Source organism: Pseudomonas sp. ERMR1:02 (assembly GCF_002277815.1).
Classification (GTDB): domain Bacteria; phylum Pseudomonadota; class Gammaproteobacteria; order Pseudomonadales; family Pseudomonadaceae; genus Aquipseudomonas.
In genome coordinates, this window is sequence record NZ_NKJI01000021.1 from 1 (window position 1) to 56,636 (window position 56,636).

The 56,636-nt window shown below is 59.3% G+C and carries 50 protein-coding genes and 5 pseudogenes (1 of these 55 running past the window's edge); 26 read left to right on the forward strand and 29 right to left on the reverse strand.

The window, feature by feature from the left end; genetic code table 11:
- Positions 1-181 precede the first annotated feature (181 nt).
- From CES87_RS26460 to CES87_RS26475, 4 genes and pseudogenes are all read right to left on the reverse strand, one after another.
- A pseudogene (locus tag CES87_RS26460) lies at positions 182-698 on the reverse strand (methylamine dehydrogenase light chain).
- An 18-nt stretch (positions 699-716) separates the two neighbouring features.
- A complete protein-coding gene (gene mauD / locus CES87_RS26465; RefSeq protein WP_128608426.1) occupies positions 717-1,337 on the reverse strand; it encodes a methylamine dehydrogenase accessory protein MauD in 621 nt (206 codons plus the stop codon).
- A gap of 5 nt (positions 1,338-1,342) precedes the next feature.
- Positions 1,343-1,882 carry a MauE/DoxX family redox-associated membrane protein gene (locus CES87_RS26470; RefSeq protein ID WP_128608427.1) on the reverse strand — a complete coding sequence of 180 codons (540 nt, stop codon included), beginning with the start codon at positions 1,880-1,882 and terminating at the stop codon, positions 1,343-1,345.
- 13 nt (positions 1,883-1,895) lie between these two features.
- Positions 1,896-3,047, reverse strand: a complete 1,152-nt coding sequence (locus CES87_RS26475) for an amine dehydrogenase large subunit (protein WP_128608428.1) — start codon at positions 3,045-3,047, stop codon at positions 1,896-1,898.
- Positions 3,048-3,889: 842 nt separating this feature from the next.
- Here CES87_RS26475 and CES87_RS26480 point away from each other — a divergent pair.
- Together CES87_RS26480 and CES87_RS26485 are read left to right on the forward strand one after the other, a co-directional pair.
- Positions 3,890-5,494 (forward strand): DUF2235 domain-containing protein, encoded by a 1,605-nt coding sequence (locus tag CES87_RS26480; protein ID WP_256591103.1) that lies wholly within the window; start codon positions 3,890-3,892, stop codon positions 5,492-5,494.
- Positions 5,487-6,134 carry a DUF2931 family protein gene (locus CES87_RS26485; RefSeq protein ID WP_128608429.1) on the forward strand — a complete coding sequence of 216 codons (648 nt, stop codon included), beginning with the start codon at positions 5,487-5,489 and terminating at the stop codon, positions 6,132-6,134. The genes CES87_RS26480 and CES87_RS26485 overlap by 8 nt, the downstream gene beginning before the upstream one ends.
- A gap of 120 nt (positions 6,135-6,254) precedes the next feature.
- Here the strand turns inward: CES87_RS26485 and CES87_RS26490 are convergent, their stop codons facing one another.
- Both CES87_RS26490 and CES87_RS26495 read right to left on the reverse strand, forming a co-directional pair.
- Entirely contained in the window at positions 6,255-6,572 is a 318-nt protein-coding gene (locus CES87_RS26490; RefSeq protein ID WP_128608430.1) for a DUF6124 family protein, read from the reverse strand.
- 564 nt (positions 6,573-7,136) lie between these two features.
- Positions 7,137-8,618 (reverse strand): ATP-binding protein, encoded by a 1,482-nt coding sequence (locus CES87_RS26495; RefSeq protein ID WP_128608431.1) that lies wholly within the window; start codon positions 8,616-8,618, stop codon positions 7,137-7,139.
- A gap of 353 nt (positions 8,619-8,971) precedes the next feature.
- Here CES87_RS26495 and CES87_RS26500 point away from each other — a divergent pair, with 353 nt between their 5' ends.
- The 9 genes from CES87_RS26500 (at position 8,972) to feaR (ending at position 16,897) form a co-directional block, all read left to right on the forward strand.
- Positions 8,972-10,135, forward strand: a complete 1,164-nt coding sequence (locus tag CES87_RS26500) for an acyl-CoA dehydrogenase family protein (protein ID WP_128608432.1) — start codon at positions 8,972-8,974, stop codon at positions 10,133-10,135.
- A gap of 42 nt (positions 10,136-10,177) precedes the next feature.
- Positions 10,178-10,549, forward strand: coding sequence for a hypothetical protein (locus tag CES87_RS26505; RefSeq protein WP_128608433.1), 372 nt, complete (start codon positions 10,178-10,180; stop codon positions 10,547-10,549).
- Positions 10,550-10,552: 3 nt separating this feature from the next.
- A complete protein-coding gene (locus CES87_RS26510; protein ID WP_128608434.1) occupies positions 10,553-11,023 on the forward strand; it encodes a nuclear transport factor 2 family protein in 471 nt (156 codons plus the stop codon).
- Positions 11,020-12,144, forward strand: coding sequence for an amidase (locus CES87_RS26515; RefSeq protein WP_128608435.1), 1,125 nt, complete (start codon positions 11,020-11,022; stop codon positions 12,142-12,144). The genes CES87_RS26510 and CES87_RS26515 overlap by 4 nt, the downstream gene beginning before the upstream one ends.
- Before the next feature lie 23 nt (positions 12,145-12,167).
- Positions 12,168-13,451: a Rieske 2Fe-2S domain-containing protein gene (locus CES87_RS26520; RefSeq protein WP_128608436.1), complete on the forward strand. Its 1,284-nt coding sequence runs from the start codon at positions 12,168-12,170 to the stop codon at positions 13,449-13,451.
- Positions 13,448-13,948, forward strand: a complete 501-nt coding sequence (locus CES87_RS26525) for an aromatic-ring-hydroxylating dioxygenase subunit beta (protein ID WP_128608437.1) — start codon at positions 13,448-13,450, stop codon at positions 13,946-13,948. The genes CES87_RS26520 and CES87_RS26525 overlap by 4 nt, the downstream gene beginning before the upstream one ends.
- A 9-nt stretch (positions 13,949-13,957) precedes the next feature.
- Complete coding sequence (locus tag CES87_RS26530) at positions 13,958-14,698, forward strand: SDR family NAD(P)-dependent oxidoreductase (RefSeq protein ID WP_128608438.1); 741 nt, start codon at positions 13,958-13,960, stop codon at positions 14,696-14,698.
- 173 nt (positions 14,699-14,871) lie between these two features.
- Positions 14,872-15,822, forward strand: coding sequence for a PDR/VanB family oxidoreductase (locus CES87_RS26535; protein WP_128608439.1), 951 nt, complete (start codon positions 14,872-14,874; stop codon positions 15,820-15,822).
- Between the two features lie 154 nt (positions 15,823-15,976).
- Positions 15,977-16,897 (forward strand): transcriptional regulator FeaR, encoded by a 921-nt coding sequence (gene feaR / locus CES87_RS26540; protein ID WP_128608440.1) that lies wholly within the window; start codon positions 15,977-15,979, stop codon positions 16,895-16,897.
- Between the two features lie 155 nt (positions 16,898-17,052).
- On the opposite strand, the gene CES87_RS26545 is transcribed toward feaR, so the two are convergent.
- Entirely contained in the window at positions 17,053-17,682 is a 630-nt protein-coding gene (locus CES87_RS26545; RefSeq protein ID WP_128608441.1) for a response regulator transcription factor, read from the reverse strand.
- Between the two features lie 236 nt (positions 17,683-17,918).
- On the opposite strand from CES87_RS26545, the gene hpaC reads away from it, so the two are divergent.
- Positions 17,919-18,431, forward strand: coding sequence for a 4-hydroxyphenylacetate 3-monooxygenase, reductase component (gene hpaC, locus CES87_RS26550; protein WP_128608442.1), 513 nt, complete (start codon positions 17,919-17,921; stop codon positions 18,429-18,431).
- Between the two features lie 704 nt (positions 18,432-19,135).
- Here hpaC and CES87_RS26560 read toward each other — a convergent pair.
- Genes CES87_RS26560 through CES87_RS26570 form a run of 3 tightly spaced genes read right to left on the reverse strand, consistent with a single transcriptional unit; the run spans position 19,136 to position 22,742 of the window.
- A complete protein-coding gene (locus CES87_RS26560; RefSeq protein WP_128608443.1) occupies positions 19,136-20,149 on the reverse strand; it encodes a phosphotransferase enzyme family protein in 1,014 nt (337 codons plus the stop codon).
- 9 nt (positions 20,150-20,158) lie between these two features.
- Positions 20,159-21,436 (reverse strand): aspartate aminotransferase family protein, encoded by a 1,278-nt coding sequence (locus tag CES87_RS26565; protein ID WP_128608444.1) that lies wholly within the window; start codon positions 21,434-21,436, stop codon positions 20,159-20,161.
- On the reverse strand, positions 21,429-22,742 hold the full coding sequence (locus CES87_RS26570; protein ID WP_128608445.1) for an amino acid permease: 1,314 nt from the start codon (positions 22,740-22,742) through the stop codon (positions 21,429-21,431). The genes CES87_RS26565 and CES87_RS26570 overlap by 8 nt, the downstream gene beginning before the upstream one ends.
- Positions 22,743-23,013: 271 nt before the next feature.
- On the opposite strand from CES87_RS26570, the gene CES87_RS26575 reads away from it, so the two are divergent.
- Positions 23,014-24,165, forward strand: coding sequence for a hypothetical protein (locus CES87_RS26575; protein WP_128608446.1), 1,152 nt, complete (start codon positions 23,014-23,016; stop codon positions 24,163-24,165).
- 261 nt (positions 24,166-24,426) lie between these two features.
- Here the strand turns inward: CES87_RS26575 and CES87_RS34585 are convergent, their stop codons facing one another.
- The 3 genes and pseudogenes from CES87_RS34585 to CES87_RS26585 form a co-directional block, all read right to left on the reverse strand.
- Positions 24,427-25,257, reverse strand: a complete 831-nt coding sequence (locus CES87_RS34585) for a methyl-accepting chemotaxis protein (RefSeq protein WP_371858268.1) — start codon at positions 25,255-25,257, stop codon at positions 24,427-24,429.
- A 24-nt stretch (positions 25,258-25,281) separates the two neighbouring features.
- Positions 25,282-26,565 (reverse strand): annotated as a pseudogene (locus CES87_RS34590) (HAMP domain-containing protein); the annotation flags it as partial.
- 151 nt (positions 26,566-26,716) lie between these two features.
- Positions 26,717-28,039 (reverse strand): hypothetical protein, encoded by a 1,323-nt coding sequence (locus tag CES87_RS26585; protein ID WP_128608448.1) that lies wholly within the window; start codon positions 28,037-28,039, stop codon positions 26,717-26,719.
- 418 nt (positions 28,040-28,457) lie between these two features.
- On the opposite strand from CES87_RS26585, the gene CES87_RS26590 reads away from it, so the two are divergent.
- Positions 28,458-28,847 (forward strand): cytochrome c family protein, encoded by a 390-nt coding sequence (locus CES87_RS26590; protein ID WP_128608449.1) that lies wholly within the window; start codon positions 28,458-28,460, stop codon positions 28,845-28,847.
- A 151-nt stretch (positions 28,848-28,998) separates the two neighbouring features.
- Positions 28,999-30,489, forward strand: coding sequence for an aldehyde dehydrogenase family protein (locus CES87_RS26595; protein WP_128608450.1), 1,491 nt, complete (start codon positions 28,999-29,001; stop codon positions 30,487-30,489).
- A gap of 141 nt (positions 30,490-30,630) precedes the next feature.
- On the opposite strand, the pseudogene CES87_RS26600 reads toward CES87_RS26595, so the two are convergent.
- The 5 genes and pseudogenes from CES87_RS26600 to CES87_RS26625 form a co-directional block, all read right to left on the reverse strand.
- Positions 30,631-33,014, reverse strand: a pseudogene (locus tag CES87_RS26600) (DUF3772 domain-containing protein).
- A 219-nt stretch (positions 33,015-33,233) separates the two neighbouring features.
- Positions 33,234-34,660 (reverse strand): annotated as a pseudogene (locus CES87_RS26605) (heavy metal sensor histidine kinase).
- Positions 34,657-35,328 carry a heavy metal response regulator transcription factor gene (locus CES87_RS26610; protein ID WP_128608451.1) on the reverse strand — a complete coding sequence of 224 codons (672 nt, stop codon included), beginning with the start codon at positions 35,326-35,328 and terminating at the stop codon, positions 34,657-34,659. Before CES87_RS26610 ends, CES87_RS26605 begins: the two are co-directional and overlap by 4 nt.
- A 112-nt stretch (positions 35,329-35,440) precedes the next feature.
- Complete coding sequence (locus CES87_RS26615) at positions 35,441-35,698, reverse strand: DUF2790 domain-containing protein (RefSeq protein WP_128608452.1); 258 nt, start codon at positions 35,696-35,698, stop codon at positions 35,441-35,443.
- A gap of 322 nt (positions 35,699-36,020) precedes the next feature.
- Positions 36,021-36,896 (reverse strand): LysR substrate-binding domain-containing protein, encoded by an 876-nt coding sequence (locus CES87_RS26625; protein ID WP_128608454.1) that lies wholly within the window; start codon positions 36,894-36,896, stop codon positions 36,021-36,023.
- Between the two features lie 151 nt (positions 36,897-37,047).
- On the opposite strand from CES87_RS26625, the gene CES87_RS26630 reads away from it, so the two are divergent.
- The gene (locus CES87_RS26630) at positions 37,048-38,349 is read left to right on the forward strand and encodes an FAD-binding oxidoreductase (protein WP_128608455.1); all 1,302 of its coding nucleotides are present in this window, start codon (positions 37,048-37,050) and stop codon (positions 38,347-38,349) included.
- Positions 38,350-38,400: 51 nt separating this feature from the next.
- A complete protein-coding gene (locus tag CES87_RS26635; protein ID WP_128608456.1) occupies positions 38,401-39,489 on the forward strand; it encodes a polyamine ABC transporter substrate-binding protein in 1,089 nt (362 codons plus the stop codon).
- Positions 39,490-39,623: 134 nt separating this feature from the next.
- Here CES87_RS26635 and grxC read toward each other — a convergent pair whose 3' ends face one another.
- Together grxC and CES87_RS26645 are read right to left on the reverse strand one after the other, a co-directional pair.
- Entirely contained in the window at positions 39,624-39,875 is a 252-nt protein-coding gene (gene grxC, locus CES87_RS26640; protein ID WP_128608457.1) for a glutaredoxin 3, read from the reverse strand.
- A 145-nt stretch (positions 39,876-40,020) separates the two neighbouring features.
- Positions 40,021-40,539: a carboxymuconolactone decarboxylase family protein gene (locus CES87_RS26645; RefSeq protein ID WP_128608458.1), complete on the reverse strand. Its 519-nt coding sequence runs from the start codon at positions 40,537-40,539 to the stop codon at positions 40,021-40,023.
- Between the two features lie 134 nt (positions 40,540-40,673).
- Here CES87_RS26645 and CES87_RS26650 point away from each other — a divergent pair, with 134 nt between their 5' ends.
- Positions 40,674-41,486, forward strand: coding sequence for an AraC family transcriptional regulator (locus CES87_RS26650; protein WP_128608459.1), 813 nt, complete (start codon positions 40,674-40,676; stop codon positions 41,484-41,486).
- 6 nt (positions 41,487-41,492) lie between these two features.
- Positions 41,493-41,897: a DUF488 domain-containing protein gene (locus CES87_RS26655; protein WP_128608460.1), complete on the forward strand. Its 405-nt coding sequence runs from the start codon at positions 41,493-41,495 to the stop codon at positions 41,895-41,897.
- A 71-nt stretch (positions 41,898-41,968) separates the two neighbouring features.
- On the opposite strand, the gene CES87_RS26660 is transcribed toward CES87_RS26655, so the two are convergent.
- Positions 41,969-42,130 carry a DUF2986 domain-containing protein gene (locus tag CES87_RS26660; protein ID WP_128608461.1) on the reverse strand — a complete coding sequence of 54 codons (162 nt, stop codon included), beginning with the start codon at positions 42,128-42,130 and terminating at the stop codon, positions 41,969-41,971.
- A gap of 361 nt (positions 42,131-42,491) precedes the next feature.
- Between CES87_RS26660 and CES87_RS26665 the strand changes: the two genes are divergently transcribed.
- The gene (locus CES87_RS26665) at positions 42,492-42,680 is read left to right on the forward strand and encodes a ribbon-helix-helix protein, CopG family (protein WP_128608462.1); all 189 of its coding nucleotides are present in this window, start codon (positions 42,492-42,494) and stop codon (positions 42,678-42,680) included.
- Between the two features lie 21 nt (positions 42,681-42,701).
- Here the strand turns inward: CES87_RS26665 and CES87_RS26670 are convergent.
- A pseudogene (locus CES87_RS26670) lies at positions 42,702-44,361 on the reverse strand (SulP family inorganic anion transporter).
- Between the two features lie 176 nt (positions 44,362-44,537).
- On the opposite strand from CES87_RS26670, the gene CES87_RS26675 reads away from it, so the two are divergent.
- Together CES87_RS26675 and CES87_RS26680 are read left to right on the forward strand one after the other, a co-directional pair.
- Positions 44,538-44,768 (forward strand): hypothetical protein, encoded by a 231-nt coding sequence (locus CES87_RS26675; RefSeq protein ID WP_128608463.1) that lies wholly within the window; start codon positions 44,538-44,540, stop codon positions 44,766-44,768.
- 515 nt (positions 44,769-45,283) lie between these two features.
- Positions 45,284-45,730 carry a potassium channel family protein gene (locus CES87_RS26680; protein ID WP_128608464.1) on the forward strand — a complete coding sequence of 149 codons (447 nt, stop codon included), beginning with the start codon at positions 45,284-45,286 and terminating at the stop codon, positions 45,728-45,730.
- Positions 45,731-45,758: 28 nt separating this feature from the next.
- Here CES87_RS26680 and CES87_RS33690 read toward each other — a convergent pair whose 3' ends face one another.
- The gene (locus CES87_RS33690; RefSeq protein ID WP_256591104.1) at positions 45,759-46,148 is read right to left on the reverse strand and encodes a sodium-independent anion transporter; all 390 of its coding nucleotides are present in this window, start codon (positions 46,146-46,148) and stop codon (positions 45,759-45,761) included.
- Entirely contained in the window at positions 46,129-47,436 is a 1,308-nt protein-coding gene (locus tag CES87_RS26685) for a SulP family inorganic anion transporter (protein ID WP_256591105.1), read from the reverse strand. Before CES87_RS26685 ends, CES87_RS33690 begins: the two co-directional genes overlap by 20 nt.
- A 634-nt stretch (positions 47,437-48,070) precedes the next feature.
- On the opposite strand from CES87_RS26685, the gene CES87_RS32460 reads away from it, so the two are divergent.
- The 4 genes from CES87_RS32460 to CES87_RS26710 all read left to right on the forward strand — a co-directional run bounded on the left by CES87_RS32460 (position 48,071) and on the right by CES87_RS26710 (position 52,317).
- Positions 48,071-48,745: a hypothetical protein gene (locus tag CES87_RS32460; RefSeq protein ID WP_178081487.1), complete on the forward strand. Its 675-nt coding sequence runs from the start codon at positions 48,071-48,073 to the stop codon at positions 48,743-48,745.
- Positions 48,746-48,936: 191 nt separating this feature from the next.
- Positions 48,937-49,779: a DUF6502 family protein gene (locus CES87_RS26700; RefSeq protein WP_128608466.1), complete on the forward strand. Its 843-nt coding sequence runs from the start codon at positions 48,937-48,939 to the stop codon at positions 49,777-49,779.
- Positions 49,776-51,482: a DUF5666 domain-containing protein gene (locus CES87_RS26705; protein ID WP_128608467.1), complete on the forward strand. Its 1,707-nt coding sequence runs from the start codon at positions 49,776-49,778 to the stop codon at positions 51,480-51,482. Before CES87_RS26700 ends, CES87_RS26705 begins: the two co-directional genes overlap by 4 nt.
- Positions 51,483-51,567: 85 nt before the next feature.
- Positions 51,568-52,317: a hypothetical protein gene (locus tag CES87_RS26710; protein WP_128608496.1), complete on the forward strand. Its 750-nt coding sequence runs from the start codon at positions 51,568-51,570 to the stop codon at positions 52,315-52,317.
- 609 nt (positions 52,318-52,926) lie between these two features.
- On the opposite strand, the gene CES87_RS32465 is transcribed toward CES87_RS26710, so the two are convergent.
- From CES87_RS32465 to dmeF, 5 genes are all read right to left on the reverse strand, one after another.
- On the reverse strand, positions 52,927-53,271 hold the full coding sequence (locus CES87_RS32465; RefSeq protein ID WP_178081488.1) for a hypothetical protein: 345 nt from the start codon (positions 53,269-53,271) through the stop codon (positions 52,927-52,929).
- 983 nt (positions 53,272-54,254) lie between these two features.
- Positions 54,255-55,304 carry a DMT family transporter gene (locus CES87_RS26720; protein WP_128608497.1) on the reverse strand — a complete coding sequence of 350 codons (1,050 nt, stop codon included), beginning with the start codon at positions 55,302-55,304 and terminating at the stop codon, positions 54,255-54,257.
- A 253-nt stretch (positions 55,305-55,557) separates the two neighbouring features.
- Complete coding sequence (locus CES87_RS26725; protein WP_128608469.1) at positions 55,558-55,740, reverse strand: DUF1289 domain-containing protein; 183 nt, start codon at positions 55,738-55,740, stop codon at positions 55,558-55,560.
- Between the two features lie 2 nt (positions 55,741-55,742).
- Positions 55,743-56,114, reverse strand: coding sequence for a hypothetical protein (locus CES87_RS26730; protein WP_128608470.1), 372 nt, complete (start codon positions 56,112-56,114; stop codon positions 55,743-55,745).
- 39 nt (positions 56,115-56,153) lie between these two features.
- Positions 56,154-56,636, reverse strand: the 3' portion of a protein-coding gene (gene dmeF / locus CES87_RS26735; RefSeq protein WP_128608471.1) for a CDF family Co(II)/Ni(II) efflux transporter DmeF. It continues 441 nt past the right edge of the window; the window shows 483 of its 924 coding nt (coding positions 442-924); the start codon falls outside the window, past its right edge; it ends in the stop codon at positions 56,154-56,156.

Here is a 56,636-nt window from a genome sequence, read left to right on the forward strand (position 1 = left end):
CCTGCGTCCCCTGTAGGAGCGAGCTCGCTCGCGATGGTCGTTAACGATAACGCTGGGGCCTGATACCCCGCGGCGTTCTCTGGTCCATCGCGAGCGAGCTCGCTCCTACAGGGATTTGTGTTGTGGCATTAACGGTGCACCAAAAAACGCCGATTGCCGAAGCAACCGGCGGTAACGCGGTTTAAACCGCCACGCCACGGATGATCGAAACGGTGCAGTGATAGATGTGCGATTTGGCGGCCAGGCACCAGTTCACATCGTTGTTGTTGAACGGTCGGTAGGCCGGTTCTTCACTGTCGTTACGGGCAGGCGCACTGGGCGCAGCTTTGCTTACCGCAGCAGTCGTTGTACGAAATGATGTAGTCCTTGCCGTCTGCCGGGTTGCGGCAGGTGCCGATCCAGGACTTGCGAGCCTCGGTGCCCGGTGGGCAGGAGGTCACCGAGCCGCCGCAGCAGCTGCACAGAAAGCCGTCGATGGAGCAGTAGCGCCAGTAGTCGCAGCTGTTTGGATCACCGGGGTCGCCGGCTTTCGGGTCAGTGGCGGCCAGCGCCTTGCTGGTACGATCCAGCGGCAGCAGCAGGGGCAGGGCGGCACCGGCCACCATCAGCGAACCCATGCGCGACAGCAATTTGCGGCGCGAGGTAGTGTCGGCAACACGGCGCGTCGAGCGCTCGAACAACAGATCCAGCAGTTTCATGAAGGTCTCCCTGCCTTATCAGTGGCTATGGCCGTGGCTGTGGTCATGGTCGTGGGGTTGCGCGTTGAGGTATTGCTGCAGCGTGGCGTGCTTCAAGTGCTCGACTTCAAACAGGCTGTCCAGGTGCTCGCGGGAGTTCACCAGGCCTTTGGCGCGCAGGGTGCCGGACTTGTCGATCAGGGCGGCGTACGGCAGCTTGCCGATCTGGTAGGTCATGCCGACTTGCGGGCCGACCACGTAAGTGGCGTCTTCCAGTTTGTGTTCGCGGATCAGCGCTTGTTGGGCGTCCATGTCGCCGTCGCTGACGAACACCACGTCGAGCGTATTGGCTTGATCCTTGGCGATGGATTTGATCGCCGGCAACAGCGACTTGCAGATCGGGCAGGTCGGCGAGAGGAAGAACAGCAGTTGCGACTTCTCGCCGGCATAACCGAAGTTCACCGGGCGGCCATTGCGGTCGGCGGCGGTGATTTGCGGTGCGGCTTCATTGACGGCCACGCCTTTGTCGACCATCAGTGCGCCAGCCGGAGCCAGGCGACCGTGCAGAACGCCAATCTGACGGACCAGGCCCATGACGACAAACGCCACGGCCACCAGCAATACCCAGAGCAGAACGTTGGAAACTATCAAGCCTTCCATTTTGATTACCTACCAATCAATTTGAGCAGAAGAGGGGAGTTCGCCAGCAGGCCATCGGCCGCGGCGTAGATGAGCAGCGCGACGGCGGCAGCGGCCAGCGTCACAAAGCCATCGAACACATTCATGTCACGGACAACCGGCGTGACGCTGGCCAGCAGCGCCAGCGCCACCAGCACGCTGTTGCGCAGCAGCAGGATCGGGCGCAGGGGTTGCGCCTGATCCGGGCCGGCACAGCCGCAGTCGATGTCGCGACGACCGCGCCACAGGTTGATACCAATGGCCGCGGCATACAGCGCCAACAGGCCCGCCGCGCTCAACGCCGCCCAAGGCCGGCTGACCGGCACTAGCAACGCGAACGCGATGGCCAGTTCCAGCAGCGGGACCAATCGTGCGACGGGGCGCACTAGCGAATCGGGCAGCAGTTGATAATCGGCAAGCTGGTTGCGAAAACGCGCTGGCGCTCGCACCTTGTGGGTCGCGGCACTGGCCAGCAACACCGCAATGGCGATGGCGCTGGCAATGATGAAGATCGGATCTGATTGCATGGCCGAACCTCGTTTAGTAGCTCATGACCTGAGTCGCGGTTTTCGCGACCTTGGCCATGGCGCCGGTGTGCTGGTTGGTCTTGAGGTCGAAAATCTGCAAGCCGCCCTGGACGTCAGCACCCAGCAGTAGCGGTTTGTCGTCGCCGGTGGCCTGCATGCTCCAGATCGGGGCCGGGGCTTCCAGGGTGGCGATTTTCTTCCCGGTCTTGAGGTCATAGGCCCAGATGAACGTGCTCGGGTCTTCCCACTTCATCGGTTCGTGGGCGTCATGCATCAGCACGTACAAGCGGTTCAGCTTCGGCGCGACCGCCATCAGCTGCCAGCCACCTGGTGCCCAGCCAGCCTTCTTCTCTTCGTCGTTGACCAGCGACCAGCTCGGCAGGATCTTAGGCGCGTCGCCGCTGAAATCCACACCGCGTACGGTGCCGGTGGTGGTGGTGGTGAAGTAGTAGGTGTCGTCGACGTTGACCGCGCGCTCCACCAGTTTTTCTGCGTTCGGATCAAAGAACGGCGTGCGGCTGCGCGCGGTTTCCTTGCCCTCGTCGTTGATCGTTACCACTTGCAGGCTGCCGTCACCGCACAGCGAGGCGAAACGGCGTTTGCCGATCGGGTAGTTGAGCACGCAACCGGGAATCGCGATTTCCGAGGTGACGGCTTTGCTCTGGGTATCGACCACGGTCACCGAGGTCGACGGGGTGAAGTTGTAGACGTAGACGAAGCGGTCATCGCCGCTGGTCTTCAGGCCGTAACGCTGGGTCAGCGATTCAGCGCGCTTGTTCGGGATCAGCACTTCCCAGGCAGGCGACAGGGTCGAGGTGTCCCAGGCGGTCAGCACGTCGGTGCGGGTGCCACGGGTACCACGGGAGTACCAGATGTCGGCGGCGTAGATCAGCTTGCCGTCATGGCTCAGGGCCGAAGGCGCGGCAAAACCGGTCGGCACCATGCCCAGCACGCGCTTCTGGTCGGGATCGACCACGGTGATACGGCCGGCGACGAAACTTTCGAACTCGACATCGACGATAAACGCGCGGTGCGGTTCAGCGGGGAAGGCCAAGGTGGTCTGGCCGATCGTGTCGGCGGGCAGGTCCGCACGGGCACTGTTCAAACCGAGTACAAGCAGGCTCAGGCCTAGCGCTGACTGTACGGAGATCCTGTTTGTTCGCATAAGGGGAACTTCCTGAATTGTTGGTAACGCGGATCGCGGGTGAGTGGGCAGATTCTGACCAGTGAATAGTGCCTCGCCCGGCAATCGGGGGAATTGCCCTGCCTGCCAAGTGTTTGTGTGTCTGTGCCAGTGTCATCAAATCCGTGCCAAACCCTGATACTGCGGGGCTGCGCCTCTGTAGCAGCTGGCGAAGCCTGCGTCCGGCTGCGCAGCAGTCGTAAAACCACGCATTGCGGTCTTTCAGTTAAACCGCGTCTCGCGACGCGTCCTACATGATTTAAGGAAGCGTCCTATTTACCAAAAAGGACAAGGATTCCAGGGTAACGCCCCTCGGTGATTGTCACGCCTGCGGCTGTTCGCGCAATGCGTCTGCTGCGGTGACAAGGACGCCGGTCAACAACTTCCAGGGATCATGGAAAATGAATACGCCATCCACTCTGTCGTTAATCGACCGCGCCACTTCTGCACTTCTCGATTCAAACAAAGGCCACCCTCCCGCGAACAAAGTCCGGATCCTCAGCACGTCGCCAGGCACTGCGGTGGCTGAGTATTTCCAGCTTTGTGTGGAGGGCTGAACCATGGCACGTATGGACGTTAACGGCCTTGGTCAGGGGCTGGACGGTGACCTGACTACCACCGGTGCGGTGTGTATCAGCAGCTTGCCCCAAGCGAGACAAGGAAAACGGGGAGTATTAAGACTTGGAGACAAAACCACCCCATGCCCACGTTGCGGAAAAGTGGGTGAAATAGTAGAGAGCCTGCCCGCCATGAAGTGGCTTGGCATTCTGACCGTACTGGATGGGGCGCGAGTCCACTGTGGCTGCCCAGCTGGCAAAAACCGGTTGATCGCTCCACTCGAGCGGCCGTCGCGCCTTGCTCGGTCCGACCACGGTGACGTGACTGCTCAGCCAGCCGCGCCCGGCGGGTTTACCAGCAAACCTGCGCCTACATCTGTTCGGTCTGTCTCGCAGCCGTCAGCGGAAATACTCGAAGAAGAGGAGGAAGAAGAAGAGCTGACGTCAGGCATCACCGTGCGCTTGGGGCTGTTCTTCGACGGTACCGGTAACAATCAGGCCAACAGCGAGGCGGCTGCGGGGTGTTACGCGGTGAACCTGGGCATGCCGTCGCAGGTGGCCGAGGACATTCGCCAGCATTGTGCGGCGTTTGGTTATGACGGTCTGGGTGGCGTGCCGGATAACAGTTATGGCAATGAGGTCACGAATGTGGCGCGGTTGCATGATTTGTATCCGGATCAGGCCGAGGAGCAGTTATCGGATGAAACCCAAGAGGTCTACATCAAGGCTTACCTCGAAGGTATCGGCACCAGCAGCGGCCGAGAAGACTCTATTTATAGCCAGGGTACCGGCACAGGGGAAACTGGCGTGATTGCGAGAGTCGAGCAGATGCCGGCACTGGTTTTGAATAAGTTGCGGTTTCTGCGGGACAACAATCCCGACCTTCTGATCCGCCGAATTGAGATCGACCTCTTCGGTTTCAGTCGGGGGGCGGCAGCCGCGCGGCATTGCGCCAACGACCTGCTCAACGGCAAAGGCAGTCTATTGGCACGGGCTCTACCAACAGGCTCCCCCATACTAAGTGCTGACTTTAACTGGAATCACCGCACCGACTTCATCCTCAACTTCATCGGTCTGTTTGACACCGTGGCCGGTATCGTTTCGCCACTTGACGTCGACTTCACCCCGCACAATGCCCTTAATCCTGGGCTCAATCTGGGCCTGGCACCAGGCAGCGCGCGTAAGGTGGTTCATCTGGTGGCCCGGGATGAATATCGCCACAACTTCTCCCTGAACCAGACCGAACAGGAGATCGAGCTACCCGGTTGCCATTCCGATATCGGCGGCGGTTACCTGCCGCTGGCCGCGGAAAAGCTGTTGCTGAGCAAGCCCGACAGCAGCCTTGAGCATGCCCGTCTACCCAATGAAAGCAGTCAGGCCTACTGGCGAACTCGCCAGCGTTTTGAGCGAGAGGCAAGCCAATGGCAGGCTTATCTGCCACCTGAAGGGCTGAGCATAGTCACCTGGTCGGTGGACACCCAGCGCCGCATCCGTGATACCGAGCCGGAAATGCGGGTGTATGCCGCCATTGCCAGCCAGCGTCAGGTACGCGGGGAACTGTCGTTGGTGTACTTGCGCATCATGCGCGAATGGGCGGTGCGTGGCGGGGTGGCGTTCGAAGCGATACCCGACACTCCCGAATTCAATTTGCCGACTGAGCTGCAGCCCATCGCCGCCAAGTTGCAGGCCTTTGCCCTGGGTGAACCCTATACGTCGCTGACCAGCGAAGAGTCCTCGCTTTTGCGTCGGCGCTATATCCATCTCTCGGCCAACTGGAATGCCGCCAAGGGTTGGAACAACAGCGATCTGGATGTGGTGTTCATCAATCGGCCGGCCGAAGGAAGCCAGCGTATGGAACATCCTAATGAATAGTCTTGGGAGATTGACGCTGTTGGCGTTGATCCTGGCGCTGACCGGCTGCGGTAACCGACTGCCTTACGACTCCTGGTATCTGGGTTTTGGTGTTCCGGACTACATGGACGTGTGGATCGAAACCGCCGACGCGGTGGATATCCACGACCGCGTGTTCCGTCGCGCCACGAGTGGGGTGGCCTCGATACAAAGGCCAAAAAATCTGAAGGGTGATCCCCATGGTTGGCCTGAGCGACCAGGAATGGGCGCGGGCAAGCATGTCTTGAGAGCCGACTTGCCACGCCTGATCTATGTACGCTGGCAATCACTGGTAGAACCGCAGACCTACGAGGCTTACATCCCGATTCCCGAAACCACCCGCGAGGCGATGCTCAAGGGCGAAAGGACCTATTGTGCTGCAGACGGCAAATGGATCACCGGCTATCGAGATGTATTGACAGTAGGCCTTGCACCCGGAGGTATCGCACGTGTCTGGGTATTAGGTGCCTGCTTAAAGCCGTTTGATGTGGCACGGGTAGAGGGTACTGTCGTGAAGCTAGGTCCATCTCTGGGCCAAAACGGTGGCCGGTACGCATTGCCACTGAAACCTTCATCCAAAGCCTACATCGAGAAGTTCGGGATCCCGTATGGCTCCTGGTGATCCCCAAACAGTCAGCCAAGTCACAGTAATATTCGTGTGGTATGAAAAACCGCGGCCTTGGGTAGGGTCGCGGTTTTTATGGATCGAGAGCTAAACAATCCCCTCACCACAGGTCAGTGGTCACTCCTGCGGATCGAGGTTATCCAACGCTCGATTCACCGCCAGATCCGCCAGCATGATCACCTGTTGAATGCCCAGCATCGTGCTGCGTTGCGGCCCGTCCAGAAAGGTCGCGAAATCGCTGGCCATGACGCTGGCCGAAGCGAGGGATTCGCAGGCGTGGGCGAGCAGGTCTTCGGTGCGAATATCCGCTGTGATGGAGAACACTGTGCTGGGGATGTGCGGGGAGGTGGATTTCAGAATGGCGGGTTTGAGGTGGAGTTCGTGGGCGTGGTTTTCGGTTGAGGATTCTGGGGGATTGGGGGAGGGCTTGACCATGGTAATACTCCTTGATTGATGGAGCCGCCACGGTTCGCTGCGAAACGAAGAAGGTGGCAGCTGTGCGCAGGTTCGCAGACCGGGAATCAAGGAACCCGGCAGACTCGAAAGTCTCCCGCGCACAGCCGCCATAACGCATTTCAACAGACGAATAAAAGCGCCAACTGAAAGGAAACGGTGGCGCTGAGCGCCTTGATTGACCCAGGCTGCGAAACCCGGTCGCTGAATTGGCAGCGACACGGAAACGATAGAGACCAGGGCCAAGGCGCACAAGCCGGCGGATTCTGGCGTAGTTGTAGGCAGCGACGCAAGGCGCTGTAGCTTTGCTCCGGTCCTACAACTACCGGTTATCTAACAACCCGTTTTCCTCTCTCGCTGATATTTTTCGTGACGCGTCCTACGAGATTTAGGGGCGTTTCCTATTTACCAATATGACAAGGATTTTGCTCGTTCCTGCGCTCTGCGTGGGAACGCCTCATCGGACGCTCCGCGTTCGGCCTTGGATGGGACGCGGAGCGTCCCGGGCTGCATTCCCACGCGGAGCGTGGGAACGATCAGGCGGCGTCAGGCATGGGTGGCCAGGGGCAGGGAGAAGCTGAACACGGCGCCGCACGGTTCCAGGTTCTGCGCCCAGATATCCCCCCGATGGCGGCCAATGATGTTCTTGCACAACGCCAGACCGATGCCATTGCCGCTGACCTTGGACGAGAAAAAGCCATCGAACAGCTTTTCCTGCGCCTCGGCCTGAATCCCGCGTCCACGGTCTTCTATGCGCACCAGCGCCACGCCGTTTTCGGCACTGGCATGGATGCGCAGCACGCGGCGTTCGAGGGGCAGGTCGGCCATTTCTTCGATGGCATTGAAGGCCAGGTTGAGAATCACCTGACCGATCAGCACTTTCTCGCAGCTCACCCGCAGCGGCTCGGGGGCCGTGACGATCTGCACTTTCACCAGACTCGGATCGGCCCGCAGGCTGATGAAATATCGGGTTTCGCGCAGCAGTTCGTTGAGGTCGATCAGTTCCTCGCTCTGCTCCAGCTTGACCACGTAATCGCGCACGCTCTTGATGATTACCGAGGCGTGTTCGATCTGCCGCACGGCACTTTGCAAACCCCAGACCACGCCTTGATCGGTATCGGCCGTATTACCCAGTCGAATCACCGCGCCTTCGATGAAATTTCGGGTGGCGGCCAGCGGTTGGCTCAGCTCGTGAGCAATGGCCACGGCCATTTCGCCCATGGCGTTATAGCGCGCCAGGTATTCGATTTTTTGCTCGCTGACCCGTCGGGCATCTTCGGCGCGCACTTGCTCGGTGACGTCGCGAAACAGCAGCAAATGACCAACCAGGTCGTCTTCGATTTCGATAAATCGACAAGTCGCGTCATGCCAGCGCCACTCGCCGTCACGCCGCTGCACGCGGTAATGCACGCTGAAGGGCGCATGTTCGGGTGTCTCGTTGGACAGCTGTTGCATCAGGCGCTGGCGCGAAGCGTCGTCACACCAACTTAGGAAGTTTTTGCCGATCAGCTTGTGCTCGTCGCTGTTGAGCAAATTCGCCCCGGAGTCGCTGATAAAGCGAATCTCACCCTCGGGACCCAGCACCGCCACGCCTTCCGCCAGGTCCTGCATGAATGCCTTGAGCCGGCTTTCGAAACGCTTGAGGTCACGCTTGACCTTGTCTTCCCTGGATATGTCGCGGAACTGCACCATCAACACATCGCGACCTTCCAGATGCACCAGCGTCGCGACCGCCTCGGAAAGAATCTCCACCCCTTGCTTGGATCGATAACACCACTCGATGGCGCGCTGGCCCGTGCGCGCGGCGCCCTCCAGCCAGCGCAAGCCCACCGAGCGCCGGTACTTGGGCGCATCGCGTGTCATGTCCGGGGCTTTCAGCGGGGTCAGCTCCTCAAGGGTAAAACCCAGCGCCGACAGGGCGGCGGCATTGGCCCAGAGAATCTCCTTGCTGTGGGCATCGTGAAGAATGATGCACAACGGCATGGCTTCGATCAGCGTGAAAAAGTCGTTCTGTTTCGGCAAGTACATCGCGCAGCCCTTGGCGGCAGGGGATTGTGACCGGTGTAACCGGAAGTATGGCTTTTTATACCGGCTCGCGCCCGGGGATGCGCTCAGAGGTAACCGGGGGCGGCCTAGGGGATTTCTTTAGCCGGGGGGCTGCACGCACCAATAGTTGCGCCGGCATGTGGTTTTTACACTGGACCGCAATGCAAGGGTGACGCCGATCCCTGTAGGAGCGAGCAAGCTCGCGATGGTCGTTAACGATAACGCTGGGAACCTGACACCCCGCGGTGCCTGGACCTCCATCGCGAGCATGCTCGCTCCTACAGGGGGTAGGTCGCCATCACCCCACCTAACAATAAGCAAAACGGAGAAAGCCCATGCTGCGTTCAGCGGTTGCGCAACAAGACGCCCTGATCGGCGTTGACGAGCATGTCATCGACAGCCAGGCATTCCAGCAAGTGCTGGACGAAGTGCGTCAACGTCGCGACGAATTCGACAGCGTCTCCCACGTGCCACGGGACATGATCGAGCGCTTCAAGCAGGTGGGCATCTACCGCGCCGCCACGCCGAAATGCTACGGCGGCGACGCACTGGCGCCTGCACGTTTTCTGCAGATGATCGAGCGTATTTCCGAAGCCGACGGCTCCGCCGGTTGGGTCGCCAGTTTCGGCAGTGCCGGCGTCTATCTCGCCGCTTTACCGCCAGAAACCCTGGCTGAAATCTACGCCGACAGCCCCGATCTGGTGTTCGCTGGCGGCCTGTTTCCGCTGCAACCCGCCGAAGCAGTAGAGGGCGGCTGGCAAGTCAACGGCACCTGGAAATTCGCCAGCGGCTGCAAGGGCGCTGACTTGCTCGGTGTGGGCATCGGCGCGGCGGGCGGCAAGCCTCGCACCGCGGTGTTCCGACCGGATCAGGTCGAGATCGTCGAGAACTGGGACGTGGTCGGCCTCAAAGGCACTGGCAGTCATGACCTGCGCGTAACCGATAAGCGCATCGACGAGCGCTGGACGTTTATCAGAGGTGGGGCTGCGACCATTGATGAACCGCTGTTCCGCTACCCATCGATTGCCTACGCCGCGCAAGTGCTGGCGGTGGTCAACCTCGGCCTGGCCCGTGCCGCCCTCGACGAAGTCAGCCGCATGGCCGGCGGCGGTGGCATCACCGGCGCGCCGAAAATGGCTGATCGCGCTTACGTACGCATCGAGATCGCCAAGGCCGAAGCCAAGCTCAGTGCCGCCCGCGGTTTTTTCTACAACGCCACCGAACAGGTGTGGAACTCGATCCTGGCCGGCAACCCGGTCACGCCGGAGCAAACCAGCCTGTTGCGCCTGTCCGCCATCCACGTGTCCCAGGCCGGCGCCGCCGTGGTGCAGAGCGCCTACAGCCTGGCCGGCACCACCGCCATTTACCTGCGCCACCCGCTGCAACGCTACCTGCGTGACTCGATGGTGGTGACCCAGCACGCCTTCCTCAGCGAAGGGCTGTACGACGGCGCTGGCTCGGTGTTCCTCGGCGTACCGCCGTTCCCTGGCTACATCTGATTTTCGTCCCGACTTTTAAACTTGAGCCAAAGGATCAACAGCATGTCCCAAGCTACCCAGGAACCGTTGCGCGTCGTCTTCTGCATCGGCATCACCCAGAACTTTTTCGACCTGCCCACCGGCGAAGGCCTCAGCGTTTGGAAGGGCTTCAGCCAGATGATGGGCGATCTCGGCGCTATGCCCGGCATCACCGTGCTCGGCGCCATGGATGACGACCGCCTGATGGTCGGCCCGTCCACCACCTCGCCGTGGACCGTGTACATCATGGCCGACGTCGACTGCCACCAGTCGGTGATCGATGCCTGCAACCTGTTCCGCACCACGCCGGTAAACGAATACAGCCTGTGGCGCTACGCCAGGGTCGAAGCGCGCATCGGTCGTGCGCTGACCATCCCTGATGCGGCCAGGGTGTAAGCCATGAACGAGGCCTTGCTGCTGCGTCTGTCGACGCTCGAAGGAGAGAGTGCAGTGCGTCGTCTGATGGCGCGCTACATGGACCTGTGCGACGTGCCGAGGGCACCCACCAATGTCAGCGAACTAGCGGAGCTGTTCTGCATCGATGCGATCTGGGAAGGCGTTGGCCGCGAGACGGCACAGACCTTTGGTCAGCATCGTGGGCGTGAGGCCGTGGCGGCGTTTGTTGGCGGTTATTTGCCGCCCTCGGATCACTTTCAACTGAACCTGCACTTCCTCACCAGCGAGTCGATTGTGGTCGACGGCAGCACGGCGCAGGGGCAGTGGATCATGCAGCAGATTTGCACTTACGCGGATCAGCGCAGCGAACTGTTCGGCACCCGTTTGAACATCGATTTTCGCTGCGTCGACGGCATCTGGCTGATTGCGCATTTTCGCACGCAACGCTTGTTCAATACGGAGCTGGGCGCATGAGTACATTCATCAGCGAATTTCTGCTCGGCGGCAGCGGCAAACGTGTTGCGATCAAGGATTCCATCGACATCGCCGGCTATCGGACCCGCTCCGGTAGCCGTGCCTTTGCCAACGCAGCACCGGCGACAAAAAACGCCGACGTGGTGGACGCAATTCTCGGTGCCGGCTGGCAGATCGTCGGCAAAACCAACCTCCATGAACTGGCCTTTGGCGTCACCGGCATCAACGACTGGACCGGCACGCCAGTGAATCCACAAGCGCCGGACCGGGTGCCGGGTGGTTCCTCCAGCGGTTCGGCCTCTGCAGTCGCCGCAGGCCTGGCGGACATCGCCATCGGCACCGACACCGGTGGTTCGGTTCGGGTGCCAGCAGCGTGCTGCGGGGTTGCCGGGCTCAAGCCAACTTACGGCCGTGTCAGCCGTGTCGGCGCGCATCCGCTGGACTCCAGCCTCGATTGCGTGGGGCCGTTCGCCAGGACCATGGACGATTTGATCGCCGCCATGCAGGTGATTTGCCCAGGCTTCGACGTTCAGGGCCTGCCTGCTGACGGCGCCAAAGTCGGCTTCCTCGAAGTCGCCTGTGAAGCACATCTGCAGGCCACCTTGGGTGCCGCTGCCGACCGCGCCGGCTGGCGTCGCAGCAGCCTGCACTTGAGCGAATTCGAAGCCGCGTTCGCCGCCGGCCTGACCGTGATCAATTTTGAAAACTGGGCTGCCTTCGGTCACCTCACTGGCCTTGGCCTGATCGGCGCCGATGTCGAACAACGCCTGCTGGCGGCCAGCCGCACCACCCGCGAAGAACTGGCCCAGGCCGAAGCCGTACGCAGCCGTTTCACCCATCAGGTGGATGCTGCGCTGGAAGAGTTCGCAGTGTTGCTGCTGCCGACTTTGCCGAGCCTGCCGCCAACCCTGAGCGAGGCGCGCGCCGGCAGCAAAGCCGTGGCCGGCATGACCCCGCTGGTACGGCCCTTCAACCTCAGCGGCCATCCAGCGCTGACGGTGCCGGTGGAACTCGATTGCGGCGGACTAAAAGTTGGCCTGCAGATTGTCGGCCGCAAAGGTCAGGACGAACTGGTCTGCGCCTTCGGTGCGCAGCTGCAAGCCTCTACAACTCATTCATAAAAACAAGCCATGAGGAGAACCGCATGAGCACTCATGAATACCGGCTGATCGCATCGTCGAAAAGCCCGGACGAACTGGTCCAGCACGACCGCGTCGACGTCTCGCTGTACAACGACCCGGCGCTGTTCGAAGCCGAGCTTGAAAAGATTTTCTATCGCACCTGGGTGTGGGTGGCTCACGAAAGCGAAGTGCGCAACAGCGGCGACTTCAAGACCGCCACCATCGGCCGCCGCCCGGTGATCGTGGTGCGCGACAAGAAAAACAACATCAACGTCCTGGAAAACCGTTGCCGCCACCGTGGCGCCACGGTGTGCGAGAAGCACAAGGGCAACGCCACCGGTTTCACCTGCCCGTACCACAGCTGGTCCTATGGCCTGGACGGTAAGCTGCGGGCGCTGCCATACCCGGACGGCTACGAAGGCATTCTGGAAAAATCCGAGCTGCCACTGACCAGCCTGCGCGTCGAGAGCTACGCCGGCATGGTCTTCGCCAGCTACAACGACGACATCGAACCGCTGGAAGATTTCCTCGGCGGCGCCAGACACTGGATGGACCTGTTCATGAAGCAGGGCGCCGGCTTCCCGATCAAGACCCAGGGCGAACACAAGTTCAGCTTCAAGGGCAACTGGAAGATCCAGCTGGAAAACACCACCGACGGTTACCACTTCCCGATCGTGCACAAGTCGTTCATGTCCTCGGTGGATGAAGAGACTTCGCAGATGCTCTCGTTCATGACCGACGAGCAAGCCGTGACCCACTCGCTGGGCAACGGTCACAGCGTGATGGTGATGGTCCCGGAACACGTCGACCTTGATCACGACGACGGCACCGAGCAACTGCAAGAGCGCTTCGCCCACGTCACCGAAGAACTGTCGAAAACCATGGAGCCTGCACAGGTACGGCGCATCGTGCGTTCGCTGCACGGCGCCGGGTTCAACCTGAACCTGTTCCCCAATGTGGCGATGTCGATGTCGTTCTTCCGCGTATTGCGCCCGGTGTCGGTCACTGAAACGGAAATCCGTCACGTTGCCCTGGGCATGGACGGCGGCCCGGAAATCGCCAACCGCGAGCGTATGCGCATTCACGAACACTTCCAGGGCCCGTTCGGTTTCGGCAGCCCTGATGACGCTGAAGCCTGGGACCGCGTGCAGCGCGGTTCGTATGCCGGCGTCGACGCGCCGATCCTGGTCAACCGCGGCCTGAACCGCGAAATCACCGCTGAAAACGGCGACAAAGTCAGCCACGCCACCGACGAAGGCGGCATGCGCGGTGCCTACGACATGTGGAAAAGGATGATGAGCCAATGAACAATCACGACACCCTGAACAGTTTTGCAGGCACCTTGGCCCAGGCCATCGAATTCATCTGGCGCGAAGCCGAACTGCTCGACCACAAGCACTACGCCGAGTGGGCGACCTTGTGGAGCGAAAGCGGCAAGTACATCGTGCCGATCGACCCGGACACCGAAGACTTCGAGGCCAGCCTCAACTACGCATACGACGATGCACGCATGCGTGACCTGCGCATCGAACGCCTCACCGCCGGTTACTCGCCGTCGGCGGTGGATGCGGCGAAAACCATTCGCACGGTCTCGCGCTTCCGTCTGGTGGAAGCCGCCGGTGACATCGTCGAAGTCAACTCGGCGCAGTTGCTTTACGCCTACAAACGCGGCGTGCACACGCCGTTCGTGGCCGACCTCAATCACCGCATTCGTTTCACCGACGGCGTGCCGACCCTGGAGCGCAAAGTCGTGCGCTTGATCAACTCCACCGACAGCCTGAGCGCGCTCGGCTTCCTGCTGTGAGGCAACATCATGAGTCGAGTAGCCTTGGTAACAGGCGCCTCGCGCGGGTTGGGCGAGTGCATCGCTCGCCGTCTGCACGCAGCGGGTTATCGCGTCGGCCTGGCCGATGTGCAGATAGAAGGCGTGCAACGCCTGGCGCTGGAACTCGATAGCAGCGGCGCCAGCGCCATGGCCATCGAGCTGGATGTGCGCAGCAAGGCGGATTTTCAGCGGGCCCGTGACTTGCTCACCGAGCGTTGGGGCGGCAGCGACATTCTGGTGAACAACGCCGGAGTATCGAAAGTCGCGGCGCTGATGGACATCACGCCCGAAGAGTTCGACGAGTCGATGGCGATCAACCTGCGCGGCACCTTTGTCGCCTGCCAGGTGTTCGGCGCGCACTTTGCCGAGCGTGGCTTCGGGCGCATCGTCAATATCGCTTCGCTTGCCGGGCAGAACGGCGGCACCGCCACCGGTGCGCATTACGCGGCAGCGAAGGGCGGCGTGGCGACACTGACCAAGGTCTTCGCCCGTGAGCTGGCGCCTCAGGGCGTGACGGTCAACAGCATTTCGCCAGGTCCGCTGGACCTACCGGTGGTGCGCGAAACCGTGCCTGCGGAGCGTCTGGAGCAGATTATGAAAATGATCCCGGCCGGTACTCTCGGTGACCCATCGTACATCGCTGACAGCGTCCTGTTGTTGATCGCCGAACACGCCACCTCCGTAACCGGTGCGTGCTGGGACATCAACGGCGGCTTGTTCATGCGCTGAACATGGCAGGACACGCCCCTTGTAGGAGCGAGCATGCTCGCGATGGTCGTCAACGATGACGCTGGAAACCTGGCACCCCGTGGCGACCTCAGGTTCATCGCGAGCATGCTCGCTCCTACAGGGGGGCAGCCGAGCCTTTACCGTTAAACAAAAACAAGTATTCAGGTGATGCAATGATGAAGGTGAAGATCGAAAGGATCGTCGACGAAGCGCTGGATATCCGTTCCTTTCGCCTCGTGCGCAGTGACGGCCAGCCGCTCGACACCTATGAACCGGGTGCCCATGTCGACCTCACCGGCCCGACCGGCGTGACCCGCCAATACTCCCTGTGCAGCCCGCCCCAGGATCGTCGCGCCTATCTGGTAGCGGTGAAGAAAGAAGCTCTGTCGCGCGGTGGCTCGCTGGCCCTGCACGAGCAGGTAGAAGAGGGCATGGAGCTGGAGATGGGCGCGCCGCGCAATCTCTTCCGCCTTGATGAAACGGCCACCGAACACGTGCTATTCGCCGCGGGCATCGGTGTGACGCCGCTGCTGAGCATGGCCTATCGACTGGCGGAAAACGGCCAGCCGTATCGCCTGCATTACTTCGCCCGCTCGGCAGAGTACGCCGCGTTCACCGAACTGCTGGCGGCGAATTTTGCCGACCATGTGCAGTTCCACTACGGTGTCGAACCGGGCGACCTGGACGCCGCACTGAGCGAATGCCTGAACTGTGCCGGCAGCGCAGCCCATGTCTACACCTGCGGCCCGGCGCCGTTTATGAACAAAGTGGTGGAGGTAGCGGCGCGCAGCCGTTCGGCCGACGCCATTCACCTGGAGCACTTCGCGGCCGATCCCGCGGCCAATAGTGCCCCGAGCGGTGGTTTCGAAGTGGAGCTGGCCAGCTCCGGCGTAGTGCTACACGTGCCGGCCAACACCAGCCTGGTGGATGTGTTGCAGGCCCACGGTTGCGACATCGACACCGAGTGCCGCGAAGGCATCTGCGGCACCTGCATAGTCGAGGTATTGGACGGCGTGCCGGAGCACCGCGACAACTGTTTGTCGAACAAGGAAAAGGCTTCCAACAAGCAGATTTGCGCCTGCGTTTCACGGGCGCTTTCCGCTCGTCTGGTATTGGACATTTAAGCGCTTTCAACGCTGGAAAGCCGACGCCGGAGCCTGTTGAATGGGCGCCCGGCGGCCGTCAGGGAGGAGACGGCTGGAGTACGAATCATTTTTAGCGAGCCGCTCGACGAAGCGGCCGAAAAATAACAACAAAAACACGTGAGGCTATGCGGACATGATTACAGCATCGGCGGTGCGCAATGAGGCCTTCGAAAGTTGGCTGAGCCAGGTTAACCAGGCTTGCGGGCGATTCGACGCACGCGCGCTGGATACCGATTTCTATGGCGAACTGGCGGAGTTTCGCAGCGGCGCGATCAAGCTCAGTGTGGTCGACATGGCACACGTGCACCTGTACCGCAGCAGCAAGGATGTCAGCGTCAGCAGCGACGGCCATTTCTACGCGGTGTTCCAGATGCGCGGCAGTTCGCAGCTGGAGCAGGGCGACAACCGTGCGCTACTGGGCTGTGGCGACATCGCCCTGATAGACGCCAGCCGCCCGAGCGACATGACCTACAACGACGATTCCCGACAGTTGTCGCTGATCCTGCCACGTCAGGTGGTCGAGCGTGGCTCGCACTTCACGGCGGTCAATTGCGCCACGCGCATCGGCGCCAATAGCCCGCTGGCGGCGATGGCCAACAGGCTGGTGCTGGAAACCCGTCAGCAAGAAGGGCTGGAGATGCAGGAAAGCGAAGCCGTGCTCGACGCATTGGTCAGCCTGCTGTTGCCGGGTGTCAGCGCCCGCGACAACGGTGGCGATGCCCACGAACGGCAGTTTCGCAAGATCATCGCGTTCATCGACGAACGCATCAGCGAAGAAGAACTCTGCCCCGAGCTGATTGCTCGCGAGGTAGGGGTTTCGGTGCGTGGGTTGTACCGGATGTTTTCCAAGCGTGGGCTGGTGGTGGCGCAGTACATCAAGCACCGTCGCCTGGACTTCTGCGCGCAAAACCTGCGCCGCTCGGATGTCGAGCAGAAGCTGTCGGCGCTGTGTTACGCCTGGGGCTTCTCCGATTCCAGCTACTTCTCCTCGGCGTTCAAATCGCGCTTTGGTGTGTCGCCGGGTGCGTATCGCAAGCGTTATAGCCAGAATTGATATTGAAAGTGCTGGCCTCTTCGCGGGCAAGCCTCGCTCCTACAGGGATCTTCAGTGAACACAACATTTGTGTATGGCACTGATCCCTGTAGGAGCGAGGCTTGCCCGCGAAGGCGCCTCAAGATCCCTGAAGAGCTAGACCTCTAGCAGCCCTCTCAATGCCGCACCGGCTCTTCAGCCGGCAAATGCAAGACCTCGCGCACCAGCATCGCGATGCTGGTCACGCCCATCTTTTCCTTGATCTTGGTGCGGTGCACATCAACGGTTTTCACGCTGATATTCAGCTCCCGGGCGATCACCTTGCTGGCCTTGCCATCGATCACCAGCATCAACACCTCGCGCTCGCGGCTGGTCAGCAGGGCCAGTTTGCCTTGCAGGTTCTGGCGCTGCTCCTGATCGGCCTGGGCGTGCACCGCGGTCTTAAGCGCTGCCTGGATGCGGTCGATCATCTGCTGCGGGTTGTAGGGCTTCTCGACGAAGTCCAGCGCGCCGTTCTTCATCGCCGTCACCGACATCGGAATATCGCCATGGGCCGAGACAAAAATGGTCGGCAAGGTGCTGCCGCGCTGGTTGAGGATTTCCTGCAACTGGAAACCGCTGGTTTCCGGCATGCGCACGTCCAGCACCAGGCAGGCCGGTTGCTTGGGATCGTATTGACTGAGGAACTCTTCGGCGCCGGCAAAGCACTGCGCCTGCACGCTGACCGACTCCAGCAACCAGGCCAGCGAAGTGCGCAGGTCTTTGTCGTCGTCAACGATGTAAACAATCGGTTTGCGGGTTTGCATCAGGGGCTGCCACGAAAATTTCTAATTGTTGTTTTCGCGCGCGAGCACGCGCGGCTGACTAGCAGAATACCCACTGCGGCGGGCCCTTGCGATAAAGAAACCACCTAGTCGACTAGCGGAAAGCCTACCTCGGCGTGGGGATCGTCAGAATGGTTGCGCGCAGCGTGGGGCCTTAGTCTTGTTCCATCACCTACGGGCCGCATCAAAGCGGTCCTCCTGAAGGAAGGGGCATCGACATGGCCGACCTGAGCCAGCAGCAAATCGACTTTCGCAACGCCATGGCGCAACTGCCGGCCGCGGTGAACATCATCACCACCAACGGCCCTGGCGGTCGTTGCGGCATCACCGCCAGCGCCGTGTGCTCGGTAACTGACTCGCCGCCCACCGTGCTGGTGTGCGTCAACCGCAACAGCGCCACCCACGACGTGTTCCGCACCAACGGCCGGCTGTGCGTCAACGTGCTGTGCGGCGAGCAGGAAGAACTGGCCCGTCACTTCGCCGGCATGACCAAAGTGCCTATGGCCGAACGCTTTGCCTGGGACCTGTGGGACGAGGGTGCTGCTGATGTGCCGGTGCTGCGCGATGCACTGGTGCAGCTGGAAGGGCGGATCAGCGAGTGCAAGGAAGTGGGTTCGCATTCGGTGATGTTTGTGGAACTTACGAAGGTTGGGGTGCGCGAGCCACGCGATAGCCTGGTGTATTTCAATCGGTTGTTTCATCGGCTGGAGCATGCAAGCGCGGTCTGCTGAACCCACCCCCTGTTGATCGATCCCACGCTCTGCGTGGGAATGCAGCCCGGGACGCTCCGCGTCCCAAATCAAGAGCCGAACGCAGAGCGTCCGTTGAGGCATTCCCACGCGGAGCATGGGAACGATCAGTGGTGAGGCTGCGGTTGAGGGTGGAACTCTTTACTACTGGAGAAATTCCCGAACCAACCCCGCAAGCTGATCGTTCCCACGCTCTGCGTGGGAATGCAGCCCGGGACGCTCCGCGTCCCAAATCAAAAGCCGAACGCAGAGCGTCCGTTGAGGCATTCCCACGCGGAGCATGGGAACGATCAGTGGTGAGGCAGCGGTTGAGGGTGGAACTCTTTATTGCTGGAGAAATTCCGAACCAACCCGCAAGCTGATCGTTCCCACGCTCCGCGTGGGAATGCAGCCCGGGACGCTCCGCGTCCCAAATCAAAAGCCGAACGCAGAGCTTCCGTTGAGGCATTCCCACGCAGAGCATGGGAACGATCAGTGGTGAGGCAGCGGTTGAGGGTGGAGCTCTTTACTGCTGGAGAAATTCCGAACCAACCCGCAAGCTGATCGTTCCCACGCTCCGCGTGGGAATGCAACCCGGGACGCTCCGCGTCCCAAATCAAGAGCCGAACGCAGAGCGTCCGTTGAGGCATTCCCACGCAGAGCATGGGAACGATCAGTGGTGAGGCAGCGGTTGAGGGTGGAACTCTTTACTGCTGTAGGTATTCCCCAGCCAACCTGCAAGCCCGCTCAATCAGCATCGGTGCCATTTCAATCGCTGTTTGCGTGCCCTGGCGGGTATGAATCCAGCCCAGGTACGTGGTACCGCGCAGCATCAAAAACAGCGCCAGCGTCTGCCGATCCGCCTCGGTCAGCGGCTTGACTGCGTGGTAACCCTCAAGCAGTGCAGCCTTGATCTGCTCATAACGCGGGTCATCCAGGCAGAAGTACAGCGCAGTGGCCAACTCGAACATGTGCCAGCCAAAACCGGCGTCGTCGAAGTCGATCAGGCGCAGCTGAGGGCCTTCGATCAGCAGGTTCTCCGGCACCAGGTCGGCGTGGATCATGCCGAAGTTGTGCAGGTGCCGGCCGTATTGACGCAAGTCCCGTCGCGCCTGGCGTCGAGCCTGTAGCAGCAGGTCCCGCTGGTTGTCGCTGAGTTGGTCCAGTTCCCAGAAACGTCCCCAGAATGGATTCGCTCCAATCAAGCCTTCCTCATCCCAGGCATGCCGGATGAATTCGTCCGGCTGTTGCCACTGTGCCGAATGCAGGTGAATGCGCGCCGCAATCGCCCCGGCCTCGTTGAACAGAAAATCGATTTCGGTATCGGCCTGCACCCCGGCCTCGGAGGTGCCCGCCGTCGCGCCCGGTAACCAGGCGAGCATATCGACATGGCGCTCGCCGACCTCGGCGTGGCGCACCTCAATCAAATGCCGCAGGTCCCGGGCGCGGATGATTTGCGGCACGGTAATCCCGGCGCTTTCCAGCGCCTCCATCCATTGCAGTTCCGAGCGCAGCGCCGCTTCGCAGTGATAGCCGTTGCGATGGATGCGCAGGGCCACGCGCTGGCCATCGTGACGGCGGGCGGAGAACACGGCGTTCTCGCGGAATTTGACCAGTTCGATGTCTGCGAAATCGCCTTCCCAGTGTTGCAGGGCGTGGCGTGCCAGATCGTGCAAACGAGCGATCTGCTGGTCATGGCTCAAAGCGTGAAATTCAGTCATGGCAGATCCTCAAATTGCACTCAGTGCCTGGTCCAGGGAGTCGACAAACAGGTCGGCGTGTTCACGGCCGAACACCAGCGGCGGCCGCAGTTTGAGAATGTTATCGCCGGCGCCGATCTTGCTGATCAGCACACCGTTGTCGCGCATGTCGTTGACCACCTTGCGCGCCTCCAGCCCGGCCGGTTCCTTGCTGGCGTGGTCGCGCACCAGTTCCATGGCAAAGAACAAGCCTTTGCCGCGCACATCGCCAATGATCGAATGCTTCTCCGCCAGCACCTGAAGGCGTTGTTGTACGTAGGCGCCGACGTCTTGCGCATTGCGCAGAAGTTGCCTTTCTTCAATTTCGTCCAGCACCGCCATGCCCACCGCTGCCGCCACCGGCGAGCCGCCGAAGGTGTTGAAGTACATGGCGTTGCGGCCGAACGATTCGACCAGCGCCTTGTGGGTGATCAACCCGGCCAGCGGATAACCGTTACCCATGGGTTTGCCGAGGGTGACGATGTCCGGCGTCACACCATGGGCCTGATGCCCCCACAGATGCTCGCCGGTACGGCCGAAACCGGACTGCACTTCGTCAGCGATGAACAGACCGCCAGCCGCGCGGATCAGCTCTGCGGCTTTGGCGACGAAACTGGCCGGCACCCGCGGCAAGCCTTCATTGGCGAACAAAGTGTCGATCAACAGCGCCGCCGGACGAACCCCCTGGGCCTGCATCGAGGCGATTGCGGCGGCGACATTGGCTGCGTACTCCTGCGCCAGTTGCGCTTCGCTGGTGCCCGCCGGTGCCCGGTACAGGCACGGAATCGGCACGGCACGGGCGTGGGCGGCGAAAGGTTCCGGCGAGGGCAGGGCGGTGGTCACCTCGGCCAGCGACGCCGAGTTGCCGTGGTAGTTGTAGTCACTGACGATGATCCCGGTGCCACCGCTGGCGAAACGCGCCAGGCGCAGCGCCAGTTCATTGGCTTCGGTGCCGGTGCAGGTGAACATTGCAGTGTCCAGCGGCTGGGCGAAGGTCGCTGTCAGGCGCTCGGCGTAGCGCACCACTTGCTCATCGAGATAGCGGGTGTGGATGTTCAGCGTGGACGCCTGGCGGTGCATCGCCTCGACCACATGCGGGTTGCAGTGACCGACGCAAGGCACGTTGTTGTACACGTCCAGATAGCGGCGACCATCGACGTCGAACAACCAGACGCCTTCGCCGCGCACAAGGTGCAAGGGTTTGTCGTAGAACAGCGGTGAAGCGCTCCCGAGTACGCGGTGGCGGCGTTGCAGGAGAGTGTCAGGCATGGTCTGGAGCCTCGATGATGGAGGTGCGGCGAGTGCGCAGGAGGAAGTTGAAAATGCACAGGGCGAAGGTCACGCCGAGGGCGATCAGCATCGTCAGGTCAAGCTGGAAGCAGGCGGCGACCACCACCAGCGTCAGGGTCAGACCCAGCCAGGCGACCACTTTTCCGCCGATCAGGCGGAAAGGACGTGGCAGGTCGGGCTGGCTGCTTTTGATGCGCAGGTACGCACCGAAAATGAACAGGTAGCAAACGTTGAGCAGCAGCACGACTGCGAGCATCACCGTGGCCGGGTCAATAGCGGACAACGGCAGGCCGATGGCGCCGATCAGCAGCAGTGCCGGGTACGGCGTACCGCGTTTTCCGGTCTTGCCCAGCCATTGCGGAAACAGGCCGTCGCGAGCCATGGCGAACAGTTGCCGGGACGCCGCATAGACCAGCGAGAAGAAGGTGGCGATCAAACCGAACACGCCACCGCAGCCAATCACCTTGGCCAGCCACGAGCCTTCACCGAAGGCGCTGTTGCTGGACATCGCGGCGTACAGCGGGTCGCCTGCGCTGCCCACCAGTTCAACACCACCGGCGCCCGGCGCACACACCAGTACCACTAAGGCGGTGACCAACAAGGTGCCAATTGCAGCCAAAATGCCGCGCGGCATGGTGCGGCCCGGGTTCTCGGCTTCTTCCGCCGCCGAGCCTGTTTGCTCGACGGTGATGAACAGCCAGATCGCGAACGGCACGCAGGCGAAGATGCCACCGAGGCTGACGGGGGTGGCGACATTGGCCGGCAACGCCAGCAAGTTGGCCAGTTCGACATGGGGCGCCATGGCCACGCCGAAAGTCAGCAGTGCGACGACGGCGATCACGCCGGCAATGAACGTCAGGCCCATGGCCTCACCGACGCCGCGCAGGTGGATGCCGACGATGATGACGAAGAGCGCGATTTTCACTGGCCAGCCACCGAAGCCGAAGATCGACTCGGTGTAGGCGCAAATGAACGTCGCCGCCGCGCCGGTGCCGATGGTCAACGCCAGCGCACAGGCGACGCCCACCAGATAACCCACGAACGGCCCAAACGCGCTCTGTGCATAGACAAACACACCGCCAGCACTGGGTAGCGCCGTGGACAATTCCGCCACACACAACGCCAGGCCTCCGCAGAGCAGCGCCATCAACAAAGTGGCGATCAGCATGTTCAACCAGCCACCGGCCGCCAGCCCAAAGTTCCAGCCGGAAAACTGCCCGGCCACCACCAACGCAATTCCAAGGCCGGCAATCTTTGGCCAGCCCAGCGCACTTTTCTTGAGCACAGAAGTCTCCCGCGGCCCGAAGGCCGATTTATTGTTTTAGTGAGAAATGGAGGGGGTTCAGCGTTGCTTTGCGCTTCGATACTACGCGCGGGGCGCGGCGGGGCATGTTTGTGTGCATGCCATGTGGTTGGTTGTGGGTGCCAAGTTGAGCCCTTGACCCCGTAGGAGCGAGCTGTCAGCTCGTTCTGATTTTTCTAGCGCTACGGCTTTACATGCCAACGGCTGTGTACTGTGTCGACATCGTATTTTCTGGATTCAGGTGAGGAAGAATATGGACACATCTTCAACGAAAGAGATAACAGACAGTGCACTGGATCAAGCTCTGTTACTGGCTGATCTAACTGAGGCCGCGGCTCCTGATCACGCCGTTCGGTTACTGTTGAAGGAGGTTCTTCAGGGATTGACTGATAGAGGTTGGCCGCATGCCCAAATTCAGTCTGGGCCGCGAGTTGTATCCGCTGAAGAAAATTACGGTTTGCTCGGTTATGACCCATCAGAAGTTACGCTTGGGAGCGCACACACGCGCTGGGTCGACGAGTTTTCATTGTTGCGAACGCAAACCACCAGTCAAATTCCAGCCGCGCTTCAACGTGCAGCTAAGGTACGACAAGCGGGAGAGACGATATTGTTAGCCGCACCCGGTATTACCTTTCGCCGCGATAGCCGGGACCGTTGGCATTGTGCGGAACCGCATCAAATGGATATCTGGGTGCTAGGTGATCCAGAGTTGGCGACGCATGATCACTTGTTGCGTTTAGTCGGCGATATCCTCAAATCAGCCGTGCCTGATAAATCCTGGATCTACAGTGATAGCCCGCATCACTACACGGAGGGCGGGATCGAAGTTAATGTGTTGAATGACGGCGCCGCAGTTGAGGTGCTGGAGTGCGGGCGAATTGCGAGATCCTTGTTGGAGCGGTTGAAGATAGATCCCGTGCTTCATGGAGGGCTGGCGTTAGGAATGGGGTTGGATCGCCTGACCATGCTGCGCAAGGGAATCCCGGATATTCGCTTGTTACGAGACCAGAACGAACGAGTGCAGGCGCAGATGCATGATTTGAACCCATGGACTGCTGTATCACGGCTGCCTTCCATTGCTCGTGATATTTCCTTGGCTATTGCGCCGGGTTTAAGCGAAGAGGTATTGACCGAAAGGATGTTGTTAGCTGCTGGCGATTGTTCTGACTGGATTGAAGAGATGGAGATCAAGGGGCGTTGGCAGTGCTCAGAATTGCCCGTGCAGGCAATTGAGCGCCTTGGGCTTTTGCCCGGTCAGGAAAATGTGCTTCTGCGCGTTGTACTGCGTGATTGTTCGCGCTCGATTACTACTGCTGAGGCGAATGCGCTGTATGCGCGAATTCAGGCGGCCCTACATGAAGGTGCGCCAGGCGCGGGTTACAGGATGGATCAACCCGACGCGTAACCTCAAAAATTGATCTTGAATTGTGCTGACCCCCGTTGCCTGCAAGCGCCTAAGGAGGATCTACAGCGAACACAGCGTTTGTGTACGACAACGATCCACCGTAGGAGCGAGGCTTGCCCGCGAAGGCGGTATGTCTGGCACCAAAGAGGCTTGATGTGCTGGCCTCTTCGCGGGCAAGCCTCGCTCCTACAGCGGCCTCAACGTCGATTAACTGTAGGAGCTAGCCTGCTCGCGATGGCGGTCCATCAGCCACCAGCACCCTCAGAGCCGAAAACTCCCCACCAACTGATTCAACCGCCCAGCTTGCTGCTCCAGCGCAGTACACGCCCGCAACGTCGATTGCAGGTTTTCCACGCCTTGCTGGTTGAGGGTGTTGATTTGCGTGATGTCGACGTTCAAGGCCTCGACCACGGCGGTTTGTTCTTCGGTGGCGGCGGCAACCGACTGGTTGACGTTGTCGATCTCGCCGATGCGCTGGGTCACGCTGCCCAAGCGGGTGCCGGCGAGGTTGGCGATGTTGACGCTTTGTTCGCTGTGTTGCTGGCTCTCGGTCATGGTGGTGACCGAATTGCGGGCGCCCACTTGCAGTTCCTCGATCATCTGCTGGATCTCCAGCGCCGAGGCCTGCGTGCGCCCGGCCAGGCTGCGCACCTCGTCGGCCACCACCGCGAATCCACGACCGGCTTCACCGGCCCTGGCTGCTTCGATGGCGGCGTTGAGCGCTAGCAGGTTGGTCTGCTGGGAGATGCCCTTGATCACTTCGAGGATCTGCCCGATGTTCACGGTCTTGTCGTTGAGTACTTCGATGTTGGCGCACGATGCGCTGATCTTGCCGGACAGTTCGTTCATCACCTCAATCGTGCGCTGCACCACCTGGCGACCGTCTTCGGCTTGTTGCCGGGCGGCGGAGGCCTGATGGGAAGCATCGCTGGCGTTATGAGCAATCTCCTGAGCAGCAGCGCCCAACTGGTTGATCGCGGCGGCCACGCTGTTGGTGCGGGCGGATTGATCGTCGAAATTGCTCAGCGATGAGTTGGATGCGTCCAATACGCGGCGTGCGCCTTGGTTGACGCCAAGAGCTGCCGACGACACCTCGCGTATCGACTGATGGATGCGCTCGACAAACCGGTTGAATGCCGTCGCCAACTGCCCGATTTCATCCCGCGACTGTACTTGTAGGCGCCGCGTCAGGTCACCTTCGCCGAGGGAAATATCCTCCATGACCCGCGTCAGCACTTGCAGTGGCCGGGTGATGCGCTGCGCGGTGTACCAAATCAGCAGCAGTCCGAGCAGGGCCGAGCCGCCACCGAGCAGCAGTTCCAGCGCGGTGCTTTGCACGCCTTGGGCGTCGAGTTCCTTTTGCAGCGTGGTGACCGGTGCCAGCAGCACCTCCTGCGGCACGCCCACCAGCACACCCCAGGGCGTGGCGCCGGCAATCGGTGCCAGCGGTTCGAGGACTTTGATCTGCTGCGGATCGACAAACACCTTCGATTGGCCTTGGCCCAAACCCCGACGCAGCGCGTCCATCACCTCGGCGCTGTCCATCGGCTGGCCGAGCCGACTGACGTCCTGACTGTTGGCGGAGATCACGCCACGGGGGCTGACGATGCTGATCTGGCCATGGCCATCGAACAGTTGCAGCGCACTGGCTTCACTGTTCTTTTGCAGTGCGGCGAGGTTGATGTCGAGGCCGACAACGGCGATGACTTTGCCGTTTTCCAGCAGCGGGAAAGCGACGCTGGTGACCAGTTTGCGACTGCCGGACGCCTCGTCGAAGTAGGGCTCCAGCACGCAGGCCTGACGGGTGTCGCGGGCGCAGGTGTAGAAGGCGTTGTACGGCGCGCCGCTCGGTCCCGGCTCGGTGTTTTTGAGAAGGCCTTCGTCGCCGATCACCGCCTGTAGTTCACCGGGTTTGCTCTGTACCCAATACAGCGAGAAGCGTCCGGTTTCGTTGCTGCCAAGGTCTGCCTTGTCGGCGAAGCTTGCGTCGGCACCGTCCAGCGCATCGGGTTCAAAAATGACGTAAAGCCCGAGCAGGTCGGGCTTGTCGATCAGGGCCTGATGAAGCTGGGTACTGAGCTCCTGGCGCAGTTGTTGGCGGGTCAGCGTCCCCTGGTGCTGGAGTTGTCGCAGATAGAGTAAGTATCGCGATAACCCCTGGCCGAATTCGTGGGTCTGCATGAAGGTGCGTTGCACCTGCATCGCCTGCACTTTGCCCAACGCCTGCATGTGTTCCTTGCCCGCATCGGCGAGCATTTCGCTGCTGGCCTGCGCCACTTGCTGGCTGCTTTTATGCGTCTGATAAAGCGACAGACTCATCAGCAGCCCTACCACCAACAGCAGGCAGAGACCGGCGAGCAGGGCGATCTTGCTCTGGATCGTCAGAAATTTTTTCTGCATGGGAAATGCCTTTTTCCTGGAAGCGAACCCGATCCCTGTAGGAGCGAGCTTGCTCGCGATGGACGTCAACGATGACGCGTGCTGTCTGAATGAACGCGTTGCCCAGACATTTTTCGCGAGCAGGCTCGCTCCTACAGGGTTTGCGTGGGACTTAGAAAGTCGTGGCGAACACCACCTGGCTGTAGAGGTTCTTGTCGTTGTTGCCCAACTGGGTACCACCCTGATCAGCGCTCTTGTCCGGCTGGAACAGGCCGATCAGCGGCATGATGGTCAGGTGGTCGTTAACGTGCCATTCGGCATACAGGTCCGTTTCGTGGCCATCGGTATTGCCCAGATCGCGGTCGATGGTGTCGTAGTTGAAGTGCATCAAACCCACGTTCAGGTTCTCCAGCGGCGCGACGCTGAACTTGACTTGCTGGATGCGCGAGTTGGAGTTGAAAGGACCGGCATAGTTGCCCGCCACCTCACCCTGGAACCAAGTGCCGAAGCCACGGCTGAAACCGTAGAACAGCGTGTCGTAGTTTTCAGAGAAACGGCTGTAGCGGTAGCTGACATACGGCGACCAGGCCACGTTGGAGAAGGTCCAGCCAGCTTCCAGGTACCAGGCGTCTTCGTTGGAGGTGTGAGGTTTGTCCTGCTTGGCGTATTCGCCGGAGAGGAACAAATCTTTCACCCCGGCGTTGCCGGTGGCGCGCAGGCTGTAGGTCTTCATGCCGTCGCGTTCAAGCTGAATCGGCGAGGCGAATTGCTCGTCGACGTTGGTGGTGTCGATATAGGTCAGGCCGACCGTACCGGCCTCGGACACGTGCTCCAGGGTGCCGACGTACATTTCGGTCTTGGCCTGGGCGCGGTTGTCGGATTTCAACCACATCAGGTCGCCACGCCAGCCTTCCTTGCCGCCGATGCGCAACACGGCGGTCTCGTCGAAGGCCTTGCGCGCAGCCAGCCAGTAGGCGCCGCCACGGTTGAACTCACCGTCGGCCAGGCCTTTGCCCATGTTCAGCGCGTCGCCATCAATCAGGAAACCGTCGCCGACCACAATGTTCTGGCGGCCGAAGGACAGGTCGATGCCGTCCTTGCCCAGCACCGGGAATAGGTCGGATGAGCGCCAGCCGAGGTACGCATCTTCAAATTTGGTGGTGCGTTCCGTGCCGTCGCTGAAGCCCGCAGCATCGCCATCGCCCCTGGTCCCGGAGCTGAGCAGATTCGCCGCGCCGTAAGTGGTACCGGCACCGGCCAGGCCCTTGTCGAAGGCCAGGCCGTACTTGATGTAACCCTCGCGCCACGACGACGAACCTTCGTCGAGACGACCCGACAGGGCGTAGTTTTCCTGGCTGTGGAAAATGCCGAAAACCGCTTCCAGCGTGGCGTTCAGATGAGTGTCGCTGTCGGAGTAGAGTTCGTAGGCTCCGGCCTGCCCGGCGCTGATCATCAGCGCGAGCGTGGAAAGTCGAAGCAAGGGGGACTTGAGCATGGCATGACATCCGTTTTTGTTCTTAGGCGCAGGTTTGCGGTCTTTTTAGATACTAAGGAACGGTTTGCATCTGCCCTTTTGCGTGGTTGCCAATTAGTTGGTTGTGCATGCCAGATTGCATGGCAGGGTGATGGCGCCCACCATTCTGTAGGAGCGAGCATGCTCGCGATGGACGTCAACGATTACGCGGGGCATTCAGGACCCCCGTGTTTTCGTTAACGATCATCGCGAGCGTGCTCGCTCCTACAGAGGATGTGTGATTTGGCAGAACCGCCAACACAACTGGCACGCAGGGCAAACCCTGCATTTCACCGACGACCGACAATCCTTGCCAACCTGCCAGGGCACCGTTGCCCTGGCGCTTTCTGTGTTGGCGTTCGTTTGTTTGCGAGCGCGTGGATTTTCAAGGTCGTTTCCTATGTTTACCGCCCTGCGTTTGCCCCTCTTAGGATTGTTGTCTTTCACCTTGGCGCAAGCCGCCGTGGCGGCCGATTGCGCACCGGTTCAGAGCCGTGGCGCCGAAGTGTTCGCCAATGAATGCGGGGTCTGCCATTCGGTGAGCAAGGGCATGGCCGGGATGATGGGGCCGAACCTGGCGGGTGTGGTCGGGCGCAAGTCCGGTTCGCTGGAAGGCTTCAACTATTCCCAGGCGATGCGCACCAAAAACATTGACTGGCAAGCCGAGAACATCGAGCAACTGATCACTCAACCCCAGGCCTATGTGCCCGGCACCTACATGCCCTACATGGGCCTGGCCTCCGCCGACGATCGTCAGGCGGTCGTGTGCTACCTCAAAGAACAACACTAAGCGGCCGGTTTACGGCTGACACACGCGCTTGACCAACCAACCCCTGTAGGAGCTGGCTTGCCAGCGAAGGCAATTTTGAGTCTTGCACCTCCCGAAGGGACGCTTTCGCCAGCAAGCCGGCTCCTACATTTGAATGAACGAAAGGTGATTTATGAGCAACGTTGAAATTCTGCCGCAGGTTGCTGCATTCCTCGAACGCCGTCACGGCTGCTTTATCGATGGTCAGTGGGTGTTTGCCGAAGGCGAAAGCATTGCCGTGGTCAACCCGGCCACCGGGCAGACCCTGTGCGAAACCCTGGATGCGCCGCTGGAAATCGTCGAGCGCGCTGTGCAGTCGTCGCACAAAGCGTTCAAGTCCGGCGTCTGGTCCGCGCTGCGTCCAGCCGACCGCGAACGCATCCTGCTCAATTTCACCCGCCTGGTGGAAGAGCACGCCGAAGAGCTGGCGCAACTGGAAACCCTGAGCCAGGGCAAGTCGATCAATATGGCCCGTGCGCTGGATTTGAACGCGACCGTGGAGTTCATGCGCTACATGTCCGGCTGGGCGACCAAGATCGAAGGGCAGACCTTCGATGTGTCGATTCCGCTGCCGCCTGGCGCGAAATTCACCGCATTCACCAAGCGTGAGCCGGTAGGTGTGGTGGTCGGTATCGTGCCGTGGAATTTCCCGCTGCTGATCGCCGCGTGGAAGCTGATGCCAGCACTGGCAACCGGTTGCACGGTGATCATCAAACCAGCGATGGAAACCCCGTTGACCGCCATGCGTCTGGCCGAACTGGCTCTCGAAGCGGGCATTCCGGCGGGCGTGTTCAACGTCGTTACTGGCGGCGGTGCTTCGGTTGGCGGCGTGCTGACCCAACACCCGCTGGTGAGCAAAGTGTCCTTTACCGGTTCCACCGCCGTGGGCAAAAGCGTCGGCGTGGCGTGCATGGAAAACATGACGCGCTTCTCGCTGGAACTGGGCGGCAAGAACCCGATGATCGTGCTCGCCGATGCCGACATCGAAAAAGCCGTTCAAGGCGCGATTCTCGGTGGCCTGCTGAACAACGGCCAGGTCTGCGCCGCAGCGTCGCGCTTCTATGTGCACCGCTCGATCCACGACCAATTCGTTGAAGCGCTGGCGGCGGCGGTATCGGCCATGCCGATCGGTGCCGGCATGAACTGTGAAGCGGCGATCAACCCGCTGGTGTCGCGCAAGCAACAGCAGAGCGTACTCAAGCACATCGAACTGGCCCGCCGCGAAGGCGCGCGGGTGGTGGCCGGTGGTGAGTTGCTGGAAGGCGACGGCTTCTTCGTGCAACCGACGATCCTCGCCGATATCGACCACAGCATGGCCGTGGCCCGCGAAGAAGTGTTCGGTCCGGTGCTGGGCGTGATGCCGTTCGACGATGAGGACGCGGTAATCGCCCTGGCCAACGACAACCGCTATGGCCTGGCCGCCAGCCTGTGGACCAACGACCTGAGCAAGGCGATGAACCTGGTGCCACGCATCGAAGCCGGCACGGTGTGGGTCAACGCCCACGTGCTACTCGACCCGGCGATGCCGTTCGGTGGGGTCAAGCAATCGGGCATGGGCCGCGAGTTTGGTCGCGCGGTGATCGAGGCTTACACCGAGCTCAAGTCGGTGTGCATCGCCCACTGAGTTGAGTGACCTGTAGGAGCGAGCTTGCTCGCGAAAAATGTCTGGGCAACGCGCTCATTAAGACAGCACGCGTTATCGTTGACGTCCATCGCGAGCAAGCTCGCTCCTACAGGGGATCGCAGAAAGCGCCAGGGATTTGCATCACGCCGCAGGCGGTGGTTTCGCCAGTTCAATGCCGGCGGCACCCAGCCGCTTGAGGATTTCAAACAGCAGCTCGCTCTTGATCGCACCGACCGTGCGCGGGCTGTCGACATAACCGGTGATGGTCAAGGTGATGCCTTCGGGTTTGAGTTGGCTGAAACGCACGTACGGAGCCGGTTTATCGAGGATGGATTCGTGCTCGGTGTAGGTGTCGAACAGCAGGTTGCGTACTTGCTCCGGGTCAATGTCCAGCGGGAACATCAGTTCGAGTGTCGCCACCCCTTGGGCGCTGCCGCCGAGGGTGACGTTGCGCAGGTTCTGCGAGATCAGTTGCGAGTTGGGCACGATGACGATCGAGCGGTCGGCCAGTTGAATTTCGGTGGCCCGCACGTTAATCCGGCGGATGTCGCCCTCCACTCCGCTGATACTGATCAGGTCGCCGACTTTCACTGGGCGTTCGGTCAGCAGGATCAGGCCGGAGACGAAGTTCTTGACGATCTCTTGCAAGCCGAAACCGATCCCACCGACAAGGCACTGACGATCCAGGCCAGATTGGTCCATTTCACCCCCAGCGATGACAGCGCGAGCAGGATGACCAGCGCATAGCCGATATTGGCGAACAACGTGCTGAGCGAGGCACACATGCCAGGGTCCATTTCCGTTTTCGGCAGGAACTCGTTGTCCAGCCAGCGCCTCAACGCGCGGATCAGGTAGATACCGAGGAACAGGGCGAACACAGCGTGCAGCAGGTTCCCCGGGACTATGTTCAGTTTGCGCAGCCCGTCGCCGCCGAGGATGGCCAGGATGTTGGTGGCCAGTTGTCCGAGCGTCGATCCAAATCCACCCACCAACAGCGTGATGAAACCGATCAGTAACAGTGCGGCTCGACCGACGCCGGACAAAATGATCGAAATCTGCTCCAGGCGCGCATCGCCAATGCCCAGCGACTGTTTGAGGGCCTTGCCGGTGGAGTGTCGGGGTGAAAACAGGTATTCGCAGCCATCCTTGAGCAGCTGGATCAGCAGATAGAAGCCGGAAAAGATGATGAACAGCCAGACCAGCTCGTAAGTGATGAAGCGCGACATCGACACGTAGCCAATCAGCAACGCCAGTAGGGAAATCACCACCGCAACGCTGGCAAAAGCATAAATCACGCCGGCCAGCGTCGTGCCCGCTTCGGCAACAGCACCGGTCGCGACCAGCGCCCGCCGGGTTTTACTGACGCGCAACAGTAGCGCACCGATCATCCCTGAAATGACCAATGCGACGAAACCCCTGACCGGGATCACGACCTGGGAGCTCATGCCAATGGCATTGGTCATCTGCGCCACCGCCACCAGAACCAGCAGCACCCAGGCCAGGCGGATGGGGAAGGGCTTGATCGCCAGAGCCACCGGGTCGGCAATCGCCGGCAGCCGCCACGAAGGGTGTTGCGTGGACAGGAGTGCGCGGCTCAACCCGGTGATCAGCACGCAGGTATAAACAATCTTTTCAAAGTCCTGAGAAAACCCCGCCAGTTGCGGCGTCAACGGCAGTTGGCGCGTGATGGCAAAAACAGCAGATGCAAGGCAAACCAGGCCGCCAGGACAGTGGCGAGAACCGAAGCCAAGGCAAGAGAACTGCGCCGCAATCGACCTTCGGGCATGCGATGAATGCACAGCCAGGTCAGCCCGCGCTCAGCCAGGCTGCGCCCGGCAAACCAAAGGACCAGGGCCAGCGCAAGCAAGACACTGGTGTAGAGGCGCTGACCCGGTTGCCAGGCCGCGTCGAGCGTGGCGTTAATCTGTTGGATGAATGCACTCAGGCGTTCCCGGTCGTCCGCTGGCGGATTGAACAGTGGCGTCCAGAACCAAGGGTTCAGGATGCTGTGGGTCTGCTGGGTCACTTCGGTTTCCAGCAGGCTGCGGCGGATGGCGGAATTTGGGTCAGCAGCTCGGCGGCACTGGTTTTGAGCGCTGCCAGGGTCTTGAGTTTGTTATCGATCTGATTCTTTTGCTCGATGAGAGCAACCCTTTGCAAGGCAATATCGGACTTCTCCTGTGCAGCCTCGCCAGCGGGTGCAGGGCCCAGCACGCCCAACTGCGCCTGCAATTGAGCCTGTTCGGGCAACAGCAATGCCGACTGACCAGCGATTTCCTGTATCAGCGCCAGAAGCAGATCCTGCGGGCTCCCAGCTGACTGTAATTGCTGGCCTGGGAAATCTGCTGCTTGAGGCTGTTGAGCTGGTTGAGCAGCGCGTCAAGATCGCTATCGGTAATGCTTGCGGAAGCGGGCGTGACGCTGACGGCAGGGGAGGTGGGTATTGGCGCCGCCGACAGCATTGCGCCGCTCGGCCCGAACAGCGTCAAAACGATGAAAATCACTGACCTCAATGCATTGCACATAGGCGTGCTCGACGGGTTGTTAGTTACTCAGCCTATGAGGTTAGGTCATGACTCGCGTTGTCGAGGGTTTTTGGTCGGTTTACTGGCCATTACTGATCGTTCCCACGCTCTGCGTGGGAATGCAGCCCGGGACGCTCTGCGTCCCAAGAGCCGAACGCGGAGCGTCCGTTGAGGCGTTACCACGCAGAGCGTGGGAACGATCAAGCAGGAGGACAAGCATCATTCGCCTGGTCGGCGTGCCGGGAAAAACAGCTCGAAGCAGGTAACCCCTCGGCACTGCTGACGCTATACGCGCCGTTGTGCAGCTGCATGATCGTCGCCACGATCGACAGGCCCAGGCCGTTGGATTGAGCCGAGCGTTCACGGGACTGATCGACGCGGTAGAAGCGTTCGAACAGCCTGGGCAGGTGTTCGGCGGGGATGGTCTGGCCGTGGTTGCGGACCAGCAAACGGATGCCGTCGGCTGCCGGCGTGGCACAGATGTACAACTCGGAGCAGGGCGCACCGTACTTGATTGCGTTGGCACACAGGTTGGCCATGGCACGGCGCAGCAGCATCGGTTCGGCCCAGATCATCCCGCTGCCCTGGGCATCGATGCGGATTCCGGCATCCGCCGCGAGCCCTTCGAAGTAGTCGGCCATGCGTTCCATTTCATCGGCGGCGTCCAGTTCCTGGCGTTGGCGCAGAGCACTGGCCGGGTCGGTTCTGGCCAGAAACAGCATGTTGTCGAGCATCCGCGCCAGACGCTCCAGTTCCTCGACGTTGGAAGCGAGCAGTTGTTGATAGGCTTCGACGCTGCGGTTCTGCTGCAAGGCGACCTGGGTTTCTCCGAGCAGGTTGTTGATCGGCGTGCGCAACTCATGGGCCATGTCAGTCGAAACCTGACCCAACTGCACGAAGCCCTTGCCCAGGCGGTCGAGCATGGCGTTGAACGCATCGATCATCGGCAACAACTCCCGCGGCGCACCCAGGCTGTCGAGGCGTTCGTTAAGGTTGCCGACGCCGATGCCCTGGGCATGCCGGGCCAGACGGCGCACGGGCAGCAGGCCGCGATCCACCAGCACATAGCCGGAGAGCGCCAGCAGAATCGCCGCCACACTGGCGAACAGGTAGACGTTGAGCCTGTAACTTGCGAGCACTGCGGTGCGCTCTGTCATCAGGCGGGCGGCGAGCACTTGCAGCTTGCCCTGATCACCGGAGTCGATGGTTGCCGCCAGGGCCGAAAACGGCACGCCATTGAACGTGGGCAAATGCTGAACATCGCCGAGGGTCAGGGGGTGATCGAGGGGCATCGGCGGCAAGGCCGGCATTTGCAGGTTGCCGGGGTTGACCACCAGCAACGGTGGCTCTCCCGGGGCGCCGATGGTCAGCAGCGCTTCGCGGTTGCCTAGCATGTTCTGAAACAGCGCCGGTTTGGTGCGGATCAGTTCCACGGTGTTGCTGTCATTAAGAAAGGTGCGCAGCTGGTCGATGCGGGTCACCAGCGCAGCATCGTCACGGCGGATCAGCTCGCGCTCCAGATCGTGGTACAACGCCACGCCCAACACCGCCAGCGATACAAATGCCAGCAGCGCAAACACCAGGGCCAGACGCAGTGTCAGAGAGTGACGCCAACCGGCTGCCCGGTTCAAGAGGCGCGCGCTCATGGCTGGGTATCGAAGCGGTAGCCGATACCGCGCACGCTGTGGATCAACTTGAGCTGGAACGGGTCGTCGATTTTCAGCCGCAGACGGCGAACCGCGACATCCACCACGTTGGTGTCACTGTCGAAATTCATGTCCCAGACCCGTGACGCGATCATCGAGCGCGACAGCACCTGGCCCTGATGCGTGGCGAACAGGTGCAACAGGGCGAACTCCTTGTTGGTCAGGGTGATGCGAATGCCGGCGCGGGTGACGCGGCGTTTGAGCACATCGATCTGCAGGTCTTCGATCTGCAGTTGCTCTTCTTCCCGGATCGGGCCACGGCGGGTCAATGTGCGCAGGCGGGCCACCAGTTCGGCGAAAGAAAATGGCTTGATCAGGTAATCGTCGGCGCCCAGTTCCAGGCCCTTGATGCGGTCGGCGATGTCGTCGCGGGCGGTGAGGAACAGCACCGGCGTATCGGCTTCCTTGCGCAGGCGGCGCAGGACTTCCCAGCCGTCCATTTTCGGCATCATCACGTCCAGCACGATCACATCGAAAGCGTGCTCCAGGGCCAGGTGCAAGCCATCGACGCCGTCGCGGGCCAGGCTCACGGTGTAGCCGAGCTCCTGCAGGCCGTTGAGCAGGTAGTTACCGGCCTTTGGTTCGTCTTCGACTACGAGGATGTTCATGGGGTTCTGCCAGGTGTGGGGTCAGCAAAATCGCTTCCGCGCAGGCGGGCTACAGCGGCCTGCCGGTGCCGCCAGTGTAGCCCGATCATCCGCCGGTACGCAGGGATGACGATCAATGTTCGTTGGTGCAACCGCTGCCCTGAACCATATAGTCCAGCTCATGCTGGCGGCCCTGGTGGTCGAGGTAGTTCAGTTGCGCGGGGACGATGCCGCATTGTTGCGAAATGTCGGTTTGGCCCACGACTTTGGCCACGTCGAGGTGGACGAAGGCCGCGTCCTTGTCGTGGATGACAGGGGCGGTGCTTTGTGTATCGGCAAACGCCGAGCTGGTGGCGAGGAGGGCGGCGAAACCGAGGAGATACAGTTTCATGATGAGTCTCTCTGTTCAGGTCTGTCGGCGGGGTGCCTGGCAGTGAGTTCAGGTTACCCAGGCGATCCGGACAGCTGACCGACAACTCGATTACAAAGCTGTAATGAATGGGACCCCTGTAGGAGCGAGCTCTGCTCGCGATGGTCATGAACGATAACGCGGGAAACCTGATGCCCAGCGGTGCCTTTGGGTTTTTCGCGAGCAGAGCTCGCTCCTACAATGGATTGGTGGTGGCCGCCGTGCTCGCGACGGTCGTGAACGATGACGCGGGAAACCTGATGCCCAGCGGTGCCTGTGGGTTTTTCGCGAGCAGAGCTCGCTCCTACAGAGGTGTGGTCTGTCCGGCAAACCACTGCATGACCAACTCGCACGCCGGGTGCGACGCCGCTGAAGGTTGCAGGCACAGCGAATAAATCCCCCGGGTTTTCAACGGCTGGCCGAATGGGATGTGCAATACACCACGCTCAATCGACTCGCCCGCCAGGGTCATGTCGGTCATGGCCACGCCCAGTCCCCGCGCCGCGGCATCCAGTGCCAGTTCGTCGAGGTTGAAGGGAATGTGTCGAAACTCCTCCAGCGACTTGCCGCCATTGGCGGACAGCCAATGCTTCCAGTCATTCCTGTCTGCCGAGCGGTGCAGCAGGGCGAAGCTCGCAAGATCTTCCAGCGACGCCAACGCAAGGCTTGGCGCACACACCGGCACCAGCGCTTCTTCGAACAAGGTCAGGCAATCCGCCGCGCTGGACGGCTCGGGCAGATAGAGGATGTAGGCGTCGCTGTCGCTGGCCGGTTCCACCACCTCCGTAGCCACGGTTTCGATCGCCAGGGAAACCTCCGGGTGATGGCGGTAAAAGTCGCTGAGTTTGGGCAGCAACCAACGCACCGCCAGCGACACGTGCATGCGGATGCGGAACGGACGTTTCTGCGGGGCGATCCGGTCTTCCAGGGTTTTCAGTTGTTCGAGGATATTGCGCGCACTGGCCAGTACCTGTTCGCCCTCGGGCGTCAGGCGAAGGCTACGGCTGCTGCGCACAAACATCGAAACGCCGAAGTGACTTTCCAGTTGCTGAATCTTGCGGCTCACCGCGCTTTGGGTCAGGCACAGCGTTAGCGCCGCCTGGGTGAAGCTGCCCGAATCAGCGACCTCGACCAGCGCCTGCAAGCCCTGGAGCGAGGGAACGTGGCGAATTTTATCCATGCGTTTTCAGAATACCTGAATGATTTAATAACGTTGGTTGTAGTCAGGAAGACCCTTTAGATTCTAGCCATAGCCGCCGTCATCTCAAACCACTCATGCGATTGGTGCATACAGATTAACGGTTGCGCAAACAAGGTCGAAGAGGTGATGCATGGAAAACATTTGTGGCTGGATCGCGCAGGCCGGGGATTCTCCGTTGCGCGATTCCTTGAGCGGTACGCAACAGGCCGATTGGCTGGTGATCGGCGCCGGTATCACCGGGTTGTCTGCCGCGCACTCGTTAGCCGAAATGCATCCGCAGGCGCGCATTGTGGTGGTCGACAGACAACGCGCCGCGCAAGGGGCGTCGGCGCGTAACTCCGGGTTCGTGGTGGCTCACGAAAATCCGGTCACGGCTGAGCTGCAAGGCAACGCCGGATTCGCCGGCTTCCAGGTGGACACGTCGATCTCCCGCGCCGCCAGCGACGAAGTGCGCAAGCGCATAGCCCGGCATGGCATCGAATGCGATTTTCGCGAGTCGGGCTACTTCTTCGCCGTCAGTGATCCGGGCAAGTTGAGCCATGTTGAGGCCAAGTTGCAGACGCTACGCGCCGTCGGCGCCTCTGCGCAGTTTCTACAGGGTGAAGAGCTGAACCGGAAACTCGGCACGCAACATTACAAAGCGGCGATCTGGTGCGGCAATGGCAACGCACTGCTGCAGCCGGCGAAGTACGTGAAGGGCTTGCTCGATGCGTTGCCGGAAAAAGTCACGCTGTTTGAAAACACCGAAATCACCGGCCTGCAGCGCATCGGCAATGGTCGCATTCGCGCCAACGGCATCAATGGCTGCATTGAAGCGAAGCAGGTGCTGGTCTGCCTGAACGCCTTCATTCCCCGTTCCGGCATCAGTGACAGTGGCACCTTCCCGATGGAACTCAGCGCCAGCCTCACCCGGCCGCTCAGCGAAGAAGAGTTTCAAGCCATTGGTACTCCCAATTCCTGGGGCGTGTTGTCGACCCGACCGCTGGGAGCCACAGTGCGCCTGACTCCGGATCGTCGGGTGATGATCCGCAACACCGCCGAATACCGCTCCCGCGACTTGTCCCTCTCTGAACTGGCGACCCGCCGCGAACACCATGTGCTGGGTTTACAGCGTCGTTTTCCGATGTTGGGCGAGCAGGACATCCAGTACACCTGGACCGGTCACCTCAGCGCATCACGTTCCGGGCAAGCCTATTTCGCCAAGGTCGAGGAGGGCGTATTTGCCGTGGCCGGGTGCAACGGCTCCGGTGTGGCACGCGGCACGCTGTGGGGCCGACTGCTCGCGGAACTGGCGTCGGGCGGCGGCTCGCCACTGCTGCAATCGGTCATGGAACGCGCCCAGCCCGGCTGGCTGCCGCCCAAACCCTTGCTCGATATCGGTGCCATGCTGCGTATGCGCGTAGAGACGGCCCGGGCCAAAACTGAAATCTAGAACACTGCCTTTCACAAACAACAAAAGCACTTCAATACGAAGGTGATGAACATGCGCGTCAAAACAGTTTCCCTGGTGGCTCTTCTCTCGACGTGTTGCGCAGCCGCTTACGCTGACGAAACCGTGAACATTTCCAACTGGAACGGCTACATCGCCGACGACACCCTGACCAACTTCACCAAGGACACGGGGATCAAGGCCACTTACGACATCCACGACAGCAACGAAGTGCTGGAGTCGAAGTTGATGACGGGCAATACCGGTTATGACGTGGTCAGTCCGTCTAACCACTTCCTGTCGCGCCTGATCAAGGCCGGCGCCATCCAGAAACTCGACAAGAGCCAGTTGCCTGGCTGGAAAAACCTCGACCCGGCGTTGATGAAAAAACTCGAGGTCAACGACCCCGGCAACCAGTACGGCTATCCCTACATGTGGGGTACGGCGGGCATCGGTTACAACGTCGAGAAGATCAAGGCGATTTTCGGCAACACCGATGTCACCCACTCCTGGAAGCTGTTTTTCGAAGAAGCCAACATCAAGAAACTCAGTGAATGCGGCGTGGCGATCATCGACAACCCGACCCAGGTTCTGCCGATCACCCTGAATTACCTTGGCCTGCCGCCCCATAGCCACGAGCCTGAGGACTACAAGAAAGCCGAGCAGGCGCTGCTGAAAATCCGTCCGTATGTGCAGTACTTCCATGCCTCCAAGTACATTAGCGACCTGGCCAACGGCAACGTCTGCGCGGTGATTGGTTTCAACGGTGACATCGTCCAGGCCGCCGCCAGTGCCAAGGAAGCGAAAAACGGGATCGACATTGCCTATTCGATCCCGGATGAAGGTTCGACCTTGTGGTTTGACATGGTGGTGATGCCCAAAAGCGCACCCCACGAGAAGAACGGCTACACCTACATGAACTACCTGCTGCAGCCGCAGGTGATCGCCAACATCAGCAACACCATCCACTACGCCAATCCCAACAGCGCAGCGGATGAATTTGTGGTGCCGGCGGTCAAGCAAGACCTGGCGATCTACCCGCCGAAAACGGTGATGGACAAGTTGTTCACCGTAGAGGATCTGCCAGCGCCCATCGCACGGTTGGCCACCCGCCTGTGGACCAAGCTGAAAACCAATACCTGATCTGTAGGAGCGAGCTTGCTCGCGATGGTCGTCAACGAAACCCCGTGCTTTCTGGATGTACGTGGTGTTCTTGAGTCCATCGCGAGCAGGCTCGCTCCTACAGTTTTAGGGGCAGGCCAGCATCAGTTGCAGGTTCAGGCCAACATCGACATCAACCCGCCCTGGCGATCGAGCTTGGCCAGGTCGTCGAAACCGCCGATATGCGTGTCGCCGACGAAAATCTGCGGCACGCTGCGCCTTCCGCTACGGTCGAGCATTTCTTCAAGTTTGCCAGGCGTACGCTGAACGTTGATCTCTTGCATCGCAATGCCTTTGCTGGCCAGCAGTGATTTGGCGCTGCGGCAGTAGGGGCAGGTGTCGGTGGTGTACAGGGTTACGGTGTTCATGTTCGGTCTCCATTGAATTCAAACATTCCCTGTAGGAGCGAGCCCGCTCGCGATGGTCGCCAACGATAACGCGGGAAACCTGATGCCCAGCGGCGCCCATGAATTTTTCGCGAGCAGGCTCGCTCCTACAGAAAACAGGCCGTTATCAGGCGTCGATGGCCGGGAAATCGATATCGGTCAGGGCGGCGTTGTTCAGGTAGTTGGTCAGCGTCTGCGAGGCCACGTGGGCGATCACTTCGATGATTTTCGCGTCATTGATCCCGGCGGCGCGGGCCGCTGCGATCTGTTCGTTGCTCAGGTGGCCACGGCTTTCAGTGATCTGCCGGGCGAGCAAGGCATAGGCGTCGAGCTGGCCTTGCCGGGCGCTGAGAATCTCCTGGCTGGAAAGCCCGGCCTTACCGGCAAACAGCGTGTGCGCCGCCAGGCAGTAGTCACAGCCGTTGACCTGTGAAGTGGCGAGGGAGATCGCTTCCTTCTCGGTGGCGCTCAGGGAGGTCTTGCCCAATGCCGCCGAGTTTTGCAGGTAAGAGGCAAGCACGGCGGGGGCGTGGGCCAGCACCCGGAATACGTTGGGCAGGAATCCGATTTTCTTCTGCACGCCTTCCAGCAATGGGCGGGTGGCGTCGGTGGCGTGTTCCAGGCTGACTGGGATAATGCGGGTCATGATGATTCTCCGAAGATTGCAGCGCGACAGGCGCTGGGTACGGAGTTCATGCTAGAGATTCAGGCTGGTTTATTGGATGCAAATCGTCGACTATTTACGACAGATCGTCCAGAACTGCTCCCGGGAGCTTCCCCATGGATCGCTTGTCCACCTTGCTCACGCATTTCGGTGTCAACGCCGGCACTTTTCACAGCGGCACGTTTTGCGGCACGTCGGCCTTCGATGGCAGCCAGGCGTGCGGTCATATGCATTTGCTGCAGGCGGGCGAGGTCGGCCTGAAACTGGCCGATGAGCGCGAGCTGCGCCTCACCGAGCCGACGCTGATCTTTTTTCCTCGACCGTATCGTCATCGCTTGTTCGCCACCGAAAACTCCGGCACGCAGTTGGTATGCGCGTCGCTGAGCTTCGATGGTGGCTCGGGCAATGCCCTCGCCACCGCGTTGCCGGATTACCTGGTGCTCAAACTCGATGAAATCCCGACCCTGGCCAGCACCCTGGAATGGTTGTTCAACGAGGCGTTCGACGGCAGCTGTGGTCGAGAAGCGGTGATGGACCGGTTGTTCGAATTGCTGGTGATTCTGTTGCTGCGCCACATCTTGAGCACGCGCAATCAGCAGCCGGGCATGATGGCGGGGCTGGCTGATGCGCGACTGGCACGCCCCTTGAGCCAGATGCACGAAGCGCCGGCCAAGGCGTGGAGCGTGGCCGAGCTGTCGGCGCTGGCCAACATGTCCCGGGCCAGTTTCGCTGAACACTTCAAACGCGTGGTTGGTCAGGCGCCGGTGGATTATCTGGTGAGCTGGCGCATCAGCCTGGCCCAGAAGCGCTTGCGCGAGGGCAAGCCGATTGCCCTGATCGCTGAGGAAGTCGGTTACGAAAGTCCTTCGGCACTGGCCCGGGCGTTTCGCCGTAAAACCGGGGTCAGCCCGCGAGAGTGGAGGGGATGAACGATCATGATCCAGTGCAAAAGTGCCTGCGACCCTGCCGCGCCCGAAGATGGGCGGCGAATTCTGGTAGACCGTCAGTGGCCGCAAGATTGCCCCAAGGCGCCAGTGCCGTTCGATGCCTGGCTCCCCGACGTCGCGCCCTCGACTGAGTTACACCAGGCACTCATGGCCGGGCAGCTGGATTTTGCCAGGTTCACCGCAGCCTATCGCAGGGAACTGACTGCTCAGCCGGTGCATTGGTGGGCGCTTTTGCAGTACTCGCAAACAGAGATGTTGACGCTAGTGTTCACTGCGAATGACCCGCTGCGAAACCATGCCGTCGTGCTCGCCCAATGGCTGGAAGAGGAGCTTGATCGATACCAGAGCTCCAGTTCGCCAGTGTGTTATCGGGATGAATTTCCGGAGTATTGAACGCAGAGGTTTATCCATTCGTGGATGCCCAAGCGAATGTGCAAAATTCGCTGGTGTTTAAGCTACTTAGATCAGCTCTCAGGGGAAATGATTGAGTCGTCACTGGATTCAGCAGCCAGTTTCAATCGGTCAGCTTTACAAATGTATTTAACCTTGTTTTTCGGTGCCAATTTGGCACTGGCCTTTTTGGCTTGGGCCTTAAATAACTGCTTTAGTTTTTTTTGACGGTTCATGTATTTCTACTCAGCTTTGTAAGTTCTTGAATGATATCAGCTTAAATGTTGGACCAGATTCCCGTGGTGCGCACTGAGTGCATAGCGTTGGAAACAGGCGGTGAATCGCCCCTGGTTTGCTGGAATCGCTGAATGACCGCTTTTGGCTTTCTGCCTGTTACCAAGGGCAGCCATCGACCCAAACAGGTCAGTCGTGACAGTCAGAAACCGCAGAACCGGCTCATCACCCACCGTGAGTACCAAATCTTTTCTTGTGAGTAAAGTCCAGGTACCGAGCAGCAAGCCGCCTGTACAGTGACAGCACAGAACAAGGCAATTACAATTTGATTAACATCCAGCGACTTGAGCGATTGAATACCCCATGGAAAGCAAGACTGCGCGCCTCACTGTGCTCATTGATCCCGTCAAGAAAAAAGCTTTCGAAGAACTCTGTGCAGCACAAGACCTGACGTCTTCCCAGGTTGTCCGCCAACTGATTCGTGACTACCTGGACACTCACGGCGCTAGCTATTCGACCAAGAGCAAGCATGCCACCAGTACCAAGTCATAACCCAACACTGGCAGTTAGTCTCTAGAGGGTCGATGTACCCTCTACGTGACTGACAGCTTTAGCCAACGCGGTGTTGAAGTCGGCGTGGTAATGCTCCGAGCCAATGTCTTGCAGGATACCCACCCTATCGAGCTTATTGAGCACCTTCGTGTTCGCTTCGCAGAGTTTCACCACGATATTGCGCTTGTGCAGCTGCTGAATGACCTCCTCCAACACTTGCAAGCCCGTGATATCCATAAACGGTACGCGCTTCAGACGGATAATCAACAGACGTGGGTCGGTATGGGTCTGTGCTAACACGCGCTCGAAGGTCTCAGCCGCACCAAAGAACAGAGGCCCTTCAATCGTATAAATCAGTACCCCTGGCGGCAAGTGAGCATGGCCATTAGCCCTCAACTCTTCTTCAAGGTCGTGCTCGACTATCTGCTGCACCTCCACAGATGAGGCCATGCGGCGCATGAAGTGCAGCATCGCGAGAATGACGCCGATGTTCACGGCGATCACCAAGTCGCTGAACACTGTGAGGCTGAAGTGATGAGCAGTATTGCCACGTCTGCGCGTGGGGCTCGCTGAACCATGCGCTTGAAGTGTTTCAACTCGCTCATGTTGTACGCAACTACGAACAGGATGGCGGCGAGGGCGCACAGTGGGATGTTTGAGGCCAGAGGTGCCAGGAACATAATAATAAGCACCAAGGTGATCGCATGTGTAATGCCAGCCAGCGGACTTGTACCGCCGTTACGGATATTGGTAGCAGTTCGGGCAATGGCTCCGGTAGCAGCGAAGCCACCGAACAATGGCGTGGCTAGATTAGCGATCCCTTGGCCGATCAGTTCCTGATTGGAATCGTGCTTAGTGCCCGCCATACCATCGGCCACCATTGCCGATAGCAGCGATTCGATTGCCCCAAGCATGGCGATAGTGAAAGCCGGGCCAATCAGATCAATGACACGAGACAGCGTGATTTCAGGCAGGCTTAACGTTGGAAGGCCTTGAGGTATCCCACCAAATGCGCTGCCAATCGTGGCTACCCCTCGAAATGAAAAGTCGACTGTATCGCTGTAGCCACCGCCATCGCGACTAGCGGGCCCGGTACCCGTTTGAGCCCGGGAATTTTGGACGCGGTAATTACCAAGAAAAGACTGAGTGCGGCCAGCAGGGTGGTGGCCCTATGAAGATCCGGGAGCGCCTGTAGCAAGTGCCATAGTTTTTCGTGGAAGTGCTCTCCACTGATATTCGGTAAACCGAAAAAGTCCTTCCACTGCCCAACCCAGATGATTACGCCGATACCGGCGGTGAATCCGACGATCACTGGGTCGGGGATAAACTTGATGACTGCACCGAGCCGGGCAATCCCCAGCAATAACAACATGGCACCCGCCATCATCGTGGCGATTTGCAGACCGTCAACGCCATGCTTGGCCGTGACTCCCGCCAGAATCACGATGAACGCACCTGTCGGCCCGGCAATCTGCAAGCGGCTTCCCCCAAAGAGCGAAACCAGCAGGCCGCCGATGATTGCGGTGTAGATGCCTTGCTCAGGCTTGACGCCAGAGGCAATGGCAAAGGCCATTGCCAGGGGGAGCGCCACGACCCCGACTATCACACCAGACACCATATTGCGCAGCCAGTGCTTTCGACCCAATAGTCCCGCTTTCCATGCCTCACCTATCGCAATCATGGTTAGCTCCTCAATGGGTGTATGTGCATAATATTAACATGCAGTGATAATTGAAAAGCCTTTACTACCACTGCTTCGTGAGGCTGGAGATGTTTATAGTGAAGACTCGCCTGGGGCTGAACGGGCGCGCACTGCAAATAGAAAATTTCGAGAGCGCGTGAAGCGAGGTGACTGACATGAATCGTAAAGCTGTGAAAAGCAAACATGCCGAAGGTGTGACCTTTGACACCCATGTGATCGCAAACCCGACCAACCCCAAGGAGTGGATTGTGTTCTTCAAGAAAGACGCCGGGAGCAGTTACTTCTTGGTTGATGACAACGAGGAGGTCGAGTCTTTCGGGCGTCTGGATGACTTGATCGCCGAACTTCGAGACTTGGGACTCAAGACCGCTGAAATCCATTTTTAACCCTTGGATCACACCTTGGAGACATGATCATGTCAGTGAAGGTCGAGTATCTATCCAGTCAAAGCGAAGCTCTTTGGTCTGTATGTTTTGGCATCCGACGAGTGCAGTTTCAAAAAAGTGCTAAGGACTATGCTGCCAAGCTCAAGGAGAGAATCGAGGCTCCGCATGTTTACCCTCGACGTGGTCAACCAGCGGAAATTCATAGTTCATAGTTACAGGCGAGGTCGAACCTCACCCAGCATGTCTATCTGCTTGTTCTACAAAGGATCCGGTCTCTCGCGAAGACCCCCCATCTATCCTCAACTGCGAGCGGCTTTTGTTGATGTCGGTCAAACACCCGGTTTTGCTCGATGCCAGGATGGCGTTTCAATGGCGTTAGTGGCGGTTTTGCTGAGCTGACGCGGCGTACCTTTCCGGCGGAAGGATGTTCAGCCGCTCGCTTAGGGACTCTGCACAAGTGAGCGGCTGGATTCTGACTCTTGGCCGGTTGGGGTAACATCCTGGAGGAGCACTTAATGTATTCAAGCATCTTTTTCGCATGGGGGCTGGCGGCCATTACCGTGGGCCTGCATGCAGTCGGTCTGGCCCTGATGCTTAGGATTCTGGACCACAGGGGAAATGTTCTTATGACGCAACTAGGGGCCATTAGTACGCGGTTGGTGTGGGTTGCCTGCTATATGGTTCTGCTGCATTTGATGGCGATCTCGATCTGGGGGGCATTCTATGTGTGGCAGGGGTGTCTACCCGATCCCGAAACGGCGTTTTACTTCTCTGGAGTGACCTATGCGACGATTGGTTACGGCGATGTGGTGCTGGGTAAACCCTGGCGTCTGCTCGGGTTGATGGAGGGCTTGACCGGCATCCTCATGTGCGGTTTATCCACGGGTGTCTTCTTCGCTGTGGTCAATCATATTTATCAGTTTTTCCACACGACAATCGACGACGACCACAAGTCCTGGTGACGTTTGAACCGCGCGTCCAACAGCTGAGCTACTGCGCGTCACCCAACAGAGTAGATTTCTGTGCTTGATAGCGCTCGATTGCTGCATGGGCGTTGAACAACATACGCTCACTCCCAAGTCTCTCGTCGAACCCTGCACGCCGCACCATCTCAAGTACGCCGGGATTCAGCCCCGCTAGCCAGAGACTGGTGCCCAGCTTGGCCAAGATTTTCTCGCCTTCTATCAGCGCTTGCAGTGCCGAATATTCGATATCGGGCACCGCACTCATGTCCCAGACAACCACTCGCGGCTGATACTGTCTCTCCAGAGTGATAATCTGTTCCTTCACATAGTCAGCGTTGAGAAAAAACAGGCGTCCCTCCGGCCGCACAATCAGCAGTCCCTCAAAAGTCTCGTCACTAGGGTGGTCTTCTGACAAGGGGCGTAGCACGTCGGTGCCACACTTGCGACCAAGGACATACACGTGCGGGCGCGCGGTCTGGTAGGCCAAACTGACCAACGATACGATGATTGCCACAGTGATCCCCTGGAGCGTGCCAAACAAAAGCACACACCATGGCAACAAGCGCCCAGTGAAACTCCATTGGACGCACCTTACGAATGGCCAGGAACTCTCGCGGCTGGATCAGCCCGACCGAGTAGTAAATGACGATAGCGGCCAGTGTGGCGTGAGGTAGAAACCCGAGTAACCTGGATAGAAGCAGCATCGTGGCAAGCGCCGCGCCAGCAGTGACGATCGAGACCACCTGAGACTGCCCTCCTGTGGCACGTACAACAGCCGTCTGTGAGGTGCCGCCACCGGCAGGCATCGCGCCGAGCAGAGCACCAGCAAGGTTGCCGAGACCGGTCGCGACCAACTCGCGGTTCGCATCGATGGGGGGATCGCCTGGCCGGACAAATGCGCGCCCCGCCGCAATCGTTTCGGTAAAACTCATCAGCGCGATCCCGAGCGCACCCGGCACCATCTGCTTGATCAGCGCGAGATCAGGCAACGTAAATGATGGTAACCCTTGTGGAATCACGCCGACCGTCGAAGCTCCCAGAGCCTGTAAGCCGAAGTACCATGACGCGGCGATGCTGACACCGACCACAATCAATGGCGCAGGCGAATGTGCCCACAGGCGCTCCATCGCGATGAGCATCAGGAACGCCACCACCGCTACCGCGAGCGTGATCAGGGAACTCTCCGGCACGTGTTGCACTATGTTGAGGACGTCAACGAAAAAACTTTGTTTTGCGATGTGGATACCGAGGAGTTTGGGCACCTGGTCCAGAACGATGACAAGCCCCACCCCCGCTTTGAAGCCGCTCAACACCGGGGAGGATATGAAGTTCGCGAGAAATCCCAGGCGTATTATTCGCGCCAGGAGCAGCATCGTGCCAACCAACACCGTTAGCGTTGCACTTGCCGTGATTAGCTTCTCCGGGTCGCCGTCCGGTACGGCCAAGCCGACCTGCGCACCGGCCAAGATCGCCAGCGTAGCAGTGGAGCTGACACTCAGTACTCGCGACGTTCCCAGCAATGCGTAGATCAACATCGGGACGAAGGCCGTATACAGACCGACGGCAACAGGTAGACCCGCGACAGTCGCGTAGGCCATTGCTTTGGGCAGCACGACTGCGGCAGCCGTGAGCCCCGATACTGCGTCGAGGCGAAGGGGAGCGGTGGAGTGAGCTGCTTTCGACGTCTTCAGATGCGGTTCCACACTGCCTCTCTCGGCGGGTTCATCTACAGGGTATATCTAATGACTTCCTTTCACTTTCCTTCCCATTTTTCCTCATCGTATAGACAACCAGATTAACAGGCAGGCGTTGTGATCTGCATCAATGGTTGCTAGGCGCGTGCCGCCGGCAATATCGTAGCTAAGCCCGGTTGGGGACTCTCGAAGGCCTGGTTCAAGTCATGACGCACAAGTTCCGGAGCCACCTTAACGGTTAGATTTTATTTGTATGAGTTAAACCAGTGGCTTAGTAAATCTAACTTTTTTACGTTTTCCCAACTTGCAGATTGAGTGATTGAGTGATGTGCGAAATTGCACTCCATTTGACCACCTGAATAGACGTCCTCCGGCCGTCAGTTTTCTTTCATCTTGGCACTAAGCTGCTGCCTATGGCGGTAGGTGCCTATCTCGTCTGAAAAAGCTCATCTCGCTGTAAGTCATTTCCAACTTCTTTACGGGCCAACCACCGGTCGACTTTTCTGTGCGCCGCTTGATCCTCTGTGCAAAGAGGTCTAATTATTAAGCGTGGGAAAAAATCCCACGCACAGGATGCCAAAAAATTTTTAACGATTCCCGACTTGATTTGGCGTTTCTCGCGGTAATGACCAGGAGACGGAAAATGCAATTTCATAGGCTGTTCAAGAGGGCTCTATTGGCGATGGCCATTGGTGGCGTGCTGTCTGCGTCCATCGTTTTGGTTCCGGATTCGATTTCTCATAGCTCCAGTGCTTACGCCAAAGAAGGTGGCGGTCATGGCGGTGGAGGCAGTGGCGGTGGCGGTGGCGGTGGCGGAAGTGGAGGCGGAGGCGGAGGCGGTGGCGGCGGAAGCGGAGGAGGCGGAGGCGGAGGCGGTGGAAACGGCGGCGGAAGCGGAGGTGGAGGCGGAGGCGGTCATGGTGGAAGCGGCGGCGGTAGCGGAAGTGGCGGCGGCAGCGGTGGTAGTGGCGGCCATGCTGGCAACGGCGGTGGTAATAGTGGCAGCAGCCATAGTGATGCGGGCAAGGACCACAGCGGGGTTTCGAATTCAGGTCGTAGCAGCAACCATGCTGAAGCGGGCGACGATCATGGAAATCACGTTGGTGGAGAGCCTGGCGATGATCATGGCAATCATGTTGGCGGCGAGCCCGGGGACGATCATGGCAATCATGTTGGCGGCGAGCCTGGAGACGACCGTGGCAATCACGTTGGTGGTGAGCCTGGTGATAATCGTGGCAACCATGTGGGTGGCGAACCGGGTGATGACCGCGGCGTTCACGTCGGCGGCGAAGCAGGGGATGACAATAGCAGGAGCTGAATCACTCTGATGGGAACTCATACAAAACCTTGGGGGCGGGTTTTGTATGAGGCGTGGTCCAACCCATTACAGCCCCATTCAACGCCTGTGCAGTGAGCGCTTACAGCTATCCCTGGAAAAGTGGTTATCAGCTCGTATGGGATTTTTTCCCGCGTCGTTATACTGGGTTTATCTGTCAAGGAATGCGCTCGATGCAACCGCCCACCTTACCTCCTTCTCTGTTAAACGCCCTGCGGCGGGTCATGCGCCCTTTGGTGCGCCTGATGCTGGGCAAAGGGGTGACCTACACGGTATTCGCCGATTTGCTCAAAGAGGTGTTCGTTGATGTGGCTGATCGTGAGTTTCGCCTGGACGACAAAGTTCCGAGCGACAGTCGCATCAGCCTGCTTACGGGGGTTCATCGCAAGGATGTTCGGCGGCTGCGAAACGAAAGCGAGACGTCATTCGCGGTGCTGCCGGAAAATATTACTTTAGGCGCGCAGTTGGTCAACGCCTGGACCAACAGTGGGCCTTTCTGCACGGGTGCCGGCCAGGCATTACCTCTGCCGCGACTGGCCAGTGCAGGTGGTGACTGCTCCTTTGATGCCCTGGTGGCGAAGATCAGCACGGACATCCGCGCGCGGGTGGTGCTCGACGAATGGTTGCGCCTGGGCGTTGTACGGCTCGATGAACACGACTGTGTGCACCTTGAGACCCAGGCGTTCGTGCCGCAGAAAGGTTTCGACGAAAAAGCCGCGTACCTGGGCCACAACCTGCACGATCATGCCAGTGCAGCGGTGCATAACCTGAGCGGGGAAGGCCAGCCTTTCTTCGAGCGCAGCGTGCACTACGACGCCTTGACCCCGGCCAGCGTCGACACTTTGCGCGAGGCCGTGGCCAGTGAGGGGATGCAAACTCTGCTCAGCTTCAGCCGGCTTGCCGCAGACCTCGAAAACCTTGATTTGCCTACTGACGAGCAACGCCAGCGCATCACTATCGGACTTTATTTCTACACTGAGCCCACCGATCCCGATTCGCCGAAGACGTCCCCATGATCTCCCTCAAGCGCTGCTTCAGTGTCGTCACTCTTGTCCTGGGTCTTGGACTGAACCCGGTGACTGCGCCATGGGTGGACGCAGCACCGGCATGTGTCAGCCGCGATGAAGTGGGCATGTCGGGTGCATCGAGCTTGCAGTTTCCCGGCGGTATGGGTGGAACCGGGGCAAAGACAGGCGGTGTGGGCGGTACAGGTGTCCACAGCGAAAGCGGTGGTGTTGGTGGTGGCGTTGGTGGCACCGGCGCACCGCTTCAACAGCGTCCTGGCGGAACGGGCGGTACGGGTGCGGTGGCTGCTCGCGTGGATGGCACCCTCATCGATCATGGCAAAGGTGGGGTGGGCGGCACCGGCGCACCGATCCTGCGTCCGGGAGGTACTGGCGGCACGGGTATCGTCGGCACCATCACCGGATTCGCTTCGATCTGCGTCAATGGCATGGAAGTGCATTACGGCAAAGACGTGCCGGTGAGCGAAAACGGCGTCGCGGCCAGCAGCGCTCACCTGGCGATAGGACAGGTTGTCGCGGTGGAAGCATTCGCCACCAAGCGAGGCCTGCAAGCCGGGCGCATTTCGATCCTTCATGTCTATGAAGGACCGCTGACGGCACTGCCAAATGCTTCGGCGCCACTGCGGGTCATGGGGCAACCCGTGCGCCTTGCCGTGGGAGCACGGGTCGCTGAAGGGCTACTCCCGGGCGAACCCGTCAGAGTCAGCGGTCTACGCGATGCCAGTGGTGAAGTGGTGGCCAGTCGCATCGAGCGGGCGCCGGGCCTCAGAGAATCCAGTGCCATCGGCTCGATAGATCGTACCGGCAGCCTCCAGGGGCTGAAACTGGGGAGTCGCGTGACACCGGCGCAAGAAGTGCTGGTGCGTGGCCAGTGGTCCGGTCACCAATTGGAGGTCGCCCAAAGCCGCCCTGACCCGAGCCTGCCTTTCGCCGGCCGTGTGCATGAGGCAGTGATCGAAGGCCTGGTGCAGAGCCGGCAGGACCAACATCTGGTGGTCGCAGGCTTCAATGTGACGCTGGGGCACGACACAGTGTTTGTAGGCGAGCAGCCCGCCACATTGGCAGTGGATCAACGCGTTCGGGTCAGCGGCGTGTTTAGTGGTGCGCGTGAAATACGGGCAACCCGTGTCGAGTTCCATAGCGAACACGCCGATACCTCGGGCAGGGGCCATGCGGGACGCGACAACCGAACGGGTGCCGACACGGAGCAGAGTGCCGATGGCTCGGGCAATTCCAACAGCAACAGCAACAGCAACAGCGGTCACGGTGGGCGCGATACAAGTCTGCGCAGTGATGACAGTAACGACCGTAGCGATGGGAGCCACGCGGACGACCGCAACAACAGCGGCAAATCCGAGACCGTGGACAAGTCTGGAAAATCAGAGCATGTCGAGAAAGTGGAGCAACCCGAGAAGGAGGACAACAGCGGACGGCCTGAAAAGGTCGAGAAGGTCGAGAAGGTTGAAAAAGTCGAGAAGGTAGAGCGCCCCGAAAAGGTAGAAAAAGTTGAGAAAGTAGAGCGGCCAGAAAAGGTCGAAAAAGTTGAGAAGGTAGAGCGACCAGAGAAAGTCGAGAAAGTCGAAAAGGTAGAGCGCCCAGAAAAGGTAGAAAAAGTCGAACTACCTGAAAAGGTCGAAAAGGTCGAGAAGGTCGAAAAAGTAGAAAAAGTGGATCGATCTGGCCGTTCGGCATAAGCGCTGCGGCAATTCCACAAACGGTGAATAAGCAACTAGGCTGGGTAAGTTCGATCACACTTCTCAACGGGACTTTGAGGTGACGATGAGACCCATGCTGCCTCTTTTTGCCAGCCTGCTGGCAAGCTTTACCGTGCAGGCCTCGGCCGATACCTTCAGCACCGCCATCGGCATGGACTATTCAAGCGGTGATTATGGCACCGGCACCACATCGGAAATCTGGTATGTCCCCGTTGTGGGAAAGTATGAAACGGGCCCTATGACCTACAAGGTTACCGTGCCCTGGTTGCGCATCACTAACCCCGAAGTGGGCCCGGAAGGCGACCCGTTGCCCGGTGGTTGCAGGAACGTGGAAAGTGGCCTGGGCGATACGGTCACCAGTGCGGATTATGCGCTGCTCGATGGCAGTGAGGGGGGCGTGTTGCTGGATCTGATCGGCAAGGTCAAGTTCCCCACCGCAGATAAGCATCAGTGCCTGGGCACCGGCGAATTCGACTATACCGCTCAGATCGACATCGCCAAGGCCTTCGGCCCGGTGACCGGATTCGCGACCCTTGGCTGGAAAAAGTTCGGCGACCCACCTGATAGCAATTTCGACGATCCAATATTTGTCAGCCTCGGCTTCGCTATGCCCGTGGCTGCGCGCACTTCGGCGGGCGCCTCCTACGACTGGAGGCAGAAAGTCGTCTCCACCGGTTCGCAAATTCAGGAATTCACCTTATTCCTCACACATAAGCTCAGCCACGAGTGGAAGATTCAACTGTACGCGGTCAAAGGCTTTTCTGACGCTAGCCCGGATGCAGAGGGCGGGCTGGTGCTTTATCACATGTACTAATGGCGATGCGTTGCCCTTGACTTGCCAAACGCATCAGATTGGCTGCTTTTGGCCGATCGCTGCCTGCCACGACCGGCTGAAACCGACCCGAAGCTGACCCTCAGGATTCAGTACTCTCAAACCCTGTCTGCGAATTTGCACACCACTGACGACATATTGGTACGTCTGGAGAGGGGCATGACCACCACGCAAAAACTGACTCAAACAACGCTAAGTGCAATGCCAGGTCAATCAAAGGTTATGGGTTGTCATGAAATGAAAAAGCGCTGTCGCCAAATGAAAGGCTGGCGCACGCCCCGTCTATAAACTCCTCCCCAAGCTTGCGCAGCAAGCCCAGCTATTTGGCTGTTGGCTCTCACGGGCGCGAAAGATCTTTGGAGAAGTCTGCGCATTTCCCACGAATGGAGAAGAGACAATGAGTGAGCGGTCGATAACGCAGTTCTTTTCCCACGACCTGCTATGCAGTCGCTCTAATAAAGCTGGCATTTAAAAAATACGCTCCTGGAACTACATTGCGGAAGACAAAATAAGTAATATTTTTTGCGATTTGTTTTTTGTTGCATTTATGAATTTTATAATCAAAAAACCATGACGAACTTTGCAGAGATATCACTTCAATACCCTCAATGCTGGAAGCTCGATATAAATAATCGAATCCTGTTCGATGGCGCCAATCAAATACACTTGACAAATATCGAGAGCATAATTGTAAAAAGCATGCTCCTCAAGGAGGAGCGTGTAATCAGTAAAGCAGAGCTGATTAGTAGTATTGGGAGAAATCCAGACCTCTATCGCGGCCTGCAGATGAGTTTGAGTAGACTGCAAATAAAATTCAAGAAAAGCGCTGGAGGAAGGCATCTCTTTCGCGCAGTCAGAAATCGCGGCTACTGCCTTACTCAAACCATACATATTAATCGGGAGCCGTCCCGGGGATTTACGTGAGGTAAGCGGCAATACACCCCTCATATGGTCATATGGCTGATGATGACTAACGAACTTATGAATTTAGGGATGGCCGTGGACGCAGCGTTCAGATGAGGGAGTTCACTTTTTACGATTGACCTTGCGCTTGGATACTGGTGTGACGGCTTTTAAAAAAACTGTCGCATAACTTATAAGTTATGCGACGGCTCATTCGGGTAACGACCGGTAGAGAACGACCCGAAACAGTCATTTACCAACATTTGAGTTCCGCGCCCTGCGGATAGGCGCGAAGGGTTGGTCTTTAGTTTGTTAGATATGTTGCCAAGCTATTCATGCGCGAGTAAAACGATGGTTTTAGTTATATTTGGTTCGCCACTGCTTCCCCTAATTACTAGCCTCTTCGAGACTTGAGATAGCATGAAAGGGGATCGCTATACGTTTCATTACCCCTTCCTTACCTCCTCTTATTACCACAGTATAGTCGTCATTAACTTCAGAGAGAGTGCAGAGTATCCCTTTGACCTTAACATTCGAACCTTTCCAAACAATCAGAAAGTCATGAAAATTGACCATAGCACTAGCTCCATTAGCAGAGGGGCTAAGCAGATAGCATAGTAGGGGATCCGGCAGCGCAACGAGGCGGATCTAGTTTCTACAGCCAGTCGACCGCTTTGCGGTCCTCACTACCGGCAGCAACCACCTCTAACTGCAGTTGATCGTCGTAGGGTCGGAAATATAGAGTTTGTGGAGCTAAATCGACTCCAGTTTCTTACCCTGGTTCGATCGGCTGCTTTTGGCCGACTGCTGCCTGTCGGGAGTGGCTGCAATCCACGCCCAAAAGCTGACATTTCTCTTGAGTGTTGGATTGTCATCGCAACCATAAAAGAATGACTGACAGTGCCACTAAAAAAGTAAAAGCCCAGCGCTAGAATGGGCTTCGGTGCGAGTGGGATTCTTCACATTTGTGTAGGCCAGTTGTGTGCTTCACCCTGGCCCGTACGCCACCTATGCACTCAATGGTCATGCCTGTGGTGTGCGTCGGGGAAGTGCGGATGGCTGTGAGTCATGGGCTCGTGTCGATGCCAATGTTGGTGCCTGGTGCCAGGCGCGAAGGGTTCATCGTGCTCATGTTGGTGGTGTTCGTCGTGTACATGCTCGTGCTCATGCTCCATGGCCTCATGCCGATGCTCATGCTCATGGCGTTCTGTGAGGTGTAACCAAATGCCCAATGCCATTAGCGATCCGGCGATTAGCAGCGGTAGCGTGACGGGATCGCCCATCGCCACAGCAAGCAATGTCCCTAAGAACGGTGCCACAGAGAAGTAAGCGCCCGTACGGGCGGTGCCCAGGTGGCGCAAGCCTATGACGAACAATGCCAGGCTCACGCCATAGGCAAGAAAGCCTACTATCAGTGCTCCCGCCAGGTTAGGCAGTGGCGGTAACGTCGCCCCCACAACAAAAGCCAGGACCAGGTTGACCGAACCTGCGACCAAGCCTTTGACAGACGCAATCCAGGTTGCGTCTGTCAACGACACCTTGCGGGTCAGGTTGTTATCAATTCCCCAGGCAAAGCAGGCGCCCAAGACTGCGAGTGCTGGCCATAGGCCGGCAAAATGCGCTTCACTGGGCCAACTAAGAACCAGCGCGCCGGCCGCGATGGCGACCATGCCCAAGGCAATATGTCGGTCAAAGTTCTCCTTGAAGGCAAACCACGCGAGCAGGGCTGTAAATACACCTTCGGCGTTAAGCAGCAGTGATGCGCCCGATGCGGGCATTCCCGTCAGCCCGACCATCAGCAATACCGGCCCAGCAACACCACCCGCCGCAATCGCGCCTGCGAACCAGAGCGCTTCATGCCGTGGCAGGCTCACGCTGGGCGCGCGGCTCAGGAATCGATATAGCGTGAGTCCAAGGCCTGACCCCAGGTAAAGCAGGCCTGCCAGCAACCAGGGACTTACACTGTTCAACAGTAATTTCGCCAGCGGCGTTCCTGCACCGAACAGCACGGCGGCACCGAGCGCGGCCAATACGCCCGACTGTCTCAGGCCTTCCTTCCAATTCATTTGTTCAACTCCCCGCTCAATTGTGCCCAAGCTCAATCAGGTGAGAGTTTGGGAGACCGTGTGGATCGATTCTCGTCGTTGAGACAGGAAAACAGCAAGATTTACCGGCCTTGTGGGTTGAGGGCGTGGTCGTGGACAAATTCGAATGCCAGGTACTGGCTGATTTGTGCAAAACACCACTGGCTGCTTCTGGGCCGATAGGTGTCCGGCGCGAGTTGAACCCACAACCCAATGTGGTTATCTGGGCAAGTGACTATTCGCGCGCTTTCTTCAGCCCTTTCAGGCGCACATTCGCCCGTTGCACAGCGGCCATTTTTTCAGGCCGTTTCATGCGTTTCCACTTTCTGATGTCGTCCTTGCTTCGCCCGCAACTCACACACAGATCACCACTCAGTTGGCAAACCGAGATGCAGGGATTTTCGATTTCTTTAGCCATTGTCAGTCACCTTTGGCCACGCGTGATCGAGTCAGGCGGTTTTTCCAGTCGCCACCGTGAGTGCGTTGGCACTCTTCCTCAGAGTCGAAGCGGACACTGTGGTCTGAAGGACTCAAGTCGATGTTGGCCTCATTCAGCGCGATGGCCGTCAGCTCGAAGATGCGCGCCTTTGCGTCTACCAAGGCGAGCTTTTTGTCAGCCAGGGTTTCGAACACCCAGATTACCTTCAGTGTTTCAGCCAACGCGTTCAGGTCTGCGGTGTGGGTGAGCCAGGTAAAACCCTTGATTTCACCTTTGGCGGTTTCGCACGCTTCGGTGAGGGTGGTTATCAACCGGCGTTCGATTCGCGCCAGTTCACGTTTGCCAGGGGGCATTGCAGGTTCCTTTGGAGACAATGGTGGGGAGGCGCTGAGTCAGACCGGTCGAAACTCAACCGTCAGATGGCTGACTTCGTGAACCGGCTTGAGACGTTCGCGAATGCTGTCGGCGTTCACAGTGGCCTCACCCAGGACGCTGACGATGGCCGCATGGGCTTGCGGTCCAACCCGCCATACGTGCAAGTCCGTGATGGTGGCATCCCCCGGTTTCTCGACCAGTTCGCGGATTTCCTCGGCAACCTGCGCATCGGTTTGATCCAGCAGTACACCGGCGGTAGTCCCCATCAGCGTCCAGGCCCAGCGCGCGATTACGATGGCGCCGATGATGCCCATGAACGGGTCCAGCCACACCCATCCGAGATACCGGCCGGCGAGCAGTGCAGCGATGGCCAACACTGAAGTCAGCGCGTCGGCGATGACGTGGACGTAGGCCGACTTCAGGTTGTTGTCGTTCCCGTGATGAGCATGGGTATGGCCATGATCATCATGATCGTGGCCATGACTGTGCCCGTGGCCCAG

Bases quoted from the DNA above. Each gene is read 5' to 3' on its own strand.
- CES87_RS26485 (WP_128608429.1), top strand. From the start codon at position 5,487: ATGAATAGTCTTGGGAGATTGACGCTGTTGGCGTTGATCCTGGCGCTG.
- CES87_RS26665 (WP_128608462.1), top strand. From the start codon at position 42,492: ATGGAAAGCAAGACTGCGCGCCTCACTGTGCTCATTGATCCCGTCAAG.
- CES87_RS26505 (WP_128608433.1), top strand. From the start codon at position 10,178: ATGTCCCAAGCTACCCAGGAACCGTTGCGCGTCGTCTTCTGCATCGGC.
- CES87_RS26660 (WP_128608461.1), bottom strand. From the start codon at position 42,130: ATGAACCGTCAAAAAAAACTAAAGCAGTTATTTAAGGCCCAAGCCAAA.
- CES87_RS26730 (WP_128608470.1), bottom strand. From the start codon at position 56,114: ATGCCCCCTGGCAAACGTGAACTGGCGCGAATCGAACGCCGGTTGATA.
- CES87_RS26535 (WP_128608439.1), top strand. From the start codon at position 14,872: ATGATGAAGGTGAAGATCGAAAGGATCGTCGACGAAGCGCTGGATATC.
- CES87_RS26700 (WP_128608466.1), top strand. From the start codon at position 48,937: ATGCAACCGCCCACCTTACCTCCTTCTCTGTTAAACGCCCTGCGGCGG.
- CES87_RS26655 (WP_128608460.1), top strand. From the start codon at position 41,493: ATGATCCAGTGCAAAAGTGCCTGCGACCCTGCCGCGCCCGAAGATGGG.
- CES87_RS26645 (WP_128608458.1), bottom strand. From the start codon at position 40,539: ATGACCCGCATTATCCCAGTCAGCCTGGAACACGCCACCGACGCCACC.
- CES87_RS26500 (WP_128608432.1), top strand. From the start codon at position 8,972: ATGCTGCGTTCAGCGGTTGCGCAACAAGACGCCCTGATCGGCGTTGAC.
- CES87_RS26520 (WP_128608436.1), top strand. From the start codon at position 12,168: ATGAGCACTCATGAATACCGGCTGATCGCATCGTCGAAAAGCCCGGAC.
- CES87_RS26720 (WP_128608497.1), bottom strand. From the start codon at position 55,304: ATGAATTGGAAGGAAGGCCTGAGACAGTCGGGCGTATTGGCCGCGCTC.
- CES87_RS26705 (WP_128608467.1), top strand. From the start codon at position 49,776: ATGATCTCCCTCAAGCGCTGCTTCAGTGTCGTCACTCTTGTCCTGGGT.
- grxC (WP_128608457.1), bottom strand. From the start codon at position 39,875: ATGAACACCGTAACCCTGTACACCACCGACACCTGCCCCTACTGCCGC.
- CES87_RS26585 (WP_128608448.1), bottom strand. From the start codon at position 28,039: ATGCTCAAGTCCCCCTTGCTTCGACTTTCCACGCTCGCGCTGATGATC.
- CES87_RS26590 (WP_128608449.1), top strand. From the start codon at position 28,458: ATGTTTACCGCCCTGCGTTTGCCCCTCTTAGGATTGTTGTCTTTCACC.
- CES87_RS26635 (WP_128608456.1), top strand. From the start codon at position 38,401: ATGCGCGTCAAAACAGTTTCCCTGGTGGCTCTTCTCTCGACGTGTTGC.
- CES87_RS32460 (WP_178081487.1), top strand. From the start codon at position 48,071: ATGCAATTTCATAGGCTGTTCAAGAGGGCTCTATTGGCGATGGCCATT.
- CES87_RS26610 (WP_128608451.1), bottom strand. From the start codon at position 35,328: ATGAACATCCTCGTAGTCGAAGACGAACCAAAGGCCGGTAACTACCTG.
- CES87_RS26680 (WP_128608464.1), top strand. From the start codon at position 45,284: ATGTATTCAAGCATCTTTTTCGCATGGGGGCTGGCGGCCATTACCGTG.
- CES87_RS26525 (WP_128608437.1), top strand. From the start codon at position 13,448: ATGAACAATCACGACACCCTGAACAGTTTTGCAGGCACCTTGGCCCAG.
- hpaC (WP_128608442.1), top strand. From the start codon at position 17,919: ATGGCCGACCTGAGCCAGCAGCAAATCGACTTTCGCAACGCCATGGCG.
- CES87_RS26650 (WP_128608459.1), top strand. From the start codon at position 40,674: ATGGATCGCTTGTCCACCTTGCTCACGCATTTCGGTGTCAACGCCGGC.
- CES87_RS26725 (WP_128608469.1), bottom strand. From the start codon at position 55,740: ATGGCTAAAGAAATCGAAAATCCCTGCATCTCGGTTTGCCAACTGAGT.
- CES87_RS26565 (WP_128608444.1), bottom strand. From the start codon at position 21,436: ATGCCTGACACTCTCCTGCAACGCCGCCACCGCGTACTCGGGAGCGCT.
- CES87_RS26575 (WP_128608446.1), top strand. From the start codon at position 23,014: ATGGACACATCTTCAACGAAAGAGATAACAGACAGTGCACTGGATCAA.
- CES87_RS26560 (WP_128608443.1), bottom strand. From the start codon at position 20,149: ATGACTGAATTTCACGCTTTGAGCCATGACCAGCAGATCGCTCGTTTG.
- CES87_RS26595 (WP_128608450.1), top strand. From the start codon at position 28,999: ATGAGCAACGTTGAAATTCTGCCGCAGGTTGCTGCATTCCTCGAACGC.
- CES87_RS26495 (WP_128608431.1), bottom strand. From the start codon at position 8,618: ATGTACTTGCCGAAACAGAACGACTTTTTCACGCTGATCGAAGCCATG.
- feaR (WP_128608440.1), top strand. From the start codon at position 15,977: ATGATTACAGCATCGGCGGTGCGCAATGAGGCCTTCGAAAGTTGGCTG.
- CES87_RS26515 (WP_128608435.1), top strand. From the start codon at position 11,020: ATGAGTACATTCATCAGCGAATTTCTGCTCGGCGGCAGCGGCAAACGT.
- CES87_RS26490 (WP_128608430.1), bottom strand. From the start codon at position 6,572: ATGGTCAAGCCCTCCCCCAATCCCCCAGAATCCTCAACCGAAAACCAC.
- CES87_RS26710 (WP_128608496.1), top strand. From the start codon at position 51,568: ATGAGACCCATGCTGCCTCTTTTTGCCAGCCTGCTGGCAAGCTTTACC.
- CES87_RS26545 (WP_128608441.1), bottom strand. From the start codon at position 17,682: ATGCAAACCCGCAAACCGATTGTTTACATCGTTGACGACGACAAAGAC.
- CES87_RS26530 (WP_128608438.1), top strand. From the start codon at position 13,958: ATGAGTCGAGTAGCCTTGGTAACAGGCGCCTCGCGCGGGTTGGGCGAG.
- CES87_RS26615 (WP_128608452.1), bottom strand. From the start codon at position 35,698: ATGAAACTGTATCTCCTCGGTTTCGCCGCCCTCCTCGCCACCAGCTCG.
- CES87_RS26625 (WP_128608454.1), bottom strand. From the start codon at position 36,896: ATGGATAAAATTCGCCACGTTCCCTCGCTCCAGGGCTTGCAGGCGCTG.
- CES87_RS26510 (WP_128608434.1), top strand. From the start codon at position 10,553: ATGAACGAGGCCTTGCTGCTGCGTCTGTCGACGCTCGAAGGAGAGAGT.
- mauD (WP_128608426.1), bottom strand. From the start codon at position 1,337: ATGGAAGGCTTGATAGTTTCCAACGTTCTGCTCTGGGTATTGCTGGTG.
- CES87_RS26475 (WP_128608428.1), bottom strand. From the start codon at position 3,047: ATGCGAACAAACAGGATCTCCGTACAGTCAGCGCTAGGCCTGAGCCTG.
- CES87_RS26630 (WP_128608455.1), top strand. From the start codon at position 37,048: ATGGAAAACATTTGTGGCTGGATCGCGCAGGCCGGGGATTCTCCGTTG.
- CES87_RS26675 (WP_128608463.1), top strand. From the start codon at position 44,538: ATGAATCGTAAAGCTGTGAAAAGCAAACATGCCGAAGGTGTGACCTTT.
- CES87_RS26470 (WP_128608427.1), bottom strand. From the start codon at position 1,882: ATGCAATCAGATCCGATCTTCATCATTGCCAGCGCCATCGCCATTGCG.